Origin of the sequence: Solibacillus merdavium (assembly GCF_014836935.1) — a bacterium.
In the GTDB taxonomy this organism is placed as follows: Bacteria; Bacillota; Bacilli; order Bacillales_A; family Planococcaceae; genus Solibacillus; species Solibacillus ferritrahens.
Map to the genome: position 1 here is coordinate 1 of NZ_JACSPW010000013.1, position 57,671 is coordinate 57,671.

General features: G+C 37.8%; 55 protein-coding genes, 1 other RNA gene and 1 riboswitch (1 of these 57 running past the window's edge). Of the genes, 36 read left to right on the forward strand and 20 right to left on the reverse strand.

The features are described 5' to 3' along the window. Window positions 1–253 precede the first annotated feature (253 nt). From H9632_RS13460 to H9632_RS13475, 4 genes are all read right to left on the reverse strand, one after another. Entirely contained in the window at window positions 254–727 is a 474-nt protein-coding gene (locus H9632_RS13460) for a DUF4825 domain-containing protein (protein WP_191704587.1), read from the reverse strand. A gap of 29 nt (window positions 728–756) precedes the next feature. Beyond that, window positions 757–1,944 (reverse strand): YbfB/YjiJ family MFS transporter, encoded by a 1,188-nt coding sequence (locus H9632_RS13465; RefSeq protein ID WP_191704685.1) that lies wholly within the window; start codon window positions 1,942–1,944, stop codon window positions 757–759. Window positions 1,945–2,049: 105 nt separating this feature from the next. Then, a complete protein-coding gene (locus H9632_RS13470; RefSeq protein WP_191704588.1) occupies window positions 2,050–2,565 on the reverse strand; it encodes a DUF2269 family protein in 516 nt (171 codons plus the stop codon). A gap of 15 nt (window positions 2,566–2,580) precedes the next feature. Continuing rightward, complete coding sequence (locus tag H9632_RS13475) at window positions 2,581–3,855, reverse strand: L-lactate MFS transporter (protein WP_191704589.1); 1,275 nt, start codon at window positions 3,853–3,855, stop codon at window positions 2,581–2,583. An 807-nt stretch (window positions 3,856–4,662) separates the two neighbouring features. On the opposite strand from H9632_RS13475, the gene H9632_RS13480 reads away from it, so the two are divergent. The 17 genes from H9632_RS13480 (at window position 4,663) to H9632_RS13560 (ending at window position 24,974) form a co-directional block, all read left to right on the forward strand. Next, a complete protein-coding gene (locus tag H9632_RS13480) occupies window positions 4,663–5,274 on the forward strand; it encodes a flavin reductase family protein (protein ID WP_191704590.1) in 612 nt (203 codons plus the stop codon). 78 nt (window positions 5,275–5,352) lie between these two features. After that, a complete protein-coding gene (locus H9632_RS13485) occupies window positions 5,353–6,462 on the forward strand; it encodes a mandelate racemase/muconate lactonizing enzyme family protein (RefSeq protein WP_191704686.1) in 1,110 nt (369 codons plus the stop codon). Further along, window positions 6,462–7,139 (forward strand): GNAT family N-acetyltransferase, encoded by a 678-nt coding sequence (locus H9632_RS13490; RefSeq protein ID WP_191704591.1) that lies wholly within the window; start codon window positions 6,462–6,464, stop codon window positions 7,137–7,139. Before H9632_RS13485 ends, H9632_RS13490 begins: the two co-directional genes overlap by 1 nt. 432 nt (window positions 7,140–7,571) lie before the next feature. Beyond that, window positions 7,572–7,763, forward strand: a complete 192-nt coding sequence (locus tag H9632_RS13495) for an amino acid transporter (RefSeq protein ID WP_318247703.1) — start codon at window positions 7,572–7,574, stop codon at window positions 7,761–7,763. Window positions 7,764–7,929: 166 nt separating this feature from the next. Further along, on the forward strand, window positions 7,930–11,061 hold the full coding sequence (locus tag H9632_RS13500; RefSeq protein ID WP_191704593.1) for a BTAD domain-containing putative transcriptional regulator: 3,132 nt from the start codon (window positions 7,930–7,932) through the stop codon (window positions 11,059–11,061). A gap of 499 nt (window positions 11,062–11,560) precedes the next feature. Continuing rightward, window positions 11,561–12,817, forward strand: coding sequence for a substrate-binding domain-containing protein (locus H9632_RS13505; RefSeq protein WP_191704594.1), 1,257 nt, complete (start codon window positions 11,561–11,563; stop codon window positions 12,815–12,817). A gap of 267 nt (window positions 12,818–13,084) precedes the next feature. Beyond that, window positions 13,085–13,843: an ABC transporter ATP-binding protein gene (locus H9632_RS13510; RefSeq protein WP_191704687.1), complete on the forward strand. Its 759-nt coding sequence runs from the start codon at window positions 13,085–13,087 to the stop codon at window positions 13,841–13,843. Further along, complete coding sequence (locus H9632_RS13515; protein ID WP_191704595.1) at window positions 13,836–14,543, forward strand: ABC transporter ATP-binding protein; 708 nt, start codon at window positions 13,836–13,838, stop codon at window positions 14,541–14,543. Before H9632_RS13510 ends, H9632_RS13515 begins: the two co-directional genes overlap by 8 nt. Before the next feature lie 13 nt (window positions 14,544–14,556). Further along, entirely contained in the window at window positions 14,557–15,420 is an 864-nt protein-coding gene (locus H9632_RS13520; RefSeq protein ID WP_191704596.1) for a branched-chain amino acid ABC transporter permease, read from the forward strand. 4 nt (window positions 15,421–15,424) lie between these two features. After that, on the forward strand, window positions 15,425–16,450 hold the full coding sequence (locus H9632_RS13525) for a branched-chain amino acid ABC transporter permease (protein ID WP_191704597.1): 1,026 nt from the start codon (window positions 15,425–15,427) through the stop codon (window positions 16,448–16,450). Further along, window positions 16,447–17,451 carry a 3-oxoacyl-ACP synthase gene (locus H9632_RS13530; RefSeq protein ID WP_191704598.1) on the forward strand — a complete coding sequence of 335 codons (1,005 nt, stop codon included), beginning with the start codon at window positions 16,447–16,449 and terminating at the stop codon, window positions 17,449–17,451. The genes H9632_RS13525 and H9632_RS13530 overlap by 4 nt, the downstream gene beginning before the upstream one ends. Before the next feature lies 1 nt (window position 17,452). Then, the gene (phaZ, locus tag H9632_RS13535) at window positions 17,453–18,352 is read left to right on the forward strand and encodes an intracellular short-chain-length polyhydroxyalkanoate depolymerase (protein WP_191704599.1); all 900 of its coding nucleotides are present in this window, start codon (window positions 17,453–17,455) and stop codon (window positions 18,350–18,352) included. 16 nt (window positions 18,353–18,368) lie between these two features. Next, entirely contained in the window at window positions 18,369–19,100 is a 732-nt protein-coding gene (fabG, locus tag H9632_RS13540; RefSeq protein WP_191704600.1) for a 3-oxoacyl-ACP reductase FabG, read from the forward strand. A gap of 15 nt (window positions 19,101–19,115) precedes the next feature. Beyond that, complete coding sequence (locus H9632_RS13545; protein ID WP_191704601.1) at window positions 19,116–20,606, forward strand: class I adenylate-forming enzyme family protein; 1,491 nt, start codon at window positions 19,116–19,118, stop codon at window positions 20,604–20,606. 158 nt (window positions 20,607–20,764) lie between these two features. Then, on the forward strand, window positions 20,765–22,867 hold the full coding sequence (locus H9632_RS13550) for an MMPL family transporter (protein ID WP_191704602.1): 2,103 nt from the start codon (window positions 20,765–20,767) through the stop codon (window positions 22,865–22,867). A gap of 71 nt (window positions 22,868–22,938) precedes the next feature. Then, on the forward strand, window positions 22,939–23,607 hold the full coding sequence (locus H9632_RS13555; RefSeq protein ID WP_191704603.1) for a response regulator transcription factor: 669 nt from the start codon (window positions 22,939–22,941) through the stop codon (window positions 23,605–23,607). Next, entirely contained in the window at window positions 23,604–24,974 is a 1,371-nt protein-coding gene (locus H9632_RS13560) for a sensor histidine kinase (RefSeq protein WP_191704604.1), read from the forward strand. Before H9632_RS13555 ends, H9632_RS13560 begins: the two co-directional genes overlap by 4 nt. Window positions 24,975–25,026: 52 nt before the next feature. Here H9632_RS13560 and H9632_RS13565 read toward each other — a convergent pair whose 3' ends face one another. Next, a complete protein-coding gene (locus H9632_RS13565) occupies window positions 25,027–25,968 on the reverse strand; it encodes a carbohydrate kinase family protein (protein WP_191704605.1) in 942 nt (313 codons plus the stop codon). A 222-nt stretch (window positions 25,969–26,190) separates the two neighbouring features. Between H9632_RS13565 and H9632_RS13570 the strand changes: the two genes are divergently transcribed. After that, window positions 26,191–26,388, forward strand: coding sequence for a hypothetical protein (locus H9632_RS13570; protein WP_191704606.1), 198 nt, complete (start codon window positions 26,191–26,193; stop codon window positions 26,386–26,388). A gap of 220 nt (window positions 26,389–26,608) precedes the next feature. Here H9632_RS13570 and ssrS read toward each other — a convergent pair. From ssrS to H9632_RS13600, 6 genes are all read right to left on the reverse strand, one after another. Next, window positions 26,609–26,800: non-coding RNA, 6S RNA (ssrS, locus tag H9632_RS13575), on the reverse strand. 75 nt (window positions 26,801–26,875) lie between these two features. Next, complete coding sequence (locus H9632_RS13580; protein WP_191704607.1) at window positions 26,876–27,589, reverse strand: YfjL-like protein; 714 nt, start codon at window positions 27,587–27,589, stop codon at window positions 26,876–26,878. Further along, window positions 27,586–28,176 carry a zf-HC2 domain-containing protein gene (locus tag H9632_RS13585; RefSeq protein ID WP_191704608.1) on the reverse strand — a complete coding sequence of 197 codons (591 nt, stop codon included), beginning with the start codon at window positions 28,174–28,176 and terminating at the stop codon, window positions 27,586–27,588. The genes H9632_RS13580 and H9632_RS13585 overlap by 4 nt, the downstream gene beginning before the upstream one ends. After that, window positions 28,173–28,664 (reverse strand): RNA polymerase sigma factor, encoded by a 492-nt coding sequence (locus H9632_RS13590; protein ID WP_191704609.1) that lies wholly within the window; start codon window positions 28,662–28,664, stop codon window positions 28,173–28,175. The genes H9632_RS13585 and H9632_RS13590 overlap by 4 nt, the downstream gene beginning before the upstream one ends. A gap of 384 nt (window positions 28,665–29,048) precedes the next feature. Further along, window positions 29,049–29,693, reverse strand: coding sequence for a YfbR-like 5'-deoxynucleotidase (locus H9632_RS13595; protein WP_191704610.1), 645 nt, complete (start codon window positions 29,691–29,693; stop codon window positions 29,049–29,051). A gap of 194 nt (window positions 29,694–29,887) precedes the next feature. After that, entirely contained in the window at window positions 29,888–30,076 is a 189-nt protein-coding gene (locus tag H9632_RS13600; protein WP_191704611.1) for a putative motility protein, read from the reverse strand. A gap of 262 nt (window positions 30,077–30,338) precedes the next feature. Between H9632_RS13600 and H9632_RS19085 the strand changes: the two genes are divergently transcribed. From H9632_RS19085 to H9632_RS13635, 7 genes are all read left to right on the forward strand, one after another. After that, a complete protein-coding gene (locus H9632_RS19085; protein ID WP_191704612.1) occupies window positions 30,339–31,139 on the forward strand; it encodes a LysM peptidoglycan-binding domain-containing protein in 801 nt (266 codons plus the stop codon). 84 nt (window positions 31,140–31,223) lie between these two features. After that, on the forward strand, window positions 31,224–31,763 hold the full coding sequence (locus tag H9632_RS13610) for a superoxide dismutase family protein (protein ID WP_404829033.1): 540 nt from the start codon (window positions 31,224–31,226) through the stop codon (window positions 31,761–31,763). Window positions 31,764–32,024: 261 nt separating this feature from the next. Then, window positions 32,025–33,032, forward strand: coding sequence for a TAXI family TRAP transporter solute-binding subunit (locus tag H9632_RS13615; RefSeq protein ID WP_191704613.1), 1,008 nt, complete (start codon window positions 32,025–32,027; stop codon window positions 33,030–33,032). A gap of 101 nt (window positions 33,033–33,133) precedes the next feature. After that, entirely contained in the window at window positions 33,134–33,640 is a 507-nt protein-coding gene (locus tag H9632_RS13620) for a DUF1850 domain-containing protein (RefSeq protein ID WP_191704614.1), read from the forward strand. Then, entirely contained in the window at window positions 33,633–35,648 is a 2,016-nt protein-coding gene (locus H9632_RS13625) for a TRAP transporter permease (protein ID WP_191704615.1), read from the forward strand. Before H9632_RS13620 ends, H9632_RS13625 begins: the two co-directional genes overlap by 8 nt. Before the next feature lie 173 nt (window positions 35,649–35,821). Then, a complete protein-coding gene (locus tag H9632_RS13630; RefSeq protein WP_191704616.1) occupies window positions 35,822–35,959 on the forward strand; it encodes a hypothetical protein in 138 nt (45 codons plus the stop codon). 200 nt (window positions 35,960–36,159) lie between these two features. Then, entirely contained in the window at window positions 36,160–37,272 is a 1,113-nt protein-coding gene (locus H9632_RS13635) for an amidohydrolase (protein ID WP_191704617.1), read from the forward strand. Between the two features lie 311 nt (window positions 37,273–37,583). On the opposite strand, the gene H9632_RS13640 is transcribed toward H9632_RS13635, so the two are convergent. Next, window positions 37,584–38,291, reverse strand: coding sequence for a Fe-S oxidoreductase (locus H9632_RS13640; protein WP_191704618.1), 708 nt, complete (start codon window positions 38,289–38,291; stop codon window positions 37,584–37,586). Window positions 38,292–38,399: 108 nt separating this feature from the next. Here H9632_RS13640 and H9632_RS13645 point away from each other — a divergent pair, with 108 nt between their 5' ends. The 4 genes from H9632_RS13645 to H9632_RS13660 all read left to right on the forward strand — a co-directional run bounded on the left by H9632_RS13645 (window position 38,400) and on the right by H9632_RS13660 (window position 42,067). Further along, the gene (locus tag H9632_RS13645; RefSeq protein ID WP_191704619.1) at window positions 38,400–38,828 is read left to right on the forward strand and encodes a DUF4395 domain-containing protein; all 429 of its coding nucleotides are present in this window, start codon (window positions 38,400–38,402) and stop codon (window positions 38,826–38,828) included. A gap of 363 nt (window positions 38,829–39,191) precedes the next feature. Then, window positions 39,192–40,466 carry a polysaccharide deacetylase family protein gene (locus H9632_RS13650; protein ID WP_191704620.1) on the forward strand — a complete coding sequence of 425 codons (1,275 nt, stop codon included), beginning with the start codon at window positions 39,192–39,194 and terminating at the stop codon, window positions 40,464–40,466. A gap of 32 nt (window positions 40,467–40,498) precedes the next feature. Continuing rightward, entirely contained in the window at window positions 40,499–40,993 is a 495-nt protein-coding gene (locus H9632_RS13655) for a sigma-70 family RNA polymerase sigma factor (protein WP_191704621.1), read from the forward strand. A gap of 3 nt (window positions 40,994–40,996) precedes the next feature. Continuing rightward, window positions 40,997–42,067, forward strand: coding sequence for a S26 family signal peptidase (locus tag H9632_RS13660; protein WP_191704622.1), 1,071 nt, complete (start codon window positions 40,997–40,999; stop codon window positions 42,065–42,067). Window positions 42,068–42,093: 26 nt separating this feature from the next. Here the strand turns inward: H9632_RS13660 and H9632_RS13665 are convergent, their stop codons facing one another. The 3 genes from H9632_RS13665 to H9632_RS13675 form a co-directional block, all read right to left on the reverse strand. Next, complete coding sequence (locus tag H9632_RS13665; RefSeq protein ID WP_191704623.1) at window positions 42,094–43,062, reverse strand: DMT family transporter; 969 nt, start codon at window positions 43,060–43,062, stop codon at window positions 42,094–42,096. Window positions 43,063–43,141: 79 nt separating this feature from the next. Next, a complete protein-coding gene (gene pepT / locus H9632_RS13670; RefSeq protein ID WP_191704624.1) occupies window positions 43,142–44,368 on the reverse strand; it encodes a peptidase T in 1,227 nt (408 codons plus the stop codon). Between the two features lie 31 nt (window positions 44,369–44,399). Then, window positions 44,400–45,062 carry a lysoplasmalogenase gene (locus H9632_RS13675; RefSeq protein WP_191704625.1) on the reverse strand — a complete coding sequence of 221 codons (663 nt, stop codon included), beginning with the start codon at window positions 45,060–45,062 and terminating at the stop codon, window positions 44,400–44,402. A 218-nt stretch (window positions 45,063–45,280) separates the two neighbouring features. On the opposite strand from H9632_RS13675, the gene H9632_RS13680 reads away from it, so the two are divergent. Continuing rightward, window positions 45,281–46,957 carry a hypothetical protein gene (locus tag H9632_RS13680; protein WP_191704626.1) on the forward strand — a complete coding sequence of 559 codons (1,677 nt, stop codon included), beginning with the start codon at window positions 45,281–45,283 and terminating at the stop codon, window positions 46,955–46,957. Between the two features lie 81 nt (window positions 46,958–47,038). On the opposite strand, the gene H9632_RS13685 is transcribed toward H9632_RS13680, so the two are convergent. From H9632_RS13685 to H9632_RS13695, 3 genes are all read right to left on the reverse strand, one after another. Beyond that, on the reverse strand, window positions 47,039–47,452 hold the full coding sequence (locus tag H9632_RS13685; protein WP_191704627.1) for a hypothetical protein: 414 nt from the start codon (window positions 47,450–47,452) through the stop codon (window positions 47,039–47,041). A gap of 481 nt (window positions 47,453–47,933) precedes the next feature. After that, complete coding sequence (gene nfsA / locus H9632_RS13690; RefSeq protein ID WP_191704628.1) at window positions 47,934–48,668, reverse strand: oxygen-insensitive NADPH nitroreductase; 735 nt, start codon at window positions 48,666–48,668, stop codon at window positions 47,934–47,936. Between the two features lie 87 nt (window positions 48,669–48,755). Then, the gene (locus H9632_RS13695) at window positions 48,756–50,237 is read right to left on the reverse strand and encodes a DASS family sodium-coupled anion symporter (RefSeq protein ID WP_191704629.1); all 1,482 of its coding nucleotides are present in this window, start codon (window positions 50,235–50,237) and stop codon (window positions 48,756–48,758) included. 356 nt (window positions 50,238–50,593) lie between these two features. Continuing rightward, a riboswitch (SAM riboswitch) is annotated at window positions 50,594–50,708 on the forward strand. Window positions 50,709–50,827: 119 nt separating this feature from the next. On the opposite strand from H9632_RS13695, the gene H9632_RS13700 reads away from it, so the two are divergent. The 3 genes from H9632_RS13700 (at window position 50,828) to H9632_RS13710 (ending at window position 53,934) form a co-directional block, all read left to right on the forward strand. Next, window positions 50,828–52,132 (forward strand): O-acetylhomoserine aminocarboxypropyltransferase/cysteine synthase family protein, encoded by a 1,305-nt coding sequence (locus tag H9632_RS13700; RefSeq protein ID WP_191704630.1) that lies wholly within the window; start codon window positions 50,828–50,830, stop codon window positions 52,130–52,132. A gap of 188 nt (window positions 52,133–52,320) precedes the next feature. Beyond that, complete coding sequence (locus H9632_RS13705; RefSeq protein WP_191704631.1) at window positions 52,321–52,719, forward strand: hypothetical protein; 399 nt, start codon at window positions 52,321–52,323, stop codon at window positions 52,717–52,719. A 228-nt stretch (window positions 52,720–52,947) separates the two neighbouring features. After that, entirely contained in the window at window positions 52,948–53,934 is a 987-nt protein-coding gene (locus H9632_RS13710) for a homoserine dehydrogenase (RefSeq protein ID WP_191704632.1), read from the forward strand. Window positions 53,935–54,032: 98 nt separating this feature from the next. Here the strand turns inward: H9632_RS13710 and H9632_RS13715 are convergent, their stop codons facing one another. Further along, a complete protein-coding gene (locus H9632_RS13715; protein WP_191704633.1) occupies window positions 54,033–55,046 on the reverse strand; it encodes a hypothetical protein in 1,014 nt (337 codons plus the stop codon). Between the two features lie 379 nt (window positions 55,047–55,425). Continuing rightward, a complete protein-coding gene (locus H9632_RS13720; protein ID WP_191704634.1) occupies window positions 55,426–55,656 on the reverse strand; it encodes a DNA-binding protein in 231 nt (76 codons plus the stop codon). Between the two features lie 118 nt (window positions 55,657–55,774). Here H9632_RS13720 and H9632_RS13725 point away from each other — a divergent pair, with 118 nt between their 5' ends. The 3 genes from H9632_RS13725 to H9632_RS13735 form a co-directional block, all read left to right on the forward strand. Further along, window positions 55,775–56,641, forward strand: a complete 867-nt coding sequence (locus H9632_RS13725; protein ID WP_191704635.1) for an EamA family transporter — start codon at window positions 55,775–55,777, stop codon at window positions 56,639–56,641. A 129-nt stretch (window positions 56,642–56,770) separates the two neighbouring features. Then, window positions 56,771–57,463, forward strand: coding sequence for a response regulator transcription factor (locus H9632_RS13730; RefSeq protein ID WP_191704636.1), 693 nt, complete (start codon window positions 56,771–56,773; stop codon window positions 57,461–57,463). A 186-nt stretch (window positions 57,464–57,649) separates the two neighbouring features. After that, window positions 57,650–57,671 carry the start of a sensor histidine kinase gene (locus tag H9632_RS13735; protein ID WP_191704637.1) on the forward strand. Its footprint extends 2,168 nt past the window's final position, so the window shows 22 of its 2,190 coding nt (coding positions 1–22); the start codon lies at window positions 57,650–57,652; its stop codon lies off the right edge, out of view.

Consider the following 57,671-nt stretch of genomic DNA (forward strand, 5'->3'; position numbering starts at 1 on the left):
GTTCCTCCTTTAGCGAAGCTTACGGACAATATGTAAGAAAAATCAAGAATTACAAAATAACGATAGATGTACGAGTCGAAAAAATATTTTTTGACGCTCATAAATGGCGCAAGCCATTGATACATCAACATTTATAGAGGGAGGGGGAGCTTGAAGGAAAACGAAGCTATGAAAAAATCTGAAGACACACTTATATGTAGTTTGCCTCCAGATTTAAACTTTCCTATTAAAGTATTGATTACTTACTAAAAAATTAATTTACGGAGTCCTCAGAATTTAAATAACCTTTTATTAGATTCTTCAAGTCTTCTTCATTTTCTAAGCCGTCCAGATTATTATTGTACCAATGTTGAACTTCTGTTTTTGTTACAGTGAATTCATTAGTCGAAAATTTGAATGTAACCCAATCTACATTTTGGATTAAAGCAAAAAGATATGTGGCATTCGCTATAATAGTTTTCTTCATTTCTTTATCTGCATTTTTTGCAGTTATATCGTTATATTCCAAAGTAATGCCATATGGCTGTTCTTTCGTATGAAGGGAAATTTGTTTTAGTTCATTGCTGTGGTTTAATTGATTTACAATATTTCCAACCGCACTGTTGTCACCTACATATGAATTTTTATATTGAAATATATCTGCTTTTGAGTCAGCATTTTGACTGCATCCGCTTAATACATTCAATACTAGTAACATCGAAATATAAAATATGCGAATACGTTTCACTATTTCATCTCATTTCATTTTTTATAATACTAGGGTTGCACCATTTCATTACCAACGGGTACAGGCTTTTTCCTACTATAAAAATACCCGGCCAGTAATATTATAAGAGCTAATGTGACTGTTCCTCCAGCAAAAAGGAGGGGTGCTTTATATGTTAGGAAATAAGTTTCCAAACGACCCGCAATAACAGGACCTATTATTTGTCCGATGGCATAAAAGGTTGTCAGTATGGAAACAACGTAGGCACTTTGCTTTGGATATAACTGTCTTGCGTATGCTGTTGACATAGTAACGAGTCCAACAAATGTAAAACCAAATGAAATGGCCGATAACAATACGCTCCAAACAGATTGTGAAAGAACAGGAAGCAGGATGCCGATTATTTGCAATGCATAGGCTAAAGCCAGCATAGAAATCGTTGAAAAACGGGACATCAATTTCATCCAAATCGGTGCAGATGGAATGGCAGCCAGTCCAGCCAATACCCAACTATAGCCTGCATATGCACTAAGTGCCTCGATATTATATATAATGTCCACAAGAAAAGTCCCTGTGATAATATAACCCAATCCTTCTAAGCCATATGCAATAATAAGCCATGGCATGAAGCCGCGCCAAATATTGCTATCCTCGGATTTTGGTGCCTTTACGTGATTAAGTACTTGTAAATGACGCCATAAAAATAGTGTCGTCGCTAAAAACAATGCGGATAACAAACCGAGTCCAAGCCAAGAACCTTGCCAGCGGAAACTTGTTTCAAAGAATGGTACTAAAAGTCCCGATAACGCAATGCCAATGCCGATCCCACTAAATAAATAACCACTCCAGCGCGTTAGTAAATGAGCTGCCAAATAATCCATCACGATGCTTAATGTCAGAACAAAGATAAAGCCGCTCGTTAAGCCAGCGATAAAACGTAACATGATCCAAATGATGTATGAATCTATTAATCCCATTAAAAGAATCGAAGTAACATTCATGATAACATTTAATACTAGAAAGTTCTTTTTTGATTTATAAATAAAGCCGGCCCATAATGCCCCGATAAAATAGCCAATATAATTGCTTGAAGCGAGCCAGCCGCCTTGTGTGAAGGACAAATTTTCATCGACCCGCATGAATGGTAAAATCGGCGTGAAAGCAAAGCGGCTAATACCCATAGCAACAGCTAAAAATAGAATTCCCCCTAAAATTACACTTATATGTTGACGATTTATGAAAATCCCTCCCTAAAAAAGCATATCTTTTTAGTGATTGTACCACTCTTATTTTCAAGATTAATAGAGGTAATCCCCGTAAAAACGAGAAAAAACCCGACTATATCACCAAAAGTCAGGTTTTGCGACCATAAGCCAAAGAAAGAATCCCATTAAAAAGATATATTTCCATGTAGCGCTTTTCATCATATGAATAAACTGTTCTCTTTTAAACTCTGCACTGTTGGCAAAATTCAAGGCAGGCTTAAAAGCGAGGGCCATAAAATATAAAGAAAAGCCCATAACGATATACGTCACAATAAGCCAAGGGGATGTCCAGGACCACCCACTAAAGTAAATTAAAACTAAACCGGTTGGCACAATGAAATGTCCACCGTTTGCAACAGCTCTTAGCAAACCTTGCAACGCTGTAATATAGCTAGAAAGATCTTGGGTTTGTGCCTTTTCCATACGTTTTAATATGGGGAAAATTGCGAACAGTGGGCCAGTAGCAACGATGACACTTAAAATATGTAAATAAAGCGTAATTGTAAAAAGCAATTTCATCCCTCGCTCGAGTTTTATTGAAACAATCATACCATGAAAAAAAGATGATTCGGAAGTTTGTGACTTCCGAATCATCTCTATTAAAACCCCTTATGAATGAGCAGCTGCTCCCTGTTTCCCTTTGTGTTTGCTTTGTTCCTCTTCTTTTACACGCTGTTTTTTCAATTTGTTTAAATCAGAACGTAATAGTAAAGAAATACCTAATGAAATAGCGATTAAGAAGCTGAATAGATAGAATACTGGAATATAACTGTTTGTCGCTTCGTGAATTGTTGATACGATAATCGGACCAAAAATACCACCAAGTGACCATGTAGTTAATAAATAGCCATGAATAACCCCAAGTTGCTTCGTGCCGAATAAATCACTTGCGAATGCCGGTAAGTTCGAGAAACCACCGCCATAACAACTAACTACTAAGAATATGAATACCTGCAATAGAATAGCGTTTGTCGTAAACGGTAATGTAATAAAAGCAATTAACTGAATCGTGAAGAAAATAACAAACACATTGGAGCGTCCGATATAATCTGACCCAGCTGCCCAAAGTAAGCGACCACCACCATTAAATAGTCCCATCAAACCAACCATAGTTGCAGCAGCAGCTACTGACAGCCCAGCAATTTCCTGTGCCATTGGAGAAGCTACTGAAATCATCATTAAACCAGAAGTTACGTTAATTAAGTGCATAGACCAAAGCATCCAGAATTGCTTTGTACGAACTGCTTCACGAGCAGACATTTGTGCGATTTCTTGTGATTTTGCTTTTCCTGTAGCAACCATGTCTTCTACTTCACCTGGTTTAGGTGGAGCAATATAAAGTGCCCCTGCAATCATTAATAGAAAATAACTTATCCCTAAAATATAATACGTATTTGAAATCCCTACAGCCTGCATTAAGTTTGCAGCGACTGGCGCGGTGATTAATGCACCAGATCCAAATCCTAATACAGCCATCCCTGTCGCTAAACCACGACGATTAGGGAACCATTTAACAAGCGTTGATACCGGAGCAATATAACCAATCCCCATCCCGAGACCGCTTAGTAACCCGTATGTTAGCCAATATAAAACAACTGAATCCATAGCAATCGCAATACCTGCGCCACCTTGTCCTAAACCGAATAGTACCGCCGCAACCATCGCTGCTTTTCTCGGTCCTAACTTTTCTACTGTGCTACCAAATAATGCTGCAGCAAAACCAGCTAGTCCCATCATAATTGTAAAAGCAATAGTGATTTGTGATGCATCCCAACCGAGTTCTGTTGCGATTGGATTTTTATACACACTATATGCATACGCACCACCGATTGAAAGGTGGATAGCAATGGCAGATGCTGCAATTAACCAACGATTTTTTTTCATATAATTTCCCCCTCACACCTATTAAAATATCGATTTTACGATAATTTTCTACTTAAAGTAGATGTGTCAAATGTTTGAACGTTCATGTACATAAACTTAACATTAATTTATTATTTTGTGCAAGTGAAATATATAAAATAAAATTATCTTGAAAAAACATATATTTCTCTTTTCGGTAGTAAAATCGTACTTGATGCAATAATTTTTACTGCGGAAAAACACATCATAACCTTGATAAATCAAGGTTTTGTTAGTTGTAGAATAATGATGGTTACTAACGGGCTTGGAGAGAAGGATAATATTGTAAGTTAATGAATCTTCTAATTAAACAACTAAATTAGCTAACTTATTCATCAAAATTCTACTAATTGTTTTGGTTATGTTAGGTGCTGAATTTTTAAATTTTATATTATAACAGTGACTAATACACAACGGGGAGACACCCAATGGCTTTATGCATTGATAAATCAACGTTTTAGAGGGGGGAATTTAAAAACAAATAGCTTTTCTCTTATAATAAATACTAATTATGCAACTGTTTATAACAGTTTGGAAAAGATAGAATATAGGACGTTTCGCTAAAGATTTTGGGTTAAAAAAGAAATAAATTTAACAAAGGAGGTAGTTACTTTTCGAATTTCTTAGTGGTTTTTTACATTATTTTACTGAATAACGGTTCGAAATAATGCTGAAAATGAGTTTGTATAAAAATACTGATACTCTTTTTGAATAGAAATAAAATTATTTGACGAGCCACGAACTGTTCTCTAAAGTCAAAATAGTGATTAGAAAAGAGGCGAAATTATTATGAGAAAAATAGATCCCCAACAATTATCAGAACGTGAAAATTATAAATTTTTAATTGGTTCGATTATCCCGAGACCAATTGCCTTTGTGACTTCGGTAACAGAAGAAGGTGTGGTCAATGCAGCACCGTTTAGCTTTTTTAATATTGTATCTTCAAATCCCCCGATGATTTCGGTAAGCGTTCAGCGTAAGCAAGGGGAAATGAAGGATACTGCAAGAAACATTCTAGCCAACCGTCAATTTGTTGTGCATATAGTCGATACAGACAATGTTGAAAAGGTAAATAAAACGGCAGCGAGCTTACCTCCAGAGGAAAGTGAAGTGGAGATCGCAGGGATGACATTGGTTGAAAGTACAAAAATCGGTGTTCCTGGAGTAAAAGAGGCCAAAGTTCGCTTCGAATGCGAATTAGAAACCTCATTAGAGCTTGGTGGGGGAGAAAATAACCCAGGCTGTGACCTGATTATTGGAAAAGTTGTGTATTATCATATAGAAGAAAGTATCTATGAAAATGGCCGGATCGATCCACAAGAGCTAGCTGCTATAAGTCGTTTAGCTGGTAATGATTATGCGAAAATCGGTGAGCAATTCACAATTAAGCGTCCGCTTTAACTTCATTCATGAGGTGTTGAAACACTTGCCGAATTCAAATGCAATTACACCGAGGAATATATAGGAGGAAAATATATGTTGAAAATTAAAAGCATTGAATTATTTAATATTGAATTACCATTAATCGAACCATTTATCGTAAGCTACGGTACATATCCAAATATGCCATCGATTATTGTAAAGATGACGACAGAATGCGGATTAGTAGGCTGGGGAGAAGCGGTACCAGATGAACATGTTACGGGTGAAACATTGGAAGGTACTTTTGCAGTATTAAAAAATACATTAGCTCCTGCAATGATCGGGAGAAATCCGATGAATTTTGAAAAGGTCCATGCCAAAATGGATGCATTGATTTATAGTGCACCAGCAGCAAAGGCAGCTATTGATATTGCGTGCTTTGATTTAGTAGGGAAGAAGCTGGGTGTGCCGGCGTATCAATTAACAGGTGGCCGCTATTATGAAAAGTTCCCAATTACGCATGTACTAAGTATCGGTACCCCTGAAAAGATGGCGACTGAAGCAGCTGAGCGCGTTAATGAAGGGTATAACTCATTCAAAATGAAAGTAGGTCGTGATGTAGCTAGTGATGTAGCGCGTATTAAAGCGGTCCGTGAGAAAGTCGGCAACGATATTGCAATTCGAGTGGACGTTAACCAAGGGTGGATAAATAGCTCAACAACAATGCAGGCAGTACGCGAACTTGAACATTTAAAAATTGATTGGCTGGAGCAGCCGGTACGTGCTGATGATATTGATGGCATGGTTGAAATTAAATCAAAAACATCCATCCCTGTCATGATTGATGAAGGATTACGCGGTGTCCGAGAGATGCGGGAAATCATAGCAAAACGTGCTGCGGATAAAGTAAATATAAAATTAATGAAGTGTGGCGGGATGTATCCTGCAATGAAGCTTGCTCATATGGCGGAAATGGCAGGCATTGAATGTCAAATCGGCTCAATGGTTGAATCATCAGTCGGATCAGCTGCAGGATTCCATGTAGCATTTTCAAATAAAGTATTTACAAGTGTTGAATTAACAGGACCATTAAAGTTTTCTAAAGATATTGGGAACCTTCAATATAATGTACCGTTTATCCAGTTAAATGAACGAGCAGGATTAGGCGTGGATGTGGATGAGGCTATTTTGGCTGAACTGACACGTGAAAAATGTGTGGTGCGATAATGATTGCGACAGGATTTTTAGGCAGAGATGAATTTAAAGTGAAATTACTAAATGAATCCTATATACCTCAGTTAATGGACCTACAGCAACAAGTTGTAGAGGCATTGCCGGATAAAGCAATTTTACAGCCGCTTGATGAAGGAGAATTAGTCTTTATATTAAAGGGAAATGGCCTTATGATTGGGGTTTTCGTCGAAGGGAAACTAATTGCATTTAGGGCATTGCTTGAACCGGTCATTGACGAAGAACATTTAGGGTATGATATCGGTTTAAAAACAGAAGACGAACTCAAAAAGGTGCTTTATCAGGAAATTTCAAATGTACATCCGCAATATAGAGGCTTTGGATTACAACGGACAATGGCAGACATTATTATGCAGCAAGTAGATTCGGCAAAATATAATGTTGTCTGTGCAACAGTGATGCCTGGTAATATTGCGAGTATGAAGGACAAGTTCTCACAAAATATGCATATAGCTGCATTAAAGCTGAAGTACGGTGGGAAATTGCGCTATGTATTTATGAAAAAGCTGCTGGAAGTAGAGCGTCAATGGGCTGAAGAACGATTTGTTTCAATGATTGAGACAAATGCTCAACAACAGCTTCTCCAACAAGGTTATATTGGCATTTCAATGAAGAAACACCAGGACGAATGGTTTATTCAATATGTAAAATAAAAAAGGATGTGGCGGGAAATTAATGGTCCGCCACATCCTTTTTCGATATATTCAAACACAAATCATATGGATGTTCTTTAAAAATCATTGTCATCAAAGCTGTCTAAATCGAAGAAATCATTATTGTCTTCGAATAAGTAGGATACGTCATTGTCATCTGTCGCTAAATAAGTGTAGTTGATCATATTATCAGCTCCTTTTTATAACTATACATTATTCAGAAAATTAAGTAAAGTTTAAATTTATGTATTTTTATTGAATAGGGGTTCATAAAACGCTGTTAAATATATATTTGCAGCGCCTGTTTCCGCTTTCATATCTTAAATTAATATGTTTAATAATATATTTTCATACATATTTTCATACATTTTAGGGAGTGGGATTTTGAAACTTTCTTTGCTTGAAAGCTGTAGATACAGAAAAAGAAATGGAGTGAGTTTATTGGAGAAAAAACCATTTAATGATGTAGATGAGTACAATCAAAAACATATGGGTACACCAAGCTCCTATAATATGAAGCAAATGCCAAAGCCCATCCGTATCATTGGTTATATTTTAATCAGCTTTATGACTGTTGCTGCAACTTTACTTATTTTATTAATAATTCTAGATAAAATATTCTAGTCTATCCGTAGAAATAGCTTTTTTCTTAAACATCTATAATATTCAGCACATTCTATTAATAAACTTATTGGTATAGAATTATTATGTGTAAAATTTTGTACTAAAAAGAATATTTTTCTGCTTTATGTTAATATATTTGTAATTAATTGTAGATGGGGTGGAAAGGATGGAGCAACATATTTTTGTCTCGAAACTTATATCTCCGACACCGGCGAATAACTATTTAAGAAGAGCAAAATTAATGAAAAAGCTTTCTGATTGGCCACATGCAAAATGTACCATCTTACATAGTAGCGCAGGGTATGGAAAAACATCGCTTATTAGTCAATTTATAAATGATCAAAAAACAAAATGCGCCTGGTACCAAATAACATCAGATGATGATTCAATATTTCCGTTCTTACGCCATTTCATTTTTAGTATCCAGCAGCACTTCCCTTCATTTGGTGAAAAGCTAAAGGGATGGGATGTCACGGTAAAGTTTCATAACATGGAAGAGTTATTGCAGCTTTCAAAGCAAATTGCCAATGAGCTGTACGATATTAAAGAACCATTTTTAATTGTGCTGGACGATTATCACCATGTCTCACATGTATTTCCGATTAATTATGTTATGAATCAAATACTTCAATATTTACCTGGCAATCTTCATATTATTGTCGCAACGAGGAAAATGCCGGAGTGGAGCTGTTTATTAACGCTACGGATGAATAATCAGTTAATCGAATGTTTAGAGCAGGAGTTTATATTTTCTGAAGATGATGTTCAATATTTATTTGAGGCCTTTTTTGAACGGCAATTAACTGATGAACAATGTGAATTTATTATGCAGATGACGGAAGGCTGGGCGATGGCAATTATGCTGCTTGGCTATAAGGCTAAGTATAGTCACGAACAGCTCGTTGATATTGCAGAAGGAACAGTCGGTAATTTTTTTGCCTATCTATCTGCAGAAGTGTTCGACAAACTAGACGAGCAGCTTCAGCTTCAGCTTTTAAAGCTTGGTATTCATCAAGTTATTTCGCTTGAGGTAATTACAGAGTTATATGGACCTGAATGGATTGAACAAGTAAAGCCGAAATTAGATGAGCTTGCATTTATTACACCATTAGCAGGAGGTACAAAATATCGTTTCCATGCATTGTTCCAACAATTCCTGCAGCAGCGGTTGAGCGAATACTACCCGGACTTATATGAGGAGTTTCATGAACAGGCAGCCGAGTATTATGCTTATCAAAATTTAGGTGTACTGGCGGTCACACATGCGGCACAGCTAAAAAATCCACATTACTATATCACATTATTATTGCAATTCGCTCCCCACTTTATTGAAGCTGGTCAATTTGAATTTCTTTTGGAAAGGTTGAAAGATTTTTCAATTGATCAAAAGCCGTATCAGCTTCTATATTATGAAGGGGAATGTCAACGGTACCGCGCACAATATGAAAGGGCGAAAAATGCATACAATGAATGTTTTATAAAAGCCCAATTGCAGCAAGATCAATTATTTTTAATGCGCTCCCAATTTGGTCTTGCCAACATTTATTTAGATACCCTTCAGCCAGTTTTCGCGGAACATCACTTGCAGCAGGCTATTGCATTATTAAATGAAGTTAAAATTAGCGATACAGAACGCCATCTTATTAATAGCCTATATACGGAAAACCTCATTAATTTAGGGAAAGCGGGAGAGGCTCTTCGTTGGAGTAAGTCACAAAATTTACAGTTAAGTATTAATAATATAGATGCGCGGCTTTATTTACGGCATGGTCAATTGGAAATAGCGAAAGAGTTGTTAAATGCACGTGTTTCGAAACCGTTTCAATGGGAGGAAGCACACCGTACGACAGATTTACTGCTCGTTTTGATTGATATATTAATGGGTGAAAATGTACAGGCCTATAGCCGTATTATTGAAGGTGGCAAAGAAGAGCTCGTTGATATGCCATATACACTTGCACTTACAAAGCTACGTAAAGGGCTTGCACTTTTAAATATGGAAATGAAAGATTTTGAGCGTGCAAAAGCATGCTTTGATGAGACACTTGAGCTATTAAATCAAATACACGTTAAGCGTATTAAAGCCGAGTGTTATATGGGGCTCATTTTATATTATCGCAGTAATGTCATTGAGGCGAAACGCCATGCTCAAATCGGTTTAAGGGAAACAAACAAAGTACAGGACTTTTGGATGTCTGCATTATTACTGACAGCATTAACGAAAGTGTTGGCCGAAAATAGCCATTTTGAAGAGGCAATCGATACGGCAAAACAAGCTTTATCCTATTATGAACGTAGTGAAGATTCGTATGGACAAATGGTCTGTTCTTTCTGGCTTGCGTACTGTTTTTCAAAAGTGGATGATCAACAAAACGCATCTGAAAACTATCTGCATTTCTGGAATTTATGTGTGAATGATTATCCGTTTTTTATTGAGAAGAAAACACTTTTCGGACCGCAGCATTTAATCTTATTTGTACAGCTCGCTAAACAGTTGCAGCATGACGTGCCCGTATTTGGCCAATTAAAAATACAGGATGCACCCAGTACAGAGCTATCTCTGACTTTATTCGGCCCTATCCAGATTCGACGGGATTATAATGTTATTCAAGAAAAAGAGTGGAAACGAATGAAAGCGAAGGAACTGTTTTTATATTTATATATTCACCGTGAGCAATTCGTATCGCGCCAGCAAATTTGTGAAGCAATTTGGCAACAGGATGAAGAAGCGATGCAACGTGATTTTAAAGTAGTTTTTAATGCGATGTTAAAAACGTTGGAGCCGACCCGTTCTGCACGTGAGGAAAGCCACTTTATAACGCGTCGCCAGCATTTATATAAACTGGAGGATCGCTGGATTCAAAGTGATGTAGCGCACTTTACGTATTATGCGCAGCGCGGAATGGAAGAAAAGACAGCCAAGCTTTCAAATGAATGGCTAAAGCTTGCAATGAGGTTGGTGGATGGTCAGTTTTGTTCGGATTTTGAACGTGAGTGGATTGGATCGATTCAGGCTCATTACAATGAGCAAATACTGAAAATTCTGGAGCGTGTCGCACAAAACTATGTCCGGCTTCAGCAATTTGATAAAGTCATTCGTTGGGCAGAGCGCATTATTGCATTGGATGACGGTCATGAAGAGGGGTACCGATTGTTAATGCTTGCTCATTATTATCTAGGGAATCGCCGAGAAGCACTAAAACAGTATGAGCGCTGTGTAAATGTACTTGATGAACAATACAAAATTACACCGATGGACCCGACCGAGCAATTGTACGAACTTGTATTAAAAATGTAAATAGATTGAGAGCTATGTTGAAAATATAATTTCGACATAGCTTTTTTTATTGGAAAGGCAGGAGCGAGTGCGAGTTAGTAAGAGGGGTATTTTGAGGGATTAGTGGAGGGGGCGTGAAGAGTGTTTTATTTAGAACAAACGAGCCGGTTATTAGAAGAATTTAGTGTGGTATTAGAAGATTGAAAACCGATTTTAGAACAATGCAAAGCGATATTAGCACAACCGAACTATATATTAGAAAATCGTAATTATATTAGATCAAATTAATTTTTATTAGAAGATATCAACTTTTATTAGAACAAATTAATTTTTAGAAGAGCAATGCGCTGTTTATTGGATATCTCTTAGGTTGGGCAATGGCATAGCGACTCAAATTCTCTACGGAATTCCCCCTTTATTCCCATCCCGTTTATTGAATGTAACTCATTTGTAACTTGGCGATGTTACATTACGATTAAGCAGATAGCTATGCTGAAAATATTGCTGGGAGGGACATTGTATGAAAAAGCGTTTATGGTTAATTTTTGCGGTGTTATCGGTTTTCTTATTAGTTGCATGTAACAGTGATTCAGCAGACAGTGATGATTCATCAACTACAACTACTTCAGCTGAGCAAGGTGAGAGCAGTACAAAAGAAACGGCTGCTTCATCAGATCCGATTAAAGTTGGTGTACTTGCATCATTAACAGGAGCACTAGAATCGTACGGCAAGCAAACGAGAAATGGCTTCGAATTAGGACTTGAATATGCAACAGACGGCACGATGGAAGTGGAAGGACGTAAAATCGAAGTCGTTTGGGAAGATACAGAAACAAAGCCGGAAGTAGCGGTGCAAAAGGCAACGAAGCTATTGGAAGATGACGCGGTAGATTTTTTAGTCGGCTCTTCAAGTTCAGGTGACACATTGGCAGTACTTCCATTAGCAGAAGAGTATGAAAAGATTATGATTGTTGAACCAGCAGTAGCAGATAGTATTACAGGTTCAGAGTTTAACCCTTACATCTTTCGAACAGCGCGAAATTCATCGCAGGATGCTTATGCAGCGGCAGCGGCAATTGCAGGAGAAGGTGTAAAAATCGCGACATTTGCACCTGACTATTCATTCGGCTGGGATGGGGTATCGGCGTTTAAAGCAGCGGCTGAAAAATTAGGAGCTGACATCGTATTGGAAGAATATGCAGATCCAGCAGCAACTGACTTCACGTCCAATTTACAAAAAATTATAGAAGCGAAACCAGAGTTTCTATTCGTTGTATGGGCAGGGGCTAACTCTCCTTGGAACCAGATTGCAGATTTAAAGCTACAGGAAAAAGGGATTAAAATCTCAACTGGTGCACCTGACATTATTGCGCTTCAATTTATGGAACCTTTAGTAGGTATGGAAGGATTCTCGGTATACCACCATACATTACCAAACAATGAAGTGAACGATTGGTTAGTAGAAGAGCATAAAGCAAGATTCAACGGAGAGGTACCTGATTTGTTCACACCTGGAGGATTTACAGCGGCGGTTGCGATTGTAGAAGCACTGAAAAAATCAGGTGGGGATGCAGATGGAAATGCACTCATTCCTTTAATGGAAGATATGTCATTTGAAACGCCAAAAGGAACGATGACATTCCGTAAAGAAGACCACCAGGCATTGCAAACGATGTACGCTATCCGACTTGAAAAGGTAAGTGAATTTGATTATCCAGTACCGGTATTAATACGCGAACTACTTCCTGAAGAAACCGAACCTCCTATTTTAAATTAGTAAATAAGTGAGGCTGTCTAAAAAGTGAAGAACTTTCAAGACAGCCTTTTGTTATAAGGGTTTCCATGGAGTTTATACGAAATGGAATGGAGGGGAGGCAGTTAAAAAACTTCCTTCATTTCCAAGTGGTTGTTGCTTCTGCGGTGGTCGCAATAAATTGCCACCATCCTCGGCGCAAAGAAACAAAGACAAACAAGTTTGACTTTGTTTCTTGCCCGCGGAAAGCGTCCGACCCGTAATGGAAATCAACTAAGAGAGGGTGAGATGATGGAACCGATTATAAAAACAAGCAATTTATCGATTAAGTTTGGCGAGCATAAAGCGGTAGATAACATTAACTTTGAAATGTCAGCTAAGCATTTTAAATCCATTATTGGACCTAATGGTGCAGGAAAAACAACTTTCTTTAATTTGATCAGTGGTGAACTGGAGCCAACAGAAGGAGATGTGTTTTTTAAAGGACTATCTCTTCGGAAAAAGTCCTCTGTTGAGCGAACTCGTTTAGGTATAGGACGATCATTTCAAATTACGAATGTATTTCCGAATTTAACGGTTCTGGAAAACGTACGCCTTGCAGTTCAGTCAAAGCGGAAAGTGCGCTTTCATATGCTCAACCACTTTCTGAAATATAAAGAGATTACGAATGAAGCGATTGGAATTTTAGAACAAGTGCTATTAACCGACAAAATGCATCAAGTAGCGAATCAGCTGTCGCATGGCGAAAAAAGAAAGCTTGAAATAGGTATGTTACTGGCACTTGATACTGAAATTTTATTACTGGATGAGCCGACAGCAGGCATGTCACTGGAAGAAGTACCTGCAATTTTAGATGTTATTCGTTCAATTAAGGAGCGCGGTGATAAAACGATTCTATTAATCGAGCACAAAATGGATATGATTATCGATTTGTCCGATTCGATTATGGTGCTGTTCAATGGTGCACTGTTAGCTGATGGAACACCTGAAGAGATTATGAACAATGAAACGGTACAACAAGCGTATTTAGGAGGCCTTGCATATGACTAATATTTTAACCTTGGAGCGTGTGGAAACGTTTATTTCACAATATCATATTTTGCAAGGTATCGATTTTGAAGCGAAAGCGGGAGAAGTATCTGTTTTATTAGGGCGAAACGGTGCCGGGAAAACGACGACACTTCGGACGATTATGGGTTTAACACCTGCATCGAAAGGTACGATTCATTTCGATGGGAAAGATATTACGAAAATGGCACCCTATGATATCGCAAATAGTGGAATTGGCTATGTGCCTGAGGATCAAGGGATTTTCGGACAGCTAACAGTCGAAGAAAATATGAAAGTGGCAATCCGAAAAGAAACCGATGCAACAATGCAAAAGCAGACATACATTTTAGAGTTATTCCCGGATTTAAAAAAATTCTGGAAAAAACAGGGCGGTAATTTATCAGGTGGTCAAAAGCAAATGCTTGCAATGGCAAGAGCGTTTGTCAATGACAGCAAGCTGCTTTTAATCGATGAACCATCAAAAGGCCTTGCACCGATTGTCATTGAGAAAGTGATGGAGGCCATTACGGAAATGAAAAAGCATACTTCGATTGTGCTAGTCGAACAGAACTTCATGATGGCCAGTAAAATCGGAGATACATTCACATTAATTGATGACGGGCGGACCGTACAGTCAGGGGAAATGCAAAATTTAATCGAAGACGAACAGCTGAAACGCAAATATTTAGGTATAGGGTAAGGAGGGGAATCAGATGGAATTATTAATCAGTTTAACAATTAACGGGCTCGCAACAGGAATGCTTATTTTCCTATTGGCTGCTGGATTAACCCTTATTTTCGGTTTGATGGATGTGCTGAATTTTGCCCATGGTGGACTGTTCGTATGGGGCGCATATACCGGTGTTTTTACTTATGCATGGAGCAATAGTTTTCTAGTTGGAATTATTGTCGCGATTCTTACGGGTCTTGTTCTAGGATTTATTACGGAAAAGCTCATTATTAAACCAGTTTATGGAAATCACGTACAGCAAATTTTAATCACACTTGGATTTATGCTCGTGCTCCAGGAAATGATTAAAGTTGTGTTCGGTCCAAATGGTGTCCCTGTTAAAGTTCCTTCTTACTTGGCAGGCAGCTGGCAAATTGGCGATTTAACAATTATTAAATACCGGATTTTTATTATCGTAGTAGGCTTTGCTTTATTTGGGGTTTTGTATTTCATTTTAAATCGTACCAAAATAGGCCTGGTCGTTCGGGCTGGTGTTATGAATCGGGAAATGACACAGGCGTTAGGTATTAATATTAAACGCGTATTTTTAATTGTCTTTATGTGTGGTGCGGCATTGGCGGCGTTGGGCGGAATGCTGATGGCTCCGTATTCAGGGGTTGTATATGCGGAAATGGGAATGGAATATGCGATTTTAGGATTTATCGTTGTAGTAATCGGCGGAATGGGGAGCTTCCAAGGTTCGTTATTGGCAGCAATTTTAGTAGGGCTTGCCGGAAGTTTCATGGCGTACTATGTCCCGTTTTTATCCGTTGCAGTCAATATGATTTTAATGGCAAGTGTACTAATTTTCCGTCCACAAGGCTTATTTACAGTTGCGAAGGGGTGATTCGATGATTAAACAGCCATTATTATTATCAAAAGTGAATGTTGTGTATGCAATAGTTGTCGGGGTCATGGCCGTATTACCGTTTGTACTGGATTCTCGAACAATGACGATTTTATTAACACAGTTTTGTATTTTTGCAATACTTGCAATGAGTTACGATATTTTACTAGGTTACACGGGTATCATTTCATTTGGTCATGCAATGTTTTTTGGGATTGGCGCCTATACGACAGCGATTATGCTTAGTGATTACGGTCCGTCAATTGGAATCTTTGCTGTTTCTATTGTTGTTGGGATTGTACTGTCGGCCATTATTAGTGTGATTAGCGGTGCACTGACATTAAGGTTAAAAAGTCACTTTTATGCAATGTTTACTCTAGCCATTTCGGGTTTGTTTTTAGTGTTAGCTGAAAAATGGCGTACGGTAACGAAAGGAAATGATGGATTTACCTTTCGTGCTCCGGAATTGTTTCGGGAGCGGTTGTATTTTTACTTTCTTGTGCTCATTTGTTTAGTTGTAGTTTTCATTTTACTGAAACGTATTGTTGCATCTCCATTTGGAAAAGTGCTTGTAGCGATTCGGGAAAATGAACAACGCACTCGTTCATTGGGCTATAAAACGCTAGGGTATAAAATTATTGCTTCAGTAATAGCGGGTGCAGTTGCGAGTTTGGCAGGGTCGCTTTATGCTATTTCGTTACGATTCGTAAATACGAGTGTCATGACGATGGATATTACACTGGATGCACTGATGATGACAATTATTGGTGGAGTTGGGACATTAATTGGGCCAATTATTGGTGCAGGGGTCATTGAATTTGCCCAACATTACTTATCAGGTCTTGCAAGAGAGTACCCGATTTTTGAACGATGGATTATTTTCTTCGGTATTTTATATATTTTAGCTGTTATTTTCTTCCCTCGAGGCATCGTAGGTACAGTTTCTTTGCGCTACCATGAATGGAAACTGAAAAAAGGGCAAAAAACAAAGGCATCTGTAAAGCTTCGTGAAAAGGAGATACAGCGATGATAGGAATAACAGGACTAGGAATGTACTTACCTGAAGGAAGAATGACTGGTGCTCAGATTGCAGTGAAAGCAAATATTCCAGTAGCGGTTGTTGAAAAGAAAATGGGTATTATTGAAAAAGTTGTAGCCGGACAGAATGATCATCCAGTCGAAATGAGTGTGAAAGCAGCAAAGGAAGCCCTCGCCGAAGCGCAAGTGGATGCCAAGGAGATTGATGTTGTGATCTATATTGGGGAAGAACATAAAGAGTACCCTTTATGGACAGCTGCCATAAAAATTCAGGAAGAAATAGGTGCAGTAAATGCATGGGCTTTTGATGTGCAGCTTCGTTGTGGTACAGCGATTATGGCGATGAAAGTGGCAAAAAGCTTAATGTTATCGGATGATTCCATCAAGACAGTGCTATTAGCTGGGGGGTACCGGAACCATGATTTCATCGATTATGAAAATGAGCGGACTCGCTTTATGTTCAATTTAGGTGCAGGTGCAGGTGCAATGATTTTGCAAAAAAATGCGGGCGGGCATGAAGTACTTGAAGCAGCCCTTATTACAGACGGCTCATTTTCTGAGGATGTTGTGGTCCCGGTAGGCGGTACAAAGGAGCCGCTAACAATTGAGCATCTTCAAGCAGGGCGTTTTATATTGGATGTACTTGATCCAGAAGGCATGAAGCTTCGGTTGGAACAAAAATCATTAAGCAATTTTTTAAAGGTAATTCGTCAATCATTGCAGAAAAGTGGATATAGTCAAGAAAATTTACATTACGTTGCGATGCTCCATATGAAAAAATCCGCACATGATTATGTATTAAAAGAGCTTGGTCTTTTAGAAGGGAATTCAATCTATTTGTCACATTACGGTCATATTGGACAAATCGATCAAATTTTATCGCTTTGTCTTGCCCGAAAAGAAGGCAAGCTTCAGGAAGGTCAAATTGTTTCATTAGTTAGTGCAGGTATAGGCTATGCATGGGGTGCTATTACAGTAAAGTGGGGGGCTTAATATGAATAAGCTGGACGTTTTGGCGAAAGTGGAATTATCAAATGGTGAAACATTATCGTATCGTAAGCGTGAAGGTGGCGATGAACTGGTTTTATTAGTGCATGGCAATATGACAAGTTCAAAGCATTGGGATTTACTGATGGAATCAATGGATGAACGATTCACAATTTATGCGGTGGATATGCGCGGCTTTGGGGGATCAACCTATAATGAACGGATTACGTCGATTAAAGATTTTAGTGATGATATTAAGCTTTTTGTTGATGTAATCGGGTTGAAGGATTTTACAATCATTGGCTGGTCAACAGGTGGTAATGTAGCGATGCAGTTTTGTGCGGATTATCCGGATTACAGTAAAAAGCTTGTGCTATTCGCATCTGGATCTACGCGTGGCTACCCGTTTTATAGTTCAAATGCAGATGGTACACCGGATTTTTCAAATCGATTAACGACGATTGAACAAATCGAGCAAGATCCTGTCAAAACAATACCGATGCAGCAAATGTATGATACAAAAAATCGTGACGGTCTAAAGTTTGTTTGGAACAGTGCGATTTATACGCACAATCAACCGGATGAGGCACGCTATGAACAATATGTGGATGATATGCTAACACAGCGCAATTTGGCAGATGTGTACCATGCATTAAATACATTTAATATAAGTGCGGTCGATAATGAAGTGACTGAAAGCACAAACCAAGTGAAAGATATTCAAATACCGATATTCATTTTATACGGTGACCGTGATTTTGTAGTGATTGAAGCAATGACAAATGAAATTATTGAAGATTTTGAGGGCCGTGCTCAAATCATGAAACTAGCAAACTGTGGACATTCACCTCTAGTTGATTGTTTAGGTGAAACAAAAGATGCAATTGAAACATTTATTTTATCGTAAAAGGGGTCGTGGAGAAATGCGTTTAGAAAATAAAGTAGCAATCATTACAGGCGGTGCCGGAGGAATTGGCTATGCAGCCGTAAAGCGTTTTTTGAAAGAAGGAGCAAAAGTGGCCGTTGTTGATTACGACAAAGAACAGGGAGAAAAAATAGCAGCAGATTTAGGCGAAAACGTTGCCTTTTTTGCAGTAGATGTTTCCAAACTGACTGAAGTTAAGCAAATGGTTGAACAAGTTGTTGCTCATTTTGGCAAAATCGATATCTTGGTAAATAATGCGGGTATTACGCGTGATGCAACGCTTGTAAAGATGAGTGAAGAGGATTTTGAAAAAGTGATTCAAATTAATCTAAACGGGGTTTATTACTGCACACAGTCGGTAGCTCCGCATATGATTGCACAAGGGTCAGGCAAAATTATCAGTACTTCATCAGTAAGTGGGGTTTACGGTAATTTTGGTCAAACAAACTATGCTGCAACTAAAGCAGCGATTATCGGTATGACGAAAACGTGGGCAAAGGAGCTTGGACGCAAAGGAATCAACGTAAATGCTGTAGCTCCTGGATTTACAGCGACGCCTATGGTAGAAAAAATGCCGGAAAAGGTATTACAGCAAATGCAAGGTATTACAAGCCTGCAGCGTTTAGGAAAACCAGAAGATATCGCAAATGCGTATTTATTTTTAGCTTCGGATGAGGCAAGTTATATTACAGGTCATGTTCTTCAAGTTGATGGCGGTATTATGATGTAGAAGGTGGGATGGCTTATGCAACAGCTAGATTTTTGGATTGCAAAACGAGCGTCCCAAACACCCGATAAAACAGCTTTAATTCAAATTGAAACGGGTGAAGCGTGGACGTATAAAGAGCTGATGCAGCATGCAGGCTGGTGGAGCAATATATTTTCCAAACAGCAGTTGCAGCAGGGGGATCGGGTAGCAACATTAATGGAAAATTCAATCGAAAGCTTTGCTATTTTAATTGCTTGCCGATTAAACGAATTAATCTATGTACCATTAAATACAAAGTTATCTATATCAGAATTACAGGCGGTTTTATCCGATTGCACGCCGGCTTTATTCATTGCTGATAATGCACATAGTGACCGCGCAGAACTGCTTTCGCCAGCCAAGCTCCTAACATGCGGTAGCTCGGAGTTAGTTGAGCCTCCTACATACAGCTGGCATGATGATCCGCAGCTACCGTGGATGATAATTTATACCGGAGGAACAACAGGAAAACCAAAAGGTGTTGTACTCTCGTATGAAGCGGTTACTGTGAATGCGATGAATACTGTCATTAGTTGGGGGTTAAATGACAAAGATTGTACATTAAATTATATGCCTCTTTTTCATACTGGCGGCATTAATGCACTTGCATTACCCATTCTTCTGGCAGGTGGAATGGTAATAATCGGTCAAAAATTTGATCCGGAAAAAGCGGTTCGTGCGGTGGATGAATATAAAACAACCCTCTCGTTATTTGTGCCGACAATGTATCAGCTTATGATTGAAACCGAATACTTTAAGAAATCCGATTTTCCTACAGTGAGAGTATTTTTATCGGGAGGGGCACCTTGTCCAAAACCAATTTATGAATGCTTTCAAAGGAAAGGGCTGTTATTTAAAGAGGGATACGGTTTAACGGAAGCAGGACCGAATAACTTTTTCATTGATGCAGAAGTTGCAATGAAGAAAAAGGGAGCCATCGGAAAAAGTATGCTTTTCAATGAAGTGAAAATTATAGATAAGGAAGGAAAGCGATGCGCGCTAGGTAAAGTTGGCGAACTATATTTAAAAGGCAGTCATGTTTTTAAACATTACTGGAATGATAAAGAAGCAACGGCTAATACTTTTGATGAGGGCTGGTTAAAAACAGGGGATTTGGCGAAAATTGATAAAGACGGCGATTATTATATCGTAGGTCGGAAAAAAGAAATGATTATATCGGGGGGGGAAAATGTTTACCCCCAGGAAGTCGAACAATGCCTAATCGCCCATGAAGCAGTACAGGAGGTATCAGTTATTGGTGTTCCGAATGAAAAGTGGGGCGAATGTGTTGTGGCATTTATAATTGTGGAAAATCCTTCAGAACAGCTTCAACACCAACTTTTCCAGTATTGTAAAGAACAACTGGCTAATTACAAAGTCCCGAAGCAAATTCATTTTCTGCAGGAATTACCGAAAACAGCCGTCGGGAAAATCGACAAAAAGCAGCTCATCGAATATATATTAATAAAAAAACAAAATATTGTATAAACTAACTAAATACAAGATATTACAAAGACCGGAATGCTGTTAATTCAACATTTCGGTCTTTGTAATATCTTCCGAACTAAAGGATAAATTCATTTGAGTTTATATAGAGTTCATATAGTTGTTTTACAATGCAGAAGTGTGAAAAAAGGAGGAATACAATGAACAAGCTATTAAGGCCAATAACAGATTGGGTATCAACGAAACGCGGAGCATGGATTACGCTTATTGTATGGCTTGTGCTAATGATTGGTTTAAGCGCCGGTCCAATGCTAAGTGAATACAAAGTATCAAACTTCCAATCGCTGCCGGATGATGCACAGTCGATTATCGCTGAAAATAAATTAAGCGAGTACTTCCCGAACGATGAAGGTACCCCAGGTATACTAGTTTTCCATAATGAAGATGGGGAAATTAATGTAGACAGTGTAAAAGAGATTTTAAATGCAATGATTACGGAAAATATTGAAGGTATCGATCAAATTATCGACATCTCGCAATTACCGCCGCAAGCTTTAGCAGGTTTCACGTCTGAAGACAAAACGACAATGATCGTGCCAATGACGTTGGAAAAAGGTCTTGGTAATGCTGATTATGCGGAAATTAACGATTTTGCATCTGAAATTGGGAATGAAGCAGCTGAAAAAACTGGAGATACACAGTTTTATATTACAGGTCCTGCGGGGATTGCTGGAGATACAGTAAAGCTGTTTGAGCAAGCAGACTTACAATTGTTATTCGCGACAATCGGAATTATTTTAGTTTTATTAATTATTATTTATCGTTCACCGCTATTAGCAATTATTCCATTACTTGCAACGGTGATTGTTTATCAAGTAGTAAATCAGTCGGTTGCTTTAATGGGTGCAGCTGGTCTAGAAATTAATAATTCAACAACATCGATTATGAGTATTTTATTATTTGCAGCTGTAATCGATTATTCGTTATTCGTATTCTCACGTTACCGTGAAGAATTAAATCATTATGAAGATAAATATGAAGCAATGAAATACGCAATGCGTGCAACTGGTGAGCCGGTATTCTTTGCAGGTGGAACAGTGCTTGCAGCTATGCTTGTTTTATTCTTCGCGGACTTCCGTGACTATCAAAACTTCGCACCAATTTTTGGTACGGCTGTATTTGTGATCATGATTGGATCGATTACATTAGTGCCAGCGTTATTTGCGTTATTTGGACGTAAAGCATTCTGGCCAAAAGTTCCGAAATACGGTCAAGCAAAAGAAGTAAAACATGGTATTTGGGGACCGATTGCAAAGTTTGTTGTAAACAAACCTTACCTATCAGGTGGATTAGTATTAATCTTCATGTTAATTACTTCGTTTAACGTACTCAACTTAGAATATGAGTATGATACGGTAAAATCATTCCCGGAAGAATTGCCGTCACGTGTTGGTTATGAAATTGTTGAGTCGCGCTTTGATAAAGGGGAACTTGCACCGACTTCACTATTCGTTGAAAGCGAGCAACCATTAACAGAGGAACAAAAACAAGCTTTAACTGAAGCGTTATCAACAGAAGAAAATATTGCATCTGTTCGTACATCTGCTGTATCAGATGATGAAACTAAAATGAAATTATCGATGGCATTTGATGTAAGTCCATATTCACCAGAAGCGATTGAAAAGCTTGAAGATATGCGTGAAAACAGCGCAGATTATTTAGCTGCAGCTGGTATTAATGGGGAATTACTTTTTGCGGGTACGACAGCAAAATTAGTAGATGAGCGAAATGTGAATAACGATGACATCATTAAAATTGTTGTTTTAGAAACAATCTTAATTTTAGTTCTGTTATTCGTATTAACGAAATCTTGGAGAATGCCGATTTATATGATGGCAACAATTTTAGTGTCTTATTTATCGGCACTAGGACTAGGTATATTCTTAGTTGATGCATTATTTGGATATGATGCCATCAGTACACGAGTACCAGTGTATGCCTTCATATTCTTAGTAGCTTTAGGAATCGACTACAATATTATTTTAGTATCCCGATTCCTTGAAGAGCGCAAACGTATGAATGTGAAAGAGGCGCTTGAAATTGCAATCCGTAATACGGGTGGCGTAATTTCATCAGCAGGTATTATTTTAGCAGCAACTTTTGCGGCATTAATGACAATGCCGATTGCCGATTTGTTCGTCTTTGGCTTTATCGTATCTGTAGGGATTATTATTGATACATTCCTAGTACGTGGTATGCTATTACCAATGCTGATCTTAACGTTTGAAAAAGACAAAAAGTAAGGCGTAATAGATAAAAGGGAGGCATCGAGTAATTCGGTGTCTCTTTTTAGTATAAGAAGGCGGTGTAATTAATGCGGATTTTAGTTGTAGATGATGATGGATTTATACGGAAATTAATTGGTATTCATCTGAAAAAAGAAGGCTACGAAGCATTATTTGCGAGTAATGGCTTAGAGGCATTGACTATTTTACAGCAGGAATTAGTGGATTTGGCGATTGTAGATGTGATGATGCCGAAAATGGATGGCATTTCTTTGACGAAGCGCTTAACTGAAGTTGGTGTTCCGGTATTAATGTTAACCGCTAAGACAACGCTGGAAGATAAGGAAAAAGGTTTTTTGGCAGGTGCGGATGATTATATGGTAAAGCCATTTGAACCGAAAGAACTTTTATTTAGAGTGCGTGCAATTTTACGGCGTTTTCAAAAACTTGAACGTAGTCAAACAAAAATTTCTAATATGCTAATTGACCGCCAGACATTTGAAGTTAAAGTAGGGGAGCAAGTATTATTATTACCTTTAAAGGAATTTGAACTGCTAAGCATTTTAACTACGAGGCCGGAAGTGGTGTTTACGCGTGACCAGCTTATGGAGCAAGTATGGGGCTATGATTATGATGGGGATGACTTCACGCTGACAACCCATATTAAACGTTTACGAAGTCGATTGGAAGAAGTAAATGCACACGTAAAAATTCAAACAGTACGAGGCATTGGCTATAAAATAGAGGAATTAAAATGAAAACATTGTATAAGCAATATATTGTTGTAACTTTGGCCGTAATTGTTGTAAGTATTACTATGTCTATGTTGTTGATTGGTCAAATTTATCAATCACAAATTCGGCCGAATACGGATGCTAAAAATTATGAGGTAGCACAGGAAGTAAAAAATATTGTAACGACGATGCCGAGTGAAAGCTATGAAGCCTATTTTGAAGCGGTTGCCAAGCTTGGCTATCAAATTGCAGTGGTTGATCAGTCGGGAAGTGTGTCAATATACGGAAATAATTTCAACAAGGTCGAATTAAACGATAACATGCTGAATATTATTGGTTCTGATAATGTATATCACGGAATTCAGGAGTATAAAGGATCTTCTTTATTTATGGATCATTTTGCGAATGATATTCAAAATACAGTTGGGTTGGCCTTTAGCCTTAATAATGAAAATTATGCATTTTTCATTCGGCCAGCTAACGCAACGCTCTTTTCTGAAATGCATTTATTACTCGTCAGTTTTATTATTATTACTGCAGTTGTAATTCTTTTGACAATGATTTTACTCGCACGCCAGCTTGTAAGACCGTTAAAACAACTGCAAGAAGCAACCGAGCAAATTGCACAGGAAGACTATGATATTCATTTGGAAATTGATCGGAACGATGAACTCGGCCAACTTGCAACACAGTTTCAAAAGATGGCAAATCGTTTAGCGGAAAACGATCAGATTAAGAAGGATTTTATAAACAATGTATCGCATGATTTTCAATCGCCGTTACTTAATATTCAAGGGTACGCAAATGTCTTGAAAGATGCGGAGAATACTGAAGAAGAACGTGTGCAGTATTTAGAAATAATTGAGCAGGAAACGAAGCGTCTTTCAGCATTGACAAAGCAGTTGCTGCTGTTGAGCTCATTGGATCAGAAAAACCTGCCGATTGAAAAAAAGCGTTATTCGTTGGAAAAACAATTAAAGGAACGTCTGTTTTCAAAACGCTGGAAGCTGGATGATAAGCAGATGGAGCTTGTATATGAGCTGGAACCAATTGAAGTATTTGCTGATGAGCAATTATTTGAGCAAGTGTGGGATAACTTATTGTCAAATGCAATTCGATATAGTGAAGATAAGGGGAAAATTATTGTAACCTGCAGTAAAAAAGACGATGCCATAATCGTTGTTATACAGGATTACGGCATTGGAATTCCTGAGGAAGCACTGGAAAAGGTAAAGGAACGTTTTTACCGCGTTGACCCATCGCGCTCAAGCCAAAGCAGTGGTCTTGGTTTGGCAATTGTCACGGAAATTGTAAAACGTCATGAAGGGCAATTTAATATAGAGAGCAAGCTAGGGAAGGGAACAAAAGTAGAAATAATACTTCCTAATTAGCTGGTATAGAAGGTATGTTAAAGGAAAAAATTTTAGCATACCTTCTTTTTCTTTATTTTTGTAAGTCTTCTAATGCTAAAAGTGCATCAATTGCACCGACTTTTTCACAAACTTTTGAAGCGACAAAGTTGGCAAATCCAATAATGTTCACCCACTCATTAAAAGAAAGGTTCATTTCATCACGTTTACTCAGCTCATATAAAACGGCACCAACAAAAGCATCGCCAGCCCCTGTTGAATCGATACAGTTTACTGGATTTGCCGGTACAGTTGTTATTTTTCCGTTTTGTACGAGGAGTGTCCCGTCAGCTCCTTGTGTAATGGCAATTGTTTTGTCGGTAAACTGATTCAGCCATTCAATTGCTTGTTCAAAGCTCTCTGCCCGGGACAATAACATTAATTCTTCATTACTCATTTTAATGAAGTAAGCTGCTTCGATAAACGGTTCGCATTTTTGAATAAACTGTTCAGTATCGTGTTTCCATAAGTCAGCACGGTAATTTGGATCGAATGAAATAAAATGATTTTGTAATAATAAAGTTTGCATTAACTGTTCGTAAGTTCTGCTAAAGGGTTCACTTAATAGAGCTGTTGCTGAACCGAAATGGATCATATCAATGGACATTAAATGTTGGAGATTGAGGTCTTCAATGCGAAGCAACTCATCAGCGCCTCGGTTAAAGATAAAATCCCGTTCGCCATCCGCCTGTCTGGATACGAAAGCTAAAGTAGTGGATGTAGTTGAATCAAATATAAGCTGGTCTGTATGAACACCTGCATGCTCTAAAGTTTGTTTCAGAAAGTGACCAAATGCATCGTCACCAACTTTTCCGCAAAAATACGCCTGTCCCCCGAGCTTGGCAATAGCAGTTGCGACATTAGCTGGAGCTCCGCCTGCTTGTTTTTCAAATGTAGTTGCTTCTATTATTGATTGCTCGGTTTGAGTTGTAAAAAAGTCGATTAATAGCTCGCCAATACATAAAATTTTCTTCATATCGGTTCCTCCAAAATGATGTCATTTTATAAATTTTGTCATAGATGAATATCAATTGTAAATATTTACCCTATTTCATGTTAAGAAAACAAAAAAGCATATTCGCATTAAATGAGAATATGCTTGATGTGACCTATTTGCTGACGGCTTTTTATTATTTAAGATATATTAGTGACAATAATTTCCATTTGTATTATGATTACTGTGAATGGAGGTATAGTTATGAGTTTAATTTTACGATTAAGTAATGGTGAAAAGATAGAGATGAAAGCAAGTCTTGAGGAATTTGAAGAAATGTATTTAAAGGATGACGGTTACTTTCATTATGGTTATATAAGATTCGTTTTAAATAATGGAAAAGAAGAGCAATCAGAACTAATATTTACAAACCACATTGTTTCCATAGAAGAAGTAAAGTGATATTCGAAGTCACAACCAATCGGGTGTGGCTTTTTATTATGCATAAAAGGCTGTGAACACATGGAATTTTACAATTTAATCGATGATGATACGCGACATAAATTAAATGTAATATTTTTGGGTTAATAAGGCCTTTTTTTATTTTTTAAATAAAATGAAAAAAGCACCTCAACCAATTTGGTTAAGATGCTGTATAAACCTTGATATGACGCTACTTATGTAAGCAGCCACATTGCCGTAGTTATTATAGAAAGTTTTAAACCACCACTCCTCAAAGTGGGTGTTCGCAAATGCTATCCTGTCTATCCTGAAGTCAAAAGAGTCCAGGCACGCCATTCCAACATCGATGTAAAACTCCCTGTATAAGTATAAAGGTTAAAACTTAATATTCGTACGTACAACGTAGCCTTATTCATATAATATAACAACTTTTTGCTATGTGCAAGAAAGTACGTTTCATAAAAAAAGTCAAATGATTTGAACCGTCTTAATGAATATCATCTATCGTAACGGGTACATTCGCCTGAAACTCTACATTGTACTTTCGTTCATAATAAATGGATGCATAGCCCTCTTTTTTGCCGTCACGGTTATCAATTTTTTCATCCATATAAATAAAAACAGTATCATACTTAATATTATCTGCGTCTAACACAGATTGAATTTCTTGAACAATTTTAATAAATTCCTCTTCTGTTTCACCTTTATATAAAGGAAACTCCATTGTAATCGAAGGTGGAACGATAACATTTACAGTAGGAGTCCACTTCGTTTGAGAAAATTGATTCGGGACGTCGATAGAGTAAAATATGTTACCAACCGGGAATGTTTCTAATAAGTTTTTTACATATTGTGAACCTTGATCGCTCCAGTCATTCGATTTTGTTTCATCCCTTGAATCATAATGCATCATCTTAGCTTCAATCGTAGTTGGTACATATTTAGGACCTACTTCAAATGTATAGTTCCAATAATTAGGTTCTTCGTTGAAAGTTACATCAAAATCATAGGTATTAAATTTAAAATTAAAGGAGCCTTTTTCTACTCGAAAACTGGTATTTGGATAATGTTCGGTTAAGTATGCCTTTAACGTAGACTTAGCAATTTGTTTTGAAATGAAATTGCCGTTAAATTCGCTATAACCGAACAGTACGGAACCTGTAATAACGAGGGCCAGTAGAATTGAGAGCCACTTTTTCATATCGCATCCTCCTTTTTAAAAGCTTGAATAAGTAATTTGACCACGAGAATTCCCAGAACAGTAAAGATAGTGTGAATAAAAGCAGTAAATAGACCTCCCAAAGTAATTTCCCATAAAAGTGAAAGGGTAGAGGAGTGGTATATGATTTGGTTGGCATACCAATTCGAATAGGAGCCGAAAGAATCGATTGTCGTATAAATTGACCAAATAAACACAGGGACGAATGCCAACAATAGTGTAAGAATTGTATGACGATAAAAGTAAAATGTTACAATCCCTAAAATAAAATAAGACAAAATAAATGTTAAGCTTTCATTTAATAAGGAAGTGTTTATGGCAAAGACAAAAGAAAGAATGACGAATAAAAGCTGATAAACAGTAAGTTTTAAATGAGTGTGCTTTATCATTTTCGAAGCTGCCTTTTTAGGTGACGGTAGCGCTGGTAATTCTCCCATTGTGGCGGAAGTAAGCTTTTGGCAAGTTGGACAACTGGCTAAATGTTGCTCAATCCATTGTTTTGTTTCAGGCTGGACAAGATTTTCTTCATATAAAGGCAATAAGTCCTCGGTAATTTTACATGAATTCATAACAATTCCTCCTCTCGTTGTAGCTTAATTTTTTGCCGGTGAAAATTAACACGTACATAGTTTTCGCTTAGCTCCAGCAGCTCACCAATTTCCTTAAAACTTAGTTCACCAATAATTCGAAGCAATACAATATCCTTAAATGGAGGACCGAGCTGTTCAATCTTTGACAGGAGCCGTTTGGATTCATCTTTTAGTTCAATAATTTGTTCGGTAGTAAATAATGTTATCGAAGGTTGTGCCTCTATTTTGGATGCTAAGCTCTTTTCATAACTTTTTTTACGGTAATACTTTTTTAATAAGTTATTTGCAATATGAAAAAGCCATGTCGATAGTGCCGCTTCACCGCGATATGTATGGATCGATTTTGCTGCTTCGTAAAAAACATCCTGTGTAAGATCTTCAGCGATGGCTGAATTGGATGTTTTAATATAAAAATAAGCGTATATTTTCGGTTGCAGCTCCCGGTATATTTGTTCTAGCGCATCCACCCAGTTCACCTCACAAAATGATGGTTTATTATTATAGTACCTTCAAAATTGAATTCGTTACAAAAAAGAAAAAAAAAAGAGCCTCACCATTTCCAAGAACTAGTGGGGAACATGCCCTCATTAAATAAGGGGAGATTTTACCGTTATTTGAATGATGGCGCTTATTTTTGAATAAATAAGGGAACATTTTACCGTTATTTTAAATAAAATCCCGAAATTTTATGTTTTTTAGGTCAATAACGGAAATCCCTTCCCTTATTTTTACTATTTTTTATTTTATTTTCGAAATAAGGGAAATTCATTCCTCTATTTACCTCATTACACAATTCGAGTGGTGAGTCCAAAAAAAAAAAGCCTTCCTTATAATTCGGAAGCCTTCTGTCGTTAGTCAGTATGCTGCTGTAGAATATTTTCTGTTAATAAAGCAATATCAATCACAGTTTTTTCCGTCACAACATCTGATAAAATTTCATTGCGGAAGTAAGCAACAGATACCGGTAAATTTATTAATAGGAGCTTACTTAACGCACTTTCATACATATAGACAAATTCCTTATCGGTGTTTCCACGCTTAAGTTCTGAAAATGATTCATAAAACTGATCAAGCTTATCAGAGAATTCAAGTAAACGACCTTCTATCGTCTGATCTTTACCTTCTTTCATTCGGTCAAAGAATACTTCTTGCAAATCAGATGGTATTTCTTCTAGTATAAACTTTTCCATCATTTTTTCTTCGACATGGGCAAGCATTTGTTTTAACTCGACACTCGCATGCTTGACTGGTGTTTTTATATCCCCAATAAATACTTCAGCGAAATCATGATTGATTGTTTTCTCATATAAAGATTTCCAGTCAATTTTACTGCCTGCACGTTCCTCCAATGTTGCAAAAAACATGGCATACTGAGATACCTTCCATGAATGTGCCGCTACGTTATGTTCTTCAAATTTAAACCGACCGGGACAACGAATGATGCGTTCTAAATCATTTAAACTTGTAAAAAACGTATGGATTCCTATAAGAATCACTCCTTTTAGTTGATACTTTAATTGTACTATTAGTTATACCCGAAAAATGAATTTATAAAAGTAATTTATGAAACTTTAACATGATGTTTACAGATAAAAGATAAGCAAATGGTATGTAAAAATATATTAATATGGCAAGCAAAATAGAAAAAGCGCTCATTGAAAAAAATTCAAGAGCGTTTTTTCTTTCCAGCCTAAACTTGGACGTCAATCGATTGTCCTTTATAAGGATGGGCTGCTGGAACTGTCTGAGCTTGGGGTAGTGATTCCATCATCTCAACAACAGTGGCTGCCCCCGTATTCATCGCTTTGTCAAGAATGCTCAATTGCACCGTTTGCTGTAAAGATGCAACTTGAGCTGCCATCATAGAGCTGATTTCCAAAGTAACCCCTCCTTTTCTTTATTATCGACGGAATTTAAAAATGTTGAGTTGATTGAAGTATTTGTAACATGCTTGAAAACAAAATGGCAACTTCTATATTCATCTTTGTTGTTACTCCACAAAAAAATGATAACTCTATGTATAATTCCCTTCAATATTAGTAATAATTATCCAAAAGCTCTGAAATATGCTTGTAATGGAGGGTTCATGGAAGCGACATAAAATTGCAATGTATTTGCGGTAAATTTGGAGCAGGGTGAAAATGAGTAAACTTAGTTGCAAAGAATATGGAGGGAAAAAAGATTTGAGACATAAAAACCTATTAGTATTTTTATTGGCTGGAGTAATTGCTTCAAGTGGAGTTTTTACAAATGGAGCAGCTGCTTACACAATTGAATCGGATGATACGCTTTATAGTATTAGTCAACAATTCGAGACGTCCGTCGCCGCTTTAAAAGAAATTAATAATTACCCGAATGATGTAATATATGTTGGTGATACAATGGATGTTACAATAGAAGATCCCCTATATACAATTGAACAAGGGGATACATTATATAGAATTGCATTAGAACATGATATTACAGTGGACCAATTACAGGAATGGAATGGTCTCAATTCAAATATGATTTATGCGGGCGATACACTCGCTGTTTCCGGACCTTTGGAAGAGGAAGTGGCGGCTAGTGAAGTTAAAAGTGCATCAGGAGAAGAGAGTTGGACACCGCCAGAAATAGAGACGCCGACATATTCAGGTGAAGCACCTAGTGAAGGAAAAACAATGACTGTTGAAGCAACAGCATATACTGCATATTGTGAGGGCTGTTCGGGTACAACCGCAAATGGTACAAACTTACGTGCAAACCCCCATTTGAAAGTAATAGCGGTAGACCCACGCATTATACCATTAGGGACAAAGGTTTGGGTGGAAGGTTATGGTGAAGCCATTGCTGCCGATACAGGTGGAGCAATTAAAGGTAATAAAATCGATGTATTTATCCCAAACCTAAACAATGCCTATGAATGGGGACGTCGTACAGTAACGATAAAAGTTTTAGATTAATACTGAATGAGCCACTCACTTTTGGGTGGCTTTTTGTATATTTACCCTCCTTTTTTGAAATACTAGCTTCAAGGAGGAGATATTGTGCGAATTATAATCTTATTTTTAAGTGTACTCATGTTAGGCGGATGTAACTTCTTTCAAAAAGAAAAGATACCTGTAAGTGCACCTGAAGCATTGTCGGCAAAGGCAATTATGTATGATACGAATGAAAAGTTAGTTGGTGAAATTGTTTTTACGGAGACAACTAAAGGAGTGGAACTAACAGCTATTTTAAACAGTTTGCCTCCAGGTGACCACGGAATCCATTTACATGAGTTTGGTAAATGTGAACCTCCTAAATTCGAATCAGCGGGAGCACACTTTAATCCGACCGATAAAAAGCATGGGGTGGAGAATCCTTCAGGGCCACATGTTGGTGATTTGCCGAATATAACTGCGGATGAATCAGGTGAAGTACATTTAAACTTTATAACAGCTGATTTCACACTAAAAAAAGGTGAGAAAAATTCTTTATTTGATGAAGATGGCACGTCTGTCGTCATTCATGAAAAAGCAGATGACTATAAAACAGATCCAGCCGGTAATTCGGGAGCCCGTATAGTTTGCGGGGTCGTCGAATAAATAATCTGAAATTCTATATAAAGATATATCATGTGCCAACTCGTACATGATATTTTTTTATGGGACAAATTTACTTAATATAAACATGAAATAGTTTATTAGTAAAAATACCTCGAGTGAAAAACTACATTTAACAGCATTTTTACGGTTTTTTTAGAAAAATATAATTATCGGAATAATGAGACTTTTGAAATATTAATTGACTTTTGAATATTATTCTATGTAAAATGTATCCATATTAGGTGTAAAGGGGGAATTTTTATGTTCAAATCTAAAAATATGCTATTTGTATTAGTACTAAGTGTATTTATGTTAGTGCTAGCTGCTTGTGGCAGTGATGATGAAGAGACATCTACGGATACTGGTTCTAACACTGGAGATTCAAATACAGAGGTAGATTATGGTGTTGATTACTTAAGTATTTTAACAGGTGGTACGCAAGGGACTTACTATCCATTAGGCGGTACATTTGCGGACTTAATCACAACTGAGACTGGGGTAAAAACAACTGCGGAAGTATCACAGGCTTCTGCTGCTAATATGACGGCGTTAGCTGGTGGCAAGGGAGAAATCGCCTTCGTTCAGACAGATATCGCATACTATGCAACACAAGGTACTTTAATGTTTGAAGGGCAAAAAATCGACTCTGTAGTAGCATTAGGTGCTTTATATCCGGAAACAGTTCAATTAGTAACATTAGCAGATTCAGGGATTAAATCATTTGCAGACTTAAAAGGTAAAAAAGTTTCTGTAGGTGCACCAGGTTCAGGTACTTATGCAAACGCTGAGCAATTATTAGAAATCCATGGCTTATCAATTAAAGATGATATCCAAGCGCAAAATTTAGACTTCGGTGAATCAACTGACGGTATTCAATCAGGTCAAATTGATGCAGCATTCATCACAGCTGGTTACCCAACCGGTGCTGTAGAAGCATTAAATGCAACAAATGGTGTAACTATTATACCGGTTGAAGCAGATAAAGCAAAAGAATTAATCGCGAAATACCCTTATTATGCAGTGGATAAGATCCCTTCAGGAACATATGGTTTGGAATCTGACGTTCCAGCTGTATCAGTAGGTGCGATGTTAGCAGTTAATAAAGACCTTTCGGAAGAACTAGTGTATGCCATGACTAAAGCTATTTATGACAACACGGATAAAATTGGTCATGCTAAAGGCGAGTTCATTAAAGCTGAAACAGGCTTAGACGGAATCGGTATTGAAGTTCACCCAGGTGCTCAAAAATACTTTGACGAAGTTAAGTAGTAACGAGAAACTAGGGCCTCTGTTGCAAAAAAATGCTTCAGAGGTCTTTTGTATATATACCCCTATTTAATGTAAAAGGAGTTTTGAAGCGAGGGATGTAGATGAGAAAATGGTTGTTTATAATCCTTGCTTTGCTCGGTATTGCTCTTTTGTTTGTTCCTTTTGACCGTAGCCTAACTTTTTATGAAACGCGAACTGAAAAACCGGTGCCGTTTTATTTGCCGTTAAAAAATGAGGATGTATTCCATTTGATCTTTACGCATTCCATTCACTTAACAGATGTAAAAGAGAGCTATCAAGCACTTCCAACAGACGAATTTCAATTGCTTTCAATGGAGTATTCGGATGTGGCTATTGGAATGCCGAGTTATGCAGAAGAAGGGCAAACCCTTCACTACGAAAATGGCATCTATAAACTTAAATATACGGATGCTAAATTAAAAGAATTCACGCTACATATTGGGGATGTCGACTATAAATTGAATCTCCAGCATAAAGGTAGAATTATACCTTTAAAGGAGCTTTTAATACCGGGGAAATCCTATTTAGTAAAACTTAAAAGCTTGTCTTTATATGACAAAATGAAAGGAGTCGAATTGGATGACTAATAAAACAGTGGCGGCAAATTCAGAAAACCTACATGAAGCACTTACTTTAGAACAGCAACAGCAGCTATTGGAAAAATACGATATTGAATCGAATCAGCGTAACCCGCAAAATATAATGAAGCATTTCATCTATTTTGGTTTGCTGGCATTTACATTGTTCCAAGTTTATACAGCCATTTTCGGACAATTTCCAGCGCAAATTCAGCGTACAGTGCATATAGGATTTGCCTTAACCTTTGTATTTTTATTATTCCCAGCAAGTCGTAAGCTATCAAAAAGCTCTATTCCATTTTACGATTACATTTTGGCGCTTTTTGCCATCTTTGTAGGTAGCTATTGGGTATTGAATTATGAGCGACTTGTTCAAAGTTTAGGACAGTTGGAAACATTGGATTTCATAGTGGGACTTTTGGCAATTATTATAGTATTGGAAGGGGCACGTCGAGCGGTAGGATTACCAATCGCCATTATTGCAGGAATGTTTTTACTTTACGCATTTTATGGCCCTTATATGCCGGAATTTATGGCACACCGTGGTCAAAGCTTAGATAGCATTGTTAATTTAATGTTTTTCTCTACAGATGGGATTTTAGGTACACCATTGGCAGTGTCGTCAACGTTTATTTTTGCGTTCCTTTTATTCGGAGCGTTTCTTGTAAAAACAGGTGTAGGGGAATACTTCAATGACTTGGCAATTTCAGTTGCGGGAAAGTTAGTTGGGGGTCCTGCGAAGGTAGCGATATTCTCATCTGCATTGCAAGGGACGATTTCAGGAAGCTCCGTAGCAAACGTTGTTACGTCGGGCGCGTATACAATCCCTATGATGAAACGTCTTGGGTACAATAAAAACTTCGCCGGTGCTGTAGAAGCTTCAGCATCAACAGGTGGTCAGTTGATGCCTCCGATTATGGGAGCGGCCGCGTTCTTAATGGTTGAATTTATTGGCCGTGGAGTAACGTATTGGGATATCGCCAAAGCAGCTGCTATCCCGGCAGTCTTATACTTTGCTGGTATCTGGATTATGACGCATTTTGAAGCGAAACGATTAGGCTTACGCGGTTTAACGGATGAGGAGATGCCGGACCGTTCGAATGTATTAAAGAAAATTTATTTACTTGTTCCAATCGTGTTAATCATTGTTCTGATGATGTCGGGTGTACCAGTTATTCATTCTGCACTTTACGGAATATTAGCATGTATAATTGTAGGGTTTATTAATCCTGATGTGAAATTCGGTTTCAAGGAAATTGTTGACGGTTTGGTCGATGGTGCACGTTCAGCATTGGCAGTAGCAGCTGCAACTGCATGTGCGGGTATCATTGTAGGGGTTGTTGTAAAGACTGGATTAGGACTATCACTAGCAAACAGTTTAGTTAAGCTGGCAGGTGGCAGCATTATTATTACGCTGTTCTTCGTAATGATTGCATCGTTAATTTTAGGTATGGGTGCACCGACGACAGCAAACTATGTTATTACATCAACAATTGCGGCTCCGGCTATTATTGCATTATTGGCACCGGATGTACCAGCAAGTGCAGCGCCAATTATTGTAGTTTTATCAGCGCATTTCTTCGTATTCTATTTCGGAATTATCGCAGATATAACACCGCCAGTCGCACTCGCCGCCTTTGCAGCATCCGGTATCTCAGGTGGAGATCCGATTCGTACAGGTGTGAACTCTGCTAAACTGGCAATTGCAGCTTTCATTATTCCATATATGATCATTTTCTCACCGGCATTGCTTATGATTGACGTAACAGTTTGGCAAATTGGTTGGGTAGTATTTACGGCATTAATGGGTATGATTGCAATCGGTGTTGGGGTTATCGGCTATTGGTATCGTCCGGTAAATTGGATGGAACGCATTGTTTTATTGGCTGCAGGTCTAGCAATGATTTACCCAGAATCAATGTCTGATACATTAGGCTTGATTGCCTTTGGAATTATGTTTGTTATTCAATGGATGACAAAAAATAAAGAGACCACATCAAAAGTAGCGGTTTCTTAAAATATGGAAGAGCGCTTGAATACTAAATTCAGGCGCTCTTTTAATTTATCTCAAAACAAGATGGATTTAATACTAATTATGCATAAACAGCTAATAATAGTTGATTTTATTAAAAATCCATTATATTATTTAAATTAACTAAAAATTCTAATAATTAAAAGAGGTGGATGTGGATGACAACAATTTTAAAATCAATGCTTGAGACATATTTGTTCGATGAAGAAATGGATTTCGAATCATCGGAGCAACAAGAGGTGTCTGAAAATGAAGAGCGTACTCAATATCCAAATGGATTTTTCTCAAGCCTATAATATAATTTTTGATATGCATACTTTTTTCAGAACTTATCGGTGTCTATCCAATTAAGCAATTGGGATAGATGCCATTTTTAATTTTATGCGATTCTTGAAACTTTGGCAGTTGAAGTTTCACTTTATTGGGCAGTAATAATGTAGAATATAAATTTTGTACTGTATAATAGGGATACTAAATAATATTTGAGGTGCGTTTCATGTTAGCAGTAAATTCAACGGAACAAATGATTTTTGATTGGTTTCAGTATTTCCATGCAAATCCTGAAATAAGCTGGAAGGAAGATAATACGACAGCTAAAATAGCTGAAATACTAGATGAGATGGGCGTAAACTATAAAAGGTTTGACGATGTGACAGGGCTTGTCGCAGAAATCGGGCAAGGTGACGAGACAGTCGCGGTTCGTGCAGATATTGATGCACTTTGGCAAGAAGTAGACGGCGTGATGCAGGCGAACCATTCTTGTGGACATGATGCAAATATATCAATCGTTTTAGGGGCGCTCTATGCATTAAAGAATGAATCGTTAAAGAAGAAAATTCGATTTATTTTCCAACCTGCAGAAGAAACAGGTGGTGGGGCGCTAGCAATGATTGAGCGTGGTGTTATAGAAGATGTAACACATTTATTTGGAGTGCATTTACGTCCAATGGAAGAGCTCCCTTTAGGAAAAGTTGCTCCGGCCATTTATCATGGGGCTGCTGCATTTTTATCCGGAACAATTACTGGAATTGATGCACATGGTGCTCGTCCCCATCAAGGGAAAAATGCGATAGATGTAATTGTAGCGATTCAGCACATGCTGAAAAATATTCATATTGATCCATTTGAAGTGTATTCCGCTAAGCTAACGAAGATTGTAGCGGATGGCGGAAGTGTGAATATTATTCCGGGCAATGCAAGCTTTTCGATTGATGTGCGCGCTCAAAAAAATGAAGTCCTGACAAAAGTGCAAAACTATGTGGAAAAAGGTTTAAAGCAAATCGCAGAAATGTTCGATATTGATGTTGCTTCGGACTGGTTAGATGTCACACCGGGTGCAGAAGTATCTAAGGAGGCGGCTGCTTTGGCAGAGCGTTCAATTATTGAGGCGCTTGGAAAACAAAGTTTGGCCCAGGCCGTCGTCACACCGGGTAGCGATGACTTCCACTTTTATACGATAAAAAATCCACAATTGAAGGCTACGATGATTGGTGTCGGTGCAAATCTTGGACCGGGTCTTCATCATCCGAAAATGTCGTTTGATGAAAAGGCATTAATTGATGGAGTGAAAGTAATTGCCACGACGTTAAAAAATTGCGCAAATGAATAATGATTTGAAGCGATGCTATGAAATGTAGCATCGTTTTTGTTTGGAAGAAGCAGGAGGGAGTGCTTGCTACGGATATTAGAAAAGTTGAAGCGGTTATTAGAAAACTTGGAATGTTTATTAGAAGGTACTTAGTATTTATTTGAACTTTTGACCACTTTATTAGCACATAGGCAAAGTTTATTAGCAACTCAGAAATTTATTAGAACTTTTCAGATTTTATTAGAAAAAGCAATTCACTTATTAGAAAACATCTACGCTCCAACACCCTAAATTAAAAAAGTGCCGTTATTGAACGACACTTAAATTGGAAATTATTTTATCGGGCAGAATCCGCAAGCGATTAGCCCCGGAATGTCTTTCGAGAAGCAACAGCTTTTCCTAACTGGCTGATTAATTAGTGCAGAAGGACTTTTCCCGCCTGTGTAATTTAAAAACAGGGATTTATCCGAGAAATAGCGCCAAACCTCTTTACCTTCAAGCAATTCTAAGTCCTCAAAGGCACGGTCGGCAAGTGCCGGATTCTCGAGTAATGTATGATAGTGCCATAGCATATACCCGAAGATGTTCTCCCATAAAATAAGTGGGGAAATCGACGTCGTTTTACGTAATTGACCAATAATAACAGATGTTTTATATAAAATATCCGTCATCACACGCTCGCGCTCATCATCTTCCACATAGCGAAAATCATTCGGGTTGATATACATACCGAGTGTATGTATCCCATATTCCTGAACAATGGCGAATCTTAAATTTTCTGGCTTGCCATCCCAGATTTCATCATAAGTTGTCAGCATATAAAACTGCATTGCCACAAACATGCCATAGCGACGACCAAAGTGAGAAATGGCCGCAGTTTCTGTTGCAGCATTCGTTATCCCCATCATTAAATTACGAAAGTCCGTTAAATAAAAGTCTTTATGAAGATTGGCCAATGTAAATAATGGACGGTCTGGTTCTTCCGTAAAAATACTGTAAGAATTTAATTGACGAACTTGATCGTATGAAAGTGCAGGCATTTCAATCACCTTTTCTTAAAAATTGTTTACCTTTACTATAACATTTCTCTTCACAAACGAGTGGAAAAACGCTACGATAAACTAAACATATAAGAAAGGTTGGTTTTTATGGCAAAACCTATTTCTATTCCTAGACCGTTAGTTCGAGTGAATCAGTGGACTATTTTTCTCTCCGTCATATTAACGTGGGTGACGGGACAATATTGGCTTTTGGCAATTCCTTTAGTAGCAAATTTGCTTGGGATCTTTACGGGATTTAACCCGATTATGCGATTGGCCAAATTATTTTTAACGAAAGATGTGAAATCTTATATCCCGGAAGATGTTGCTCAGCAAAAGTTTAACTCAACGATTGCAAGCATTTGTTTGGCAGGCGGATTATTAGGATTTGTCTTTCAAATGCCGGTCGTCGCTTATAGCTTTACAATTATGGTCGCGCTCGCATCATTTATTGCGATTTTAGGATTTTGTATAGGTTGCTTTATTCATTTTCAATGGAAACAGTTCCAATACCGTCGTTCTATTAGAAATACTTAAAAAGTTTTTGAATTATATTGACAATGATAGTGATAATCATTATCATTATAAATGTAGCAAGAGCTTATTTGTAATACAGTACAAGTAAGTCTGAGCTAACCGCTTTCTCCAGGAGCTAGTTAGCTCAGAAAATATTATTCTAAACCCCCTCATTTAGAATGTAAGTTTGACTGTGTGTCAGACTCTGAGTTTTTCACCCTTTGTTTTTTCATCTAGTTTACTTCCTTTTTGGAAGACCCGTTACCCGTATCAGCAAATTGATACGGGTATTTTTATTGTAAAAAAAAATAAAAATTTTTTGAAACTAATTTTGAATTTCTCCGTCTGTACGTTGCTTTAAAAGAAAAGCTAACGGAGGAAATTATGAAAAAGGTTATTACTGTAGGGGTATTTGCTGCTTGTGTATTATTGATAGCAATTCAATATAAAAGTTTTGGTCAAAATATCGAACGGGCTGTCGCCAATGAAAACGATGTTGTTCAAGTGGATAATGAATTACAAATTGAACAAGCGACACATCTGTTTGAAAAAGTGCTTCTTATAGAAGAAGCACAGCCAATTTATATGAAAGGGAAGGCGCTTGTTGAAATTGGAACTGTGCAGCCAGGTGCATCTTTTGCCATTGCAGGGGAAGATGAGCTTTTTTATGAATTGCGGTTCGGTAAAATAACGGCATTTATAAAAAAGGGAAGTGCAACCGTTGAAAAACGGGAAATTCAAGCATTAGTCAATAAAGAGGTGACAGGTTCAGTCAAGGCAGATGAAAGAGTGGCTGTCTATGAAGAAACAAGCTTTGATAGCGCGGTTATGCTCCAGCTTGCACAAGGGTTCCGCTTTCCGATAGTGGGAGAAATAGGGGATTGGTTTATTCTAAAAATTGGCGAGCGTGCGGGTTATATACATAGTCAATCAGTTGAAATAGATGAAGGTATTCCGGTTTTAGTGTATCATCATATTTTACCGCAAGATGAGATGGTGACAGAGGTGAGTACTGTTTCGGTTGAATCATTTGAGCAGCAAATGGTCTTTTTGGCCGAAGAGAATTTTGAAACGATTACAACAGCACAGCTTTATGATTATTTGGAAGGTCGCCAGATTCTATCGACCAATTCGGTACTTATTACTTTTGATGATGGCTTATTATCGACGAAGGAATATGCCTACCCGATTTTAAAGAAACATGGGTTTACAGCGGTACAGCATATTATCTCTTCTCGAACGAATCGTTTTGAAGGCGAGCAGGTTTTTAATAGTGAAGGACCGCTTCAGTTTTTTACGGAATATGAGATGGAACAATTAGCAGATGTGTTTTATTATGAAGCACATACAGAAGATTTGCATCGCCTCAATAGTGAAACAGGGCTTGGTGTAGCACTTGAACTGTCGGCTTCTGAAATTGCAGACGACTTAAAACGAAATGTTGCGACGCTTAAAAATGCGACATCGTTAGCGTATCCGTTCGGTCATTATAATGAAGAGATGGTTAAAGCGATGAAGGAAGTCGGGCTATTGATCGGCTTTACGACAAATGAAGGCTATGCAAATATTGAGCAATCAAATTATGAAGTAAATCGTTTTGGGGTAACAGAAAAGAAAACATATGAACAGTTCACTTCTTATGTAAAGGGGGTGTTCTGAAAATAGAAAGATAGAAGGTGTTAATAGCTAATATGAAAGATTTTGACGCCATATTAGATGAGCATACGCGTTATTTAGTGCGCATCGCATATTTGTACGTGAAAAATTGGGCTACCGCAGAGGATATCGTACAGGAAGTATTTTTGACATACTATCAAAAGAGCGATCAATTTCGCAACGAATCATCGTTGAAAACGTATTTAACTAAAATGACTGCCAACCGGGCAAAAGACTATTTACGTTCGTGGAAACATAAAAAGGATGTTTTCTTCGATACGGTTTTTGCACAGACAAAGGGTGCAGATGAAGAAGTTATACAAAAACAGCAGCTCGCTTCTCTCGAACAAAAGTTATTCCAGCTACCACTGAAATACCGTGAGCCACTCATTTTATATTATTATAACGAGCAGTCGATTGTGGAAATTGCCTTATTTTTAGAGCTTAATGAAAATACGGTGAAAACGCGTCTGCGTCGAGCAAAGCAGCAATTAAAAGAGTTTTTTAACGAAGAGGAAATGGAGGGATGATGCATGGATCCATTTAAAAAGCAGCTGGAAGACATGATGGGTGATACAAACTTGCAGGAAAGCCGAATAAAACAGCGTGTGAAAAAAGATTTAACGACACCAAAGACAAAGCGTTCATGGCATGTGCAAGTGGTGACAGCAGCGGTTGCAGCGGTTGCGGTATTCCTATTTATGACAGCAGCTCCTTTTACCCAAAATTCAGCAAATGAAGGGCGGGGTGTCCCTTATGATCCGCTTGATGATTTGGCGCAAATCGCTACCCTTCAAAAATCAAAGCAACTTTCAACAATTGATTATGATGCTTTCGCACAGCTACCAGTGCTTGAAGAATTAACAGATTTACAATATATCGATAAGGATTCCTTTTCAATTGCAGGGAAAGAGGAACTTTATCATACGGTTATTGAACGAAAATCTAATTTATTTGATGAAGTTGTATATAAAGCAGGCGATATTGTTCGAACGATGACAAATACGAGCAGTCATTTGCCTATTTATGAAAATGCCTACTATGAAGTGATCGCTGTGCCGGGAGACCGGGTCGTTTTGCAGAACGGCAAGCTAACAGTGAATGGTAAGCCTGTCCAATCGGAACTAATGGCATTGTATGAGGAAAACGGCAATACGATTGCAGGCGGCTATGACCAATTATTAAATGCACGAGAATATTTTTTAGTAAACCATTTCCCAGCTGAAAATACTTTGCAGGCAGGAACGATTACCGCTGTGCATAAAATTTATGGGGAAGTAGTAGGGTTGGCACAGCAAAATAAGACGGATTCCATTTATTTTGAGTTGTCAAATGGCTATACACCGGACCAATATTTCGATTTATATTTATATGACCAGATTTTTGGAGAAGGAACAATGAGTGAAAGGTTGTCAGCCCAAGATAGTGCATTTCCGCATGCCAATCGCTTAGGGGAGCTGTTTTTAGAGGCATCTTACCGCAGTGTTACGTATCTATCCGACACAGAAGTAGAAATTCGCTACCAATATGGTCGTGAAGGGGTAGGGGAATATGTATTTAAAATGTATAAAGATCAGACAGGCGTATGGCAATGGGGATTATAAAAAATGGGTAGTGACAAAAACTGTCGCTACCCATTTTCGTTTTTCAGCTGCAATCTTTTTCTATTTACTAGTACTGTATGATAACTATGTAACAGCAATCCGACGATGATGACAGTTAAACCTGCTAAAGCGAGTGGCTTTGGTAACGGGACATTAAGCAACATCATTTCACCAATCACAACAAAGAGTACTTGGATGGATTGGGTTGCTTCCACAGCGGCAAGTTTCCCTTGATCATGTCGTACGCGGTCAGTAGCGATAAAGAATAATACAGTAGCAATTACACCGGATGATACCGCCACAAGAAGCGATTGGTATAGTTGACTGGCAGATGGTAAACCAACTGTAAAGAAAGCATAAACTGCGAGTAGCACCCAAATCGGTAAAGAAGCAATTGTCATACCGAGCACACGTTGGAATGGATCAACTCTTCCGCCACAAAGTGCCATCATTTTTCGATTGCCAAGTGGATAAGCAAAGGCTGCTATAATGACAGGGATTGTTCCAAGAAGAAGGCTTTTCGTTGAAACCGTTTGTGATTGTGGAATTTGTATCATAAAAATACCGATTAAAATAATACCCGAAATACTTAACGATATCAGTGGTATTTTTGCCCGTACTATCTTTCCGGCAATGGTGGAAAGGAAAAGTGGTGCAAGAAGTAGACCAGCTACAATGGTAAATTGCCATGTACCCGATACGAGCCACCCGGGTCCATACGCAGCAGCAAATGTAAGAGGGGCATAAAATAGTACAAAGCCTATAAAGCTCCATCCAACCCATGCAACGGGGCTTTCCTTCATTTCAGTTGATAAAATACGAAATCCATTTTTTCCTCGAATAGCCACGATTGCTATTAAAAAGGGGACCATAAAGAAGTAACGAAGGGAAGAGCTCCAAAGCCAGCTGCCCCCTTCCAGTTCCATGGAACGGTTTAAAATAAACGTAACAGCAAAAAATAATGAAGCTAAAATGCCAATGAATATCTCCTTCATTTCACACCACCTGAATAGTTATAATTTTCCGTCTATTAAGTGTACAAAAAATGGAGCGAATTCAATCGCTCCATTAATTTTAGTTGCGTTGTTCAAACAGCTGAACGATTTCAATAATGACTTCAGCAGCCTTTTCCATCGTTTCTGCAGATACGAATTCATATTTTCCGTGCATATTTTCTCCACCTGCAAAAATATTTGGCGTTGGCAAGCCCATGTATGAGAGCTGCGAACCATCTGTACCACCACGAATTGGTTCTACAATTGGAGTAATATCGAATTTAGCAAAGGCATCTTTTACGATATCGACAATTTCCATTACGGGCTCAATTTTTTCACCCATATTGTAGTATTGGTCTTCAATTGCTACAGTGATTGCCTCTTTGCCATACTTTGCTTGCATCTCTTGCCCTACTTTTGCCATATACGCTTTTTTCTCTTCGAATTTTGCGCGGTCATGGTCACGGATAATATATGACATCGATGATTCTTCAATGCCACCATTAAAGTGCATTAAATGAATAAAGCCTTCGTAGCCGTCTGTTTTTTCAGGAACGGCATCTTTTGGCATTTCGTTCTGGAACTCGATGGCCATTGTAATCGAGTTGACCATTTTATTTTTTGCTGAGCCTGGATGGATATTCGTGCCGCTCGTCGTTACTTTTACACCAGCAGCATTAAAGCTTTCGTATTGTAATTCTCCTAAAGGTCCGCCGTCCATTGTATAGGCATAATCTGCGCCGAACTTTTCCACGTCGAACTTATGTGGACCACGCCCGATTTCTTCGTCAGGTGTGAAGGCAACACGAATTTTACCGTGCTTAATTTCAGGGTTGTTAACTAAGTATTCCATCGCCGTCATAATTTCTGCGATGCCGGCTTTATCGTCTGCACCTAGTAATGTATTTCCATCTGTCGTAATTAATGTTTGGCCTACATAGTTTTTTAAATTCGGGAAGTAGTCTGGTTCCATCACCAAGCCATTTTTCAATGTAATTGCTTCACCATCGTAGTTATCGATACGCTGTGGCTGTACATTTGTCCCTGTATAGTCGGATGTTGTATCAACATGTGCTAAAAAGCCAAGCGTCGGGACTTCTTTATCTGTGTTTGATTCCAATGTTGCGAAAAGGTAGCCGTTTTCATCTAATGTAATCTCTGTTAAGCCAATCTCCGCTAATTCGTCCTTTAATACATTTAATAAATCAAACTGCTTCATTGTAGAAGGTGTGGTGTCTGAGTTGAAATCTGATTGTGTATCGATTTTTACATAGCGTACTAAACGTTCAATTACTTTTTCTTTCATATGAAAAAGACCTCCTAAATACATATTGCTTTTATTGTACACTCTTTATTTCGGTTTTTGAACTAATTTTGAAGTATTGTGCAATGCTGAGCATCAAGAAAAACTGGGCAGCGTAATAAGTGAACATAATAAGCTCATGTGCATAGGCAACATCAAACATAAAGCGGTTGATTGCCAAAATGGAATCGGACGCAATAAATAAGAATGCACCGATAATTGCAAATGCACTCCCTGTGCGAAACGAAGTCCAGCCCATTGTCAAAATAACTAAAATATATGCCGTTACAGCAATTGCCAAAATCGTATCCCCTTTTTGGAATAGACTCCCCGCAATCCAAATCATCATGGCAGCTCCATATAAACCTAAAACAATTTTCACATAAAGCGGTGTTTTTGCTTTATTCACAGAACGGAAAGCAAAAATATAAAAAATATGTCCCGTTAGGAAAAAGCTCAGCCCGATGATAAACCATTGTAATGTATAATCACCAATCGCGCAGAAGATTAATCCAATTAATATAAGCCAGTAATAACGGGATTTAACAGGAACTTTTGTTAAATACGCCAACGCTATTAATAAAAGCATTGGCAACAGTTTAAATACCATCTTCAACGAACTATCAATCGTCTGAAAAAGAAAAACGTAATAAAGACCTAGACCAAAGAACAAAATAATTAGTATTTTACGAGCCATCCATTTACCTCCTAAAAGAATATTAAAAAGGGCAAAACAATAATGATTATGAATAATAGCACTACACTCGTATTATAGTATATAAATCTATTTATTGAATAATTTACCAAACAAAAAACGTAATATATAGTTTTTTTATTACTGTAATGAATTTTTCCTAATGTTTATGAATCTTTTTTTTTACTTATTCGTAAATAGAACAGAGAGAGGTGAGTAATATGGGACAGTTATTGCTAATAACGGCAATTGGTTCACTTTTAATAACATTACTTTTAGTACCGCTAACAAAACAAGTTAAAAATAATGAGCTATCAACAAAAACATTTTCCATACTAGCGATTACAACATTTATTTTAAGTTTTATTTCTGTGTTTTTAACGGTTTATATATCTAAAATTGATCTGAGCTGGACAATATTCTTATATGTATTACCCGTAGTGGCGATTGCAGGGGCAATATTTGCAGTCGGTGTTGAACAAAAAATAAAATCGGCTATCGTGCTTGGTGGGATAATCGGAATAGGCTATTTAGTAAGTGCACCATTTTTTAATGCTGATGAGAAATATGAATCTGCTCAAATGAAAGAGCAAACAGAAATTTCGCCGTTTGATGAGAAGAAAACACCGGCGAGTGTGCCACCACAATTCGTAAGAAACAAAATGAAAAAAGCCTTTGGTCAAGTACCAAACACAAGCTACTATGAATTAGGAAGCTTACAAATTCAAAAAGTAAATGATAAGTATGTGTATATTGCACCTGTGGAATTTTCCGGTGTATTTAAATGGTTCAATGGAAAAACGACACCAGGTTATTTCACAATGAGTGCGACGGATTCCAGTGATAATCCGAAATTTATTAAATCGGAAATGAGCTATGTTCCATCGGCCTACTTTAATAAAAATCTGGAACGCCACATTCGATTAAATTATCCTACGTTGATTTTTTACGGTGATCCTCAATTGGAAATCGACGAAGATGGTCATCCTTATTACATTCGATCATTTGGGGAATTTATTTCTGCGCGTAACGGCTTTGACGTAAAAGGTATTGTACTTGTCGATGCAAAAACAGGTCAATCTGAAATGATTGCGACGGCGGATGTTCCGGAATTTATTGATGGCGCAGTATCTCCAGAGACAGTAAGCTTACAGAACAGTTACTACGGAAACTATGTCCATGGCTTTTGGAATAGTCTTGTCGGTAAAAAGGATGTAAAATTACCGAGTGATGAAGGTACAGAAGCAAATGTAAGCCCAATCTTTATGGAAGATGGAGAAATGTATTATTTCACTGATTTCACTAGTCCTAAAGAGGGCGTTGATTCAATGCTTGGCTATGCATTAACACATGCACGTTCAGGTGAAGCAACTTATTATACGGGGAATTTGGAAGAGTCCTACATGGATTCACAAGGGGCTCTAGATATAATTGAGAAAAAATTCATCGAAAAAGAATGGAACGGTGAAATGCCGATTCTTTATAATTTTTACGGAGAAGCAAGCTGGCTATCGGCTGTTTTAGATGCAAATGGCTTCTTACAAAACTATTTCATCGTTTCCGCGGCTAATCCGGAAATTTCAGCATTCGGTACAACACCTAACGAAGCGCTAAGACTATATAAAACAGCCCTCAGCAGGGGTGGAAGTACGGTAGATGGCTCTTCGAATGCCGAGGAAGCACAGTTGGCATCAGAAGTTGTCCGTGTTTATAAAGAACGTGTAGGGGATTTCACAATTGTATCGTTCTTAACAAAAACTGGTGAAAGCTTTATTGTAAGCTCAGAAACAGCACCTTTTGCGATTTACTTGCAGGAAGGCGATAAAGTAGTGCTGACATATGCAAAAACAGGGGAAGATTTCCAACCTGTAAAAGCACTGCAGATTGTAGGATTATAATAAAAATAAAGGAGTATGCCGTTAGTTTCGGCACGCTCCTTTATTCTTTAGGTAAAACATATTTTTAACAATTTGCTGCATCTAATACTCTTGAATAAAATGCAGCATTTTTTTATAACGTTCTTCAATATGATTATCCGAATAAAGTGTAATTGACATGAATTTTTCGTTTTGTTCTTTTAAAATTTCACGCAATTTCGCAAATTTCTCTCCTTGTTCACGTTCGAGAATATAATGTAAGTGGAAAATTTGCAATAGGGCCACTTCCGGGTCTTCCAAATTGCAAACAAATTTAATCTGCCAAATATGTGTATAGGAGATATATTGATTTACATAAGCAGTTATTGCTTCATATTTTTCTTTATTAATATGTGATTCAATCTGATTGTGGAGATCTCTTAGTGCAGTGTTAATATCAATTATTTGCAATAAATGTTTGCGCACTGTTTTTAAATGTTGATGTTCCAAGGATTTTGCTACAAGGCTAGAGGTCATTTTAATTCCTTCCTTTTATTAAAGAGGTGACATTATTTTAACAAAACTTAGTATAAAAATCTTAGGTATTAAAGATCGAATTAACTGCGGCAATAAAATTAATTTCCATTATGCTTATATAGAAAGAACTAACGAGAAAAAATCCACTAGTATAATGGAAACCAATGTTAGCGTTGTAGAAAAATAAAAAGAGGGTAGGACATAAGTAGAAATCTCATAGAATAAGAAGAAAACCCTCACTAAGAAATGGATATTTAATAAAATTGATTGGAGGGGCGAGTGTAGCTGACGGCTATCACCTTTCGCTACAAGCAAAGCTTCCTGCGGGAGTAGCGTGATGCCTGAGGCTACAGGCTCTGGCCACGCCCGTGGAAAGCGTCCCCGGAATGGGAATCAATTGTGTGTACAGCAAAAAAACATCATTTTTCTCTCAGAGAAAAATGATGTTTTTGATTTTGTTCCAGCCTCTTTAAACTTTCTATTACTTCCAGTTAAATCCTTTAGAAGCTAAGAAATTCTTAATATGCGGTCGTTTTTGTTCAATTAAATAGTCAGCCATTTGCTTCGTCCATGTAGCCATTTTTTGATTGGAAGAACGGCTTGCGTAATAGCTTTCCATTATTGCATCGTATTCATCTAAAAGAGTTTCATACTTTTCAACGTTATAGCTGTTTTCGTGTAACACGGCATCTACTGGTAAACGTGGTTTTGTTTCGTTTCGTTTTGTAGGTGTCCCGATTGTCATTGCAAATAGTGGGAATACATTTTCCGGCAAGTTGAATAGGTCGCTAATCTCATTTGGATTTGTACGTGCACCGCCAATATAGCAAATACCGTAGCCCATTGCTTCTGCTGCAACAACGAAGTTTTGAGCAAATAGTGAAACATCTGCAACCCCTACAAGTAAGTTTTCCGCTGAGTCTGTGACGATGTTAACACCGTGCTTTTGACCTGCTGCTTGTAATCGCTTGAAGTCTACGCAAAATAGAAATGAGGCACCAGCTGTTTGGAATTGGAATTCATTCTTCGATAGCTCACCTAATTTTGCTTTCTTTTCTTCATCCGTTACCCATATAACACTATATGCTTGAACAAAGTGTGAGCTTGCTGCCATTTGGGCCGTTTCGATTAAATCAATGACCGTATCTTTTGAAATTACTTCACCTGTATATTTCCGAACAGATGAGTGACTACGTAACAATTCTCTCGTTTCCACATGAACATCTCCCTTTGTATGTATTAGAAAAGCTTAAAGGAACGATCCCTTTAAGCTTATTTTAGTCAATTTTCTATGTGAAGTCGATTATAATAGCCCAATCCATTTCCAGTAGGTTGCACTAAGAAGAAGTATTAAAATATAGCCAACGATTGTTAGCGGAATACCTGACTTCAAAAAATCCTTTGTTGTAAATGCGCCTGTACCATAAGCAAGCATGTTTTGTGGTGCGCTTACTGGTAATAGGAATCCGAAACAAATAACAAATTGCTGGATTAACACAAATCCAATTTGGTTTTCTACAGGCATCGGTAAACTAATGGCCAATGCAATAAATACGGGAATTAGTGCGGAAGCCAAGCTCGTCGCAGATGCAAAACCTAAATGAATGACAATGTTGAAAACAGTAACTAATGCAATGGTAGCTAAAATAGGCATTGTATCTAATCCAAGAGAACCGAAAATCGTATCGGACAGCCATGCGGCACCTTTTGTACTTAAAAGCGTCGTTCCGAGTGAAATACCAACTGCAAAAACAATCAATGTACCCCAATCAATACGGCTAGAAGCTTCTTTCCAATTGAATACACCAATTTTAGGTGTCAGTAAAAAGGCAATTGCCAATATGGTGATTGTTGTTGTATCAAATGGATGCAATTTTCCTTCTGTAGACCAGAAGAATAATAATAAAATAGATGTAATGATTAACGTGATTTCTTTGCGTTTTAATGGACCTAGCTCTTGTAATTGCACACCGATAATTTCTTTTCCGCCAGCGATATTATCCGTTTCTGGTTTTATTAATTTAATCATAACGAAGAATAATACAAATGACATGATAATAGAAAACGGCGCAGCATACATAAACCACCTGCCCCAGGAAATATCGACTCCAAATTCAGAGTTAATAAAACCAAGTGCTACTAGGTTTTGCGCAGCAGCAGTTTTAATCCCTACATTCCAAATTGAAACAGCTTGAGTAGCGGTAATAACTAACAACGCCGCAAGTCTACTTTCTTTTGATAAACCAAATGCAGCGACAACCCCTAATAGAATGGGTACAACTGCACCAGCACGAGCGGTCGCGCTTGGTACAACAAAGGCTAATACAATTGCTACTAAAATTGCGCCAACTACTAATGCTTTCGTTTTTGTTCCAACCAACGATAAAACCCACAGTGCAATACGCTTATGTAAGTTTGTAATTTGCATCGCTGCCGCTAAAAATAATGCGGCTCCGACTAATGCAACGGAGGAGCTACTAAATCCACCTAATGCTAATTTTAATGCTTCATTTGTACCCATTTGTACAGAAGGATCTTCCATACTCGGAGCCAAACCCAATAAAACAGCGATGGATGCCAAAATCATTGCAGAACTAACCGGATAGGCTACGGCTTCGGTTACCCATAATATAACGGCAAATGCTAAAATAGCTAATGCTCGTTGTCCAACAACGGGAAGATCTCCACCACTATTTGGAAGTAAAACAATTGTAATGAGTGCTGCAAACGCTAAAACTATCCATACAGGTTTTAAATTTCGTTTACTTGTCGCTTCTGTTGCCATACGTAACGCCTCACTTCATTTAAAGTTTTAGTTAAATAATAAATTAATAAGAAAAAATATACCCATTTTTCTAAAAGTCAAACGTATTCTTTATTTCCAATTGTAGGGGAAATCCTTTAACAATTATGATTATAGCACTTCCGAAAAATGATTAATGTTAATATTTGGTGAATAAATATCTTGAGAAAAATCTTGTTTTAAGCAGAAATTGTATAGAAGAGTATAATTATTTTAGTGTAGGGAGATAAACCATTTTTGAGAATAAAATTAAAATCAGAAAATTTTAATTTTTTGGTTGACTTATAGAATTACTCTGTTTTATACTGAAAATCAACGATGGAACATAAATCACATATCTCTTATCAAGAGCGGCGGAGGGAATAGGCCCTGAGATGCCCGGCAACCAGTGAGTGATCAACTGACTAAGGTGCTACATCCTACAAAATGGACAGTCATTTTGAAAGATAAGAGGAGGCAAACTTGCTCATACGCAAAACCCTCTTCTTAACTGAAGGGGGTTTTTTTCATTTAAAAAATCCTCCTCAAAAACACCGATTTCACCATCGAATAATTTTTAGGAGGTTATTAGAGTGACGAATTTAAGACCAGAAACTTTATTATTGCACGGGGGGCAAAAGCCAGATCCTGTGACGGGGGCAATTGCAGTTCCCGTATATCGTACAACTGCCTATGCATTCAATGACACTGCTCATGCGCAACGTCTATTTGCATTACAGGAAACGGGCAATATTTATTCTCGTATTATGAATCCGACAGTTGGGGCATTTGAAGAACGTGTTGCTTTACTTGAGGGTGGCACAGCTGCAGTAGGGCTATCATCTGGCGCAGCAGCAGTGGCATTCTCCATTTTAAATGTAGCCGGTGCAGGAGATGAAATTGTCGCAGCAGGTTCTCTTTACGGAGGGACATACAATTTATTCGCAACAACATTGCCACGCTACGGCATTACGGTCAAGTTTGTAGACGAATCAAATCCGGAAAATTTCCTAGCGGCAATTACTGATAAGACGAAAGCAATCTTTGCTGAAATTATCGGAAATCCAAGCTTGAAAGTACTGGATATTGAAGCGGTAGCAAACATCGCTCATGACAATGGTCTTCCTTTATTAATCGACAGCACATTTGCTTCCCCATATGGAAGTAATCCGATTGAATTCGGCGCGGATATTGTCATTCATTCTGCAACAAAATGGATTGGCGGTCATGGAACGACGATTGGCGGGATTGTCGTTGATGCCGGGAAATTCGACTGGACGCAAGGAAGACATCCAGGATTTACGGAACCGGATACTTCTTACCATGGCCTACGCTACGGGATTGACACAGCAGGCGCTGCATTTGCGACAAAGCTTCGTGTTCAACTATTGCGTGATTTTGGTCCAACATTATCTGCTGACGCGGCATTTAATTTCCTACAAGGACTAGAAACGCTTCATTTGCGTATTGTCCGACATAACGAAAATACACAAAAAGTTGCAGAGTATTTAAGAAACCACCCATTTGTGGAATATGTAAATTACAACGGCTTTGAAGATTTTGCAACACATGATTTGGCGAAGAAATATTTGAAAAACGGCTTTGGATCGATTATTACGTTCGGCATTAAAGGCGGACGTGAAGCAGGTCGCCAAGTAATTGATAACGTGGAATTGTTCTCGCATGTAGCAAACGTTGGGGATGCCCGTTCATTAATTATCCATCCTGCTAGTACAACACACCAACAATTATCTGCAGAAGAATTAAAAGTAGCCGGTGTTTCAGAGGAGCTCATTCGCTTATCAATCGGTTTAGAGGCAGCAGAAGATATTATCGCGGATTTAGAACAGGCATTAGCGAAAGTTGCGGCTGAAGTAGGCGCAGAAACAAACGCATAAAACTTTAAAAAAGGCTTAGCTTTTCCCATTCGAGAAGCTAAGCAATTTTTAGAAAATTAATCCCTACTATTTATATAAGTTTTATTGACAAAGTTAATACCTAGTAATACAATTGGAATAATAAAACTACCAACCAAAATATTTGAAATAATGTTGCAGCATTATTGAAAGAAAAGGAGTTGTTCGACATGGGGAAAGTATACAGTGCACAAAATGTAGCAGCCTATATTATTTATGAATTAAACGAAGTAAAGGAATATATAAACGCTTGTGCAATTCAGCAAATTTTAGCGGATGTAAATGTCATGTGGCAAAAGGTTTTTGGGCATAGTGCTTTCTCAGAACAAACTCACAATCTAGAAACAACAGGCTATGTCATAAAGGAAGTGGATGAGGAGTATAACATTCATGGAAGTGCACATATTTTAACTCCTGCACGCGAATGGTTTTTAAAATACGGCGAGTTCCAGTTAGTGCAACGTCCATATGCGGTGCCAAATTACTCCGTAAAAGAAGAACTTGTTATGACAAAAATTTTAAATGCGCATCGTTTGCGCGTATATAATTCCGTAAATGTAGCAGTATAAAATAACTTTAAACACTAGCCAGAGAATTTCTGCTAGTGTTTTTGTTTACCCAATTTAGCTATTAAACAATAGAATTTAAATGAAATTTGACCGTTTACAGTAAACAAATGTCCTTCTAGGAGAGATTCTCCTTGTTTTCATGTATTATATAGGATAGAATTTCTTTAAGATAAATTATTTGAATTATTCGTCAATATATATGTGTTAAGAATTTGGAGGAGAAAGGCAATGGCAACAATCAAGGCAGCGATCTTAGGATTTGGCACAGTAGGTCAGGGAATTTACCATATTTTAAATGAGAAGAGGCAGGAGCTTCGCGAAAAGCTAGGTGTAGAACTGGAGGTCGCGAAGATTTTAGTGACTGATGCTAGTCGCGAGCGTGTACCGGGAACGATGCATTTAATGACCGAATCGATGGATAACGTACTGGAGGAAAGTGGCCTGCAAGTTGTATTTGAAGCGATTGTAAATGAAGAACCTGCATTCACTTACTTAAAACGAGCTGTTGAGGCTAAATGTCATGTCATTACAGCAAATAAAGTCATGCTTGCTAAACGGGGCGAAGAGCTTGAAGCATTAGCAAAGTTAAATGGTGTATTCATTGGCTTTGAGGCAACTGTAGCAGGTGGTGTACCTATTATAAAAACGATGAAAAATATCCTGCTTGTAAATGAAGTAAGATGCGTACAGGGAATCTTGAACGGAACAACAAACTACATCTTAACGAAAATGCGTGCGGAGGGCTGGAGCTTTGAAAAGGCATTAAATGAAGCACAGCAATTAGGATATGCAGAAGCAGATCCATTTAATGATATTTCGGGTCAAGATGCCTTTAAAAAGCTGATGATTTTATCAAGCTTAGCATTTGGAGAACAACCAAACTGGGCAGATGTAGAAGTGATTGGCATTGATACAATATCAGCCGAGCAAGTAGCCGATGCGAAAGCGCAAGGGCTACGATACCGTCATGTGGCAGAAGTTGAAAAGCTGGAAGATGGTACAATTCATGCAAAAGTTGCACCGCTCTTAGTAAATAATGAACATCCACTTTATCCGGTAGATGATGTCTTTAATGCCGTAACGATGGAAACAGACTATATCGGCACATTATCCGTAATCGGACCAGGAGCAGGTATGTATCCGACAGCAAGTGTCATGGTAGAAGATTATGCGGAGATTATTGGCAAACGGGCAGGTTTTACAGTAACAATTTAACAAAAGAGAAGCTATCTCACTTAATGAATTAAATATTATCCATGAAGTATAAGACACCATTGTTCCTCTTTAGAAACAATGGTGTCTTTAGGTTGCTGTTACGAACTCTGCTGTACATTAAGGGTAGAATCAAATTTTTGAAACAGGTCTCTAACAGATGGGTGTAGTTGATTGTTTTCTTCTATAATTAACTCTTGTATCTCACTCTCTTTTATCATCCTATAAATCGTTTTTAACTGATCCACTTGAACGGCTGTTGGTGTGTTGATAATCATTTCGTTAAGAAAGGTAATGGGACCGTTTAAAGAAACATTTAGTTCAGGATTCAAGGTAAAGGCTAGCTCGAACAGATGTTGAGCATTTCTAAATTCCTGTAAGACCGGCTCTATGATATACCATATCTCCTGAGGGTCCTGAAGGGTATTTTCACTGGCTTCTTGTATTGGGACCGTTTTCTCAAAGGCTATGCCCATAAGTTCATAAGCATCTTTAAAAAGAGCATAGGAAGCGGGTGGATTATAATAATCGTTCATATTCTCTTTTTTATAAAAGGTTTCCTTTTGAAGTCCCTTTACCTTTTGATCGTAAGTGATTTTTTGGATAATGATATTACTGTGCTGCGTCATATGCATCACAATTCCCGGCTTTCCATCAAAAGTTGCGGTACTAAAATCCAGGGAGCCTAGTTGAATATAATCATCAAATAGCGGGTAAGAATTTTCACCATCTTGCACTAACAACAACCAGTTCTGACCATCGTCCCAAGCGAATAATCCATTCTCCATTTTTCCTGCATTTACGTACAATTCAATAATTTCCTCTTCACCATCTTCATCAATATCTAAGCTTTTTTTCTTATAAAGAGTCTGGGGATACTTTTCGATATTTTTTGATGAAATAGTTGAATAATCACTGTTTGCTTGTTCATTCATTGCTACCTCGAGTGCTTCTCTTTCATCCGTTATCGTTTTTCTGAGAGCCTCATTTTCTAGTGACATCTGGTCCACTTGTTTTTTTAAATCATGTATCTCTTTAGTCTGATCTGTATTTGATTGAGTGCATCCACTCAGTATACCTGCAAAGCATACTGCTCCTAATAAAAACTTTCTCATTACAATCCCCCTTATAGAGCTTTTAATGTAAATTAGAATTCCACCTAGTTATTTTTATGTAAATAATACTTAATATTAACATAAATTGGTTAAGTAAGCTTCTTAGAATTAGATAAATTAAATTACGAAAAGAGCTTGGATAAGGAAAAGACTCTTATTAAGAAACGGATATTTTATAAAATTGATTGGAATGGAGGGCGACTCCTGCGGGAAAAGCACGACGCCTGAGACTACAGGCTCAGGCCGTGCCCGCGGAAAGCGTCCCGGAATGGAAATCAATTTTACGCCAGCAAAAAAACGCCATTTTTCTCAGGGAGAAAAATGGCGTTTTTGGCTTATGTCCGAGGCTCTTTTCTAAGAGTAGATTTTGCATTTTTCTTTAGTCCTCATCCTTAATATCCACATCTTCTGGGATAGGAGTGTTTTTCCAAATTTCGATTTCCTCTTTAATTCGCTCAAGTTGCTGATGGTACGTTTCAAATTGCGCACTGTTAATTAAAAAGTTTTCACCATCATGCACTGCTTTAATACGACCAGCATAAATGTATTGTAGAATCTGGTGCTCCGGCATGCCTATATCATTTGCAGTTTGTTCGACTGATTTATACATCATGATGCCTCCTTTTAATTTTGGGTTAATTCTATTATAAATATAATTTAGAGAAAGTTCATCTCGATTGGCTATTCAACGTATGATAGCATAATGGTTATAAAAGCGGGGTGTAATAGTGAATATTTTACCGTACATATTTGTTTTATTGGCTGCGATGCTTTGGGGGACAGTCGGTACGACACAAACATTTTTAACAGAAGGTATTTCCTCATTCGCAGTTGCTGGTATTCGTTCAGCAATTGGCGGGGGAGTTTTACTGATCGCAGTTATTATTATGAAGAAAATTTCGTTTCGTCAATGGTCATGGAAGTGGACTATTCTGGCTGCGATTGCGATTGCTTTATTTCAAAGCTTGTTTTTCACATCTGTCCGTTTTACAGGTGTGGCGGTAGGGACTGTTGTGACAATAGGAAGCTCACCAGTATTTGCAGGAATAATCGAATGGGCCTTTTGGAAAGTACGCCCAACACTTGTTTGGGCAATTGCCACCGTGTTGGCGATTGTCGGCTGCTTACTGTTGTTTATGAATCAGGGAGATACAACGATAAACCCTGTTGGAATTGCATTGGCGCTGGCAGCAGGCTTCATGTTTGCCCTGTATACGAATGTAAGTAAGCAGCTGATGAAACGCGAGGAAACGTTACCCGCGGTTGCGATGACCTTTATACTTTGCGCATTATTTTTATTGCCATTGGCAGCGAAGGATGGTTTCAGTTGGGTAACAGAAGGCGTAAACCTTTGGGCAATGCTATTTATGGCGCTTGCTGCAACGAGTTTGGCGTACATATTATTTTTAGGCGGATTAAAGAAAATCAGTTCGTCCGCTGCAGTGACATTAAGCTTGGCCGAACCTTTAACAGCAGCATTACTTGGCGTATTTTTAGTAGGCGAGCATTTAACATTTGTAGCTTGGATTGGCGTTGGTTTATTATTAGGTGGAATTGTAGTATTAACAATAGGTGCAAAAAAAGCTGCTTCATAAGAGGTAGCTTTTTTCTGTATGATCAAAGACTAAAGATAATCTTAAGAAATTCTTCAGATTTTGAGTAGGTAGATGTTAAGAAGTTCCATTTATTATAAAGTTATAAGAAAAAGTTGTGAGGTGAGTAGGATGGATCAACTGACGGTGCTCGTGACTGATGACGATCAGGATATACGGGACGGTATAGAAATTTATTTAAAAAATGAAGGATATAGGGTGTTGAAGGCAGCAGACGGGAATGAGGCAATCGAGCTGCTGAAACAAAATGAAGTGCATTGTATAATTTTGGACGTGATGATGCCGAATATGGATGGAATTACCGCAACGTTCAAAATTCGTGCAGAGCGTAATATTCCAATTATTATGCTTAGTGCAAAGGCGGAACAGACAGATAAAATCCACGGCCTTTCAGTTGGGGCGGATGATTACATTACGAAACCTTTCCACCCGCTAGAATTGTTGGCACGTGTAAAATCTCAGCTTCGACGCTATGTCAATTTCGGAACACTTGGACTTGGGGAAACAACTCCGCTAGTCGAAGGACTTGAGCTTGATGCGGCAGCAAGGGAAGTAAGAGTTGACGGGGAGCCTGTCAAACTAACGCCGACGGAGTATAAAATCACCGAGCTATTATTAAAAAATGCAGGACGTGTTTTTTCGATTAGTGAAATTTACGAAATGGTTTGGAATGAACCTGCATACAACGCTGAAAATATTGTAGCAGTCCATATCCGTAAAATCCGTGAAAAAATTGAAGCTGATCCTAAAAATCCCCGCTATTTAAAAGTTGTATGGGGCTTAGGGTATAAAATTGAAAAGTAAAGTTTTTACATGTATTGGGGCAATGAGCGCGGTAGTCGGATTTTATTATCTCGGAACGTATTTTTTTGATTATTATACAGGGCGGTTTGTCCCTTTAGTCAAACAGATTTTATATTTTTTATCAATATAAAAAAGAACATTTGCTGAATGATGGGTAGATGTTCATTCCATTAGGAGGAATAACGAATGAAGAACAATAAAATTTACC

Coding starts and splice junctions, on each gene's coding strand:
- H9632_RS13470 (WP_191704588.1), bottom strand. CDS start 2,565: ATGATTCGGAAGTCACAAACTTCCGAATCATCTTTTTTTCATGGTATG.
- H9632_RS13475 (WP_191704589.1), bottom strand. CDS start 3,855: ATGAAAAAAAATCGTTGGTTAATTGCAGCATCTGCCATTGCTATCCAC.
- H9632_RS13480 (WP_191704590.1), top strand. CDS start 4,663: ATGAGAAAAATAGATCCCCAACAATTATCAGAACGTGAAAATTATAAA.
- H9632_RS13490 (WP_191704591.1), top strand. CDS start 6,462: ATGATTGCGACAGGATTTTTAGGCAGAGATGAATTTAAAGTGAAATTA.
- H9632_RS13500 (WP_191704593.1), top strand. CDS start 7,930: ATGGAGCAACATATTTTTGTCTCGAAACTTATATCTCCGACACCGGCG.
- H9632_RS13505 (WP_191704594.1), top strand. CDS start 11,561: ATGAAAAAGCGTTTATGGTTAATTTTTGCGGTGTTATCGGTTTTCTTA.
- H9632_RS13510 (WP_191704687.1), top strand. CDS start 13,085: ATGGAACCGATTATAAAAACAAGCAATTTATCGATTAAGTTTGGCGAG.
- H9632_RS13515 (WP_191704595.1), top strand. CDS start 13,836: ATGACTAATATTTTAACCTTGGAGCGTGTGGAAACGTTTATTTCACAA.
- H9632_RS13520 (WP_191704596.1), top strand. CDS start 14,557: ATGGAATTATTAATCAGTTTAACAATTAACGGGCTCGCAACAGGAATG.
- H9632_RS13525 (WP_191704597.1), top strand. CDS start 15,425: ATGATTAAACAGCCATTATTATTATCAAAAGTGAATGTTGTGTATGCA.
- H9632_RS13530 (WP_191704598.1), top strand. CDS start 16,447: ATGATAGGAATAACAGGACTAGGAATGTACTTACCTGAAGGAAGAATG.
- phaZ (WP_191704599.1), top strand. CDS start 17,453: ATGAATAAGCTGGACGTTTTGGCGAAAGTGGAATTATCAAATGGTGAA.
- fabG (WP_191704600.1), top strand. CDS start 18,369: ATGCGTTTAGAAAATAAAGTAGCAATCATTACAGGCGGTGCCGGAGGA.
- H9632_RS13545 (WP_191704601.1), top strand. CDS start 19,116: ATGCAACAGCTAGATTTTTGGATTGCAAAACGAGCGTCCCAAACACCC.
- H9632_RS13550 (WP_191704602.1), top strand. CDS start 20,765: ATGAACAAGCTATTAAGGCCAATAACAGATTGGGTATCAACGAAACGC.
- H9632_RS13555 (WP_191704603.1), top strand. CDS start 22,939: ATGCGGATTTTAGTTGTAGATGATGATGGATTTATACGGAAATTAATT.
- H9632_RS13560 (WP_191704604.1), top strand. CDS start 23,604: ATGAAAACATTGTATAAGCAATATATTGTTGTAACTTTGGCCGTAATT.
- H9632_RS13565 (WP_191704605.1), bottom strand. CDS start 25,968: ATGAAGAAAATTTTATGTATTGGCGAGCTATTAATCGACTTTTTTACA.
- H9632_RS13570 (WP_191704606.1), top strand. CDS start 26,191: ATGAGTTTAATTTTACGATTAAGTAATGGTGAAAAGATAGAGATGAAA.
- H9632_RS13580 (WP_191704607.1), bottom strand. CDS start 27,589: ATGAAAAAGTGGCTCTCAATTCTACTGGCCCTCGTTATTACAGGTTCC.
- H9632_RS13585 (WP_191704608.1), bottom strand. CDS start 28,176: ATGAATTCATGTAAAATTACCGAGGACTTATTGCCTTTATATGAAGAA.
- H9632_RS19085 (WP_191704612.1), top strand. CDS start 30,339: ATGAGTAAACTTAGTTGCAAAGAATATGGAGGGAAAAAAGATTTGAGA.
- H9632_RS13615 (WP_191704613.1), top strand. CDS start 32,025: ATGTTCAAATCTAAAAATATGCTATTTGTATTAGTACTAAGTGTATTT.
- H9632_RS13620 (WP_191704614.1), top strand. CDS start 33,134: ATGAGAAAATGGTTGTTTATAATCCTTGCTTTGCTCGGTATTGCTCTT.
- H9632_RS13625 (WP_191704615.1), top strand. CDS start 33,633: ATGACTAATAAAACAGTGGCGGCAAATTCAGAAAACCTACATGAAGCA.
- H9632_RS13630 (WP_191704616.1), top strand. CDS start 35,822: ATGACAACAATTTTAAAATCAATGCTTGAGACATATTTGTTCGATGAA.
- H9632_RS13635 (WP_191704617.1), top strand. CDS start 36,160: ATGTTAGCAGTAAATTCAACGGAACAAATGATTTTTGATTGGTTTCAG.
- H9632_RS13640 (WP_191704618.1), bottom strand. CDS start 38,291: ATGCCTGCACTTTCATACGATCAAGTTCGTCAATTAAATTCTTACAGT.
- H9632_RS13645 (WP_191704619.1), top strand. CDS start 38,400: ATGGCAAAACCTATTTCTATTCCTAGACCGTTAGTTCGAGTGAATCAG.
- H9632_RS13650 (WP_191704620.1), top strand. CDS start 39,192: ATGAAAAAGGTTATTACTGTAGGGGTATTTGCTGCTTGTGTATTATTG.
- H9632_RS13655 (WP_191704621.1), top strand. CDS start 40,499: ATGAAAGATTTTGACGCCATATTAGATGAGCATACGCGTTATTTAGTG.
- H9632_RS13660 (WP_191704622.1), top strand. CDS start 40,997: ATGGATCCATTTAAAAAGCAGCTGGAAGACATGATGGGTGATACAAAC.
- H9632_RS13665 (WP_191704623.1), bottom strand. CDS start 43,062: ATGAAGGAGATATTCATTGGCATTTTAGCTTCATTATTTTTTGCTGTT.
- pepT (WP_191704624.1), bottom strand. CDS start 44,368: ATGAAAGAAAAAGTAATTGAACGTTTAGTACGCTATGTAAAAATCGAT.
- H9632_RS13675 (WP_191704625.1), bottom strand. CDS start 45,062: ATGGCTCGTAAAATACTAATTATTTTGTTCTTTGGTCTAGGTCTTTAT.
- H9632_RS13680 (WP_191704626.1), top strand. CDS start 45,281: ATGGGACAGTTATTGCTAATAACGGCAATTGGTTCACTTTTAATAACA.
- H9632_RS13685 (WP_191704627.1), bottom strand. CDS start 47,452: ATGACCTCTAGCCTTGTAGCAAAATCCTTGGAACATCAACATTTAAAA.
- H9632_RS13695 (WP_191704629.1), bottom strand. CDS start 50,237: ATGGCAACAGAAGCGACAAGTAAACGAAATTTAAAACCTGTATGGATA.
- H9632_RS13705 (WP_191704631.1), top strand. CDS start 52,321: ATGGGGAAAGTATACAGTGCACAAAATGTAGCAGCCTATATTATTTAT.
- H9632_RS13710 (WP_191704632.1), top strand. CDS start 52,948: ATGGCAACAATCAAGGCAGCGATCTTAGGATTTGGCACAGTAGGTCAG.
- H9632_RS13715 (WP_191704633.1), bottom strand. CDS start 55,046: ATGAGAAAGTTTTTATTAGGAGCAGTATGCTTTGCAGGTATACTGAGT.
- H9632_RS13720 (WP_191704634.1), bottom strand. CDS start 55,656: ATGTATAAATCAGTCGAACAAACTGCAAATGATATAGGCATGCCGGAG.
- H9632_RS13730 (WP_191704636.1), top strand. CDS start 56,771: ATGGATCAACTGACGGTGCTCGTGACTGATGACGATCAGGATATACGG.